57 protein-coding genes, 2 tRNA genes and 3 pseudogenes (1 of these 62 cut by a window edge) are annotated in these 56206 nt (G+C 56.6%); 33 read left to right on the top strand and 29 right to left on the bottom strand.

Annotated elements, in window-relative coordinates; all coding sequences use genetic code 11:
* The 3 genes in view from ACKWJN_RS10240 to ACKWJN_RS10230 are tightly spaced (at most 35 nt apart) and all read right to left on the bottom strand, a layout consistent with a single transcriptional unit that may run on beyond the window.
* A protein-coding gene (locus tag ACKWJN_RS10240) for a DUF1302 domain-containing protein (protein WP_408596586.1) crosses the window boundary here: on the bottom strand, positions 1 to 148 show its beginning. Its footprint begins 1709 nt before the window's first position; 148 of the gene's 1857 nt are visible here — the first part of the coding sequence; it begins with the start codon at positions 146 to 148; its stop codon lies off the left edge, out of view.
* A gap of 25 nt (positions 149 to 173) precedes the next feature.
* Entirely contained in the window at positions 174 to 419 is a 246-nt protein-coding gene (locus tag ACKWJN_RS10235) for a DUF3297 family protein (protein ID WP_408596584.1), read from the bottom strand.
* A 35-nt stretch (positions 420 to 454) separates the two neighbouring features.
* Complete coding sequence (locus ACKWJN_RS10230) at positions 455 to 814, bottom strand: hypothetical protein (protein ID WP_408596582.1); 360 nt, start codon at positions 812 to 814, stop codon at positions 455 to 457.
* Positions 815 to 926: 112 nt separating this feature from the next.
* Between ACKWJN_RS10230 and ACKWJN_RS10225 the strand changes: the two are divergent.
* Positions 927 to 1016 (top strand): annotated as a pseudogene (locus tag ACKWJN_RS10225) (PhnA domain-containing protein); the annotation flags it as partial.
* On the opposite strand, the gene ACKWJN_RS10220 reads toward ACKWJN_RS10225, so the two are convergent.
* From ACKWJN_RS10220 to ACKWJN_RS10200, 5 genes are all read right to left on the bottom strand, one after another.
* Positions 1013 to 1777: an SDR family oxidoreductase gene (locus ACKWJN_RS10220; protein WP_408596580.1), complete on the bottom strand. Its 765-nt coding sequence runs from the start codon at positions 1775 to 1777 to the stop codon at positions 1013 to 1015. The pseudogene ACKWJN_RS10225 and the gene ACKWJN_RS10220 sit on opposite strands and share 4 nt — an antisense overlap.
* Before the next feature lie 11 nt (positions 1778 to 1788).
* Positions 1789 to 2763, bottom strand: a complete 975-nt coding sequence (locus ACKWJN_RS10215) for a Bug family tripartite tricarboxylate transporter substrate binding protein (protein ID WP_408596578.1) — start codon at positions 2761 to 2763, stop codon at positions 1789 to 1791.
* 95 nt (positions 2764 to 2858) lie between these two features.
* Positions 2859 to 3266, bottom strand: coding sequence for an alternative ribosome rescue aminoacyl-tRNA hydrolase ArfB (gene arfB / locus ACKWJN_RS10210; RefSeq protein WP_408596576.1), 408 nt, complete (start codon positions 3264 to 3266; stop codon positions 2859 to 2861).
* Between the two features lie 15 nt (positions 3267 to 3281).
* Positions 3282 to 4244: an AEC family transporter gene (locus ACKWJN_RS10205; RefSeq protein ID WP_408596574.1), complete on the bottom strand. Its 963-nt coding sequence runs from the start codon at positions 4242 to 4244 to the stop codon at positions 3282 to 3284.
* Positions 4245 to 4285: 41 nt separating this feature from the next.
* Positions 4286 to 5158 carry an amidohydrolase family protein gene (locus ACKWJN_RS10200; RefSeq protein WP_100145972.1) on the bottom strand — a complete coding sequence of 291 codons (873 nt, stop codon included), beginning with the start codon at positions 5156 to 5158 and terminating at the stop codon, positions 4286 to 4288.
* A 138-nt stretch (positions 5159 to 5296) separates the two neighbouring features.
* Here ACKWJN_RS10200 and ACKWJN_RS10195 point away from each other — a divergent pair, with 138 nt between their 5' ends.
* The 15 genes and pseudogenes from ACKWJN_RS10195 (at position 5297) to ACKWJN_RS10125 (ending at position 23434) form a co-directional block, all read left to right on the top strand.
* Positions 5297 to 6076 carry a crotonase/enoyl-CoA hydratase family protein gene (locus ACKWJN_RS10195; RefSeq protein ID WP_408596572.1) on the top strand — a complete coding sequence of 260 codons (780 nt, stop codon included), beginning with the start codon at positions 5297 to 5299 and terminating at the stop codon, positions 6074 to 6076.
* A gap of 66 nt (positions 6077 to 6142) precedes the next feature.
* Complete coding sequence (locus ACKWJN_RS10190) at positions 6143 to 8002, top strand: feruloyl-CoA synthase (protein ID WP_408596570.1); 1860 nt, start codon at positions 6143 to 6145, stop codon at positions 8000 to 8002.
* A gap of 42 nt (positions 8003 to 8044) precedes the next feature.
* Positions 8045 to 8830: an SDR family NAD(P)-dependent oxidoreductase gene (locus ACKWJN_RS10185; protein ID WP_408596568.1), complete on the top strand. Its 786-nt coding sequence runs from the start codon at positions 8045 to 8047 to the stop codon at positions 8828 to 8830.
* A 37-nt stretch (positions 8831 to 8867) separates the two neighbouring features.
* Positions 8868 to 10001, top strand: a complete 1134-nt coding sequence (locus tag ACKWJN_RS10180) for an ABC transporter substrate-binding protein (RefSeq protein WP_408596566.1) — start codon at positions 8868 to 8870, stop codon at positions 9999 to 10001.
* A 121-nt stretch (positions 10002 to 10122) separates the two neighbouring features.
* Positions 10123 to 11163 (top strand): branched-chain amino acid ABC transporter permease, encoded by a 1041-nt coding sequence (locus ACKWJN_RS10175; RefSeq protein ID WP_408596564.1) that lies wholly within the window; start codon positions 10123 to 10125, stop codon positions 11161 to 11163.
* 2 nt (positions 11164 to 11165) lie between these two features.
* Positions 11166 to 12935, top strand: coding sequence for an ATP-binding cassette domain-containing protein (locus ACKWJN_RS10170; protein ID WP_408596562.1), 1770 nt, complete (start codon positions 11166 to 11168; stop codon positions 12933 to 12935).
* A gap of 1 nt (position 12936) precedes the next feature.
* Positions 12937 to 13437 (top strand): annotated as a pseudogene (locus ACKWJN_RS10165) (ABC transporter ATP-binding protein); the annotation flags it as partial.
* A 253-nt stretch (positions 13438 to 13690) separates the two neighbouring features.
* Positions 13691 to 15427 (top strand): acyl-CoA dehydrogenase family protein, encoded by a 1737-nt coding sequence (locus tag ACKWJN_RS10160; RefSeq protein WP_408596560.1) that lies wholly within the window; start codon positions 13691 to 13693, stop codon positions 15425 to 15427.
* On the top strand, positions 15424 to 15864 hold the full coding sequence (locus ACKWJN_RS10155; protein ID WP_408596558.1) for a MarR family winged helix-turn-helix transcriptional regulator: 441 nt from the start codon (positions 15424 to 15426) through the stop codon (positions 15862 to 15864). The genes ACKWJN_RS10160 and ACKWJN_RS10155 overlap by 4 nt, the downstream gene beginning before the upstream one ends.
* A gap of 139 nt (positions 15865 to 16003) precedes the next feature.
* Positions 16004 to 16354 carry an FKBP-type peptidyl-prolyl cis-trans isomerase gene (locus ACKWJN_RS10150; RefSeq protein WP_408596556.1) on the top strand — a complete coding sequence of 117 codons (351 nt, stop codon included), beginning with the start codon at positions 16004 to 16006 and terminating at the stop codon, positions 16352 to 16354.
* A 145-nt stretch (positions 16355 to 16499) separates the two neighbouring features.
* Positions 16500 to 17072, top strand: a complete 573-nt coding sequence (gene grpE, locus ACKWJN_RS10145; RefSeq protein ID WP_408596554.1) for a nucleotide exchange factor GrpE — start codon at positions 16500 to 16502, stop codon at positions 17070 to 17072.
* A 70-nt stretch (positions 17073 to 17142) separates the two neighbouring features.
* Positions 17143 to 19071 carry a molecular chaperone DnaK gene (dnaK, locus tag ACKWJN_RS10140; protein ID WP_408596552.1) on the top strand — a complete coding sequence of 643 codons (1929 nt, stop codon included), beginning with the start codon at positions 17143 to 17145 and terminating at the stop codon, positions 19069 to 19071.
* A gap of 103 nt (positions 19072 to 19174) precedes the next feature.
* Positions 19175 to 20308 (top strand): molecular chaperone DnaJ, encoded by a 1134-nt coding sequence (gene dnaJ, locus ACKWJN_RS10135; RefSeq protein WP_408596550.1) that lies wholly within the window; start codon positions 19175 to 19177, stop codon positions 20306 to 20308.
* Positions 20309 to 20373: 65 nt separating this feature from the next.
* Positions 20374 to 21738: an MBL fold metallo-hydrolase RNA specificity domain-containing protein gene (locus ACKWJN_RS10130; protein ID WP_408596548.1), complete on the top strand. Its 1365-nt coding sequence runs from the start codon at positions 20374 to 20376 to the stop codon at positions 21736 to 21738.
* 37 nt (positions 21739 to 21775) lie between these two features.
* On the top strand, positions 21776 to 23434 hold the full coding sequence (locus ACKWJN_RS10125; protein WP_408596546.1) for a phosphoethanolamine transferase: 1659 nt from the start codon (positions 21776 to 21778) through the stop codon (positions 23432 to 23434).
* 3 nt (positions 23435 to 23437) lie between these two features.
* Here the strand turns inward: ACKWJN_RS10125 and ACKWJN_RS10120 are convergent, their stop codons facing one another.
* Positions 23438 to 23905: a DUF1854 domain-containing protein gene (locus ACKWJN_RS10120; RefSeq protein ID WP_408596544.1), complete on the bottom strand. Its 468-nt coding sequence runs from the start codon at positions 23903 to 23905 to the stop codon at positions 23438 to 23440.
* Complete coding sequence (locus ACKWJN_RS10115; protein ID WP_408596542.1) at positions 23902 to 26196, bottom strand: ABC transporter ATP-binding protein; 2295 nt, start codon at positions 26194 to 26196, stop codon at positions 23902 to 23904. The genes ACKWJN_RS10120 and ACKWJN_RS10115 overlap by 4 nt, the downstream gene beginning before the upstream one ends.
* A 164-nt stretch (positions 26197 to 26360) precedes the next feature.
* On the opposite strand from ACKWJN_RS10115, the gene cphA (ACKWJN_RS10110) reads away from it, so the two are divergent.
* Entirely contained in the window at positions 26361 to 28574 is a 2214-nt protein-coding gene (gene cphA, locus ACKWJN_RS10110; RefSeq protein WP_408596540.1) for a cyanophycin synthetase, read from the top strand.
* Complete coding sequence (gene cphA / locus ACKWJN_RS10105; protein WP_408596538.1) at positions 28574 to 31150, top strand: cyanophycin synthetase; 2577 nt, start codon at positions 28574 to 28576, stop codon at positions 31148 to 31150. The genes cphA (ACKWJN_RS10110) and cphA (ACKWJN_RS10105) overlap by 1 nt, the downstream gene beginning before the upstream one ends.
* Positions 31151 to 31443: 293 nt before the next feature.
* Here cphA (ACKWJN_RS10105) and ACKWJN_RS10100 read toward each other — a convergent pair whose 3' ends face one another.
* From ACKWJN_RS10100 to lgt, 4 genes are read right to left on the bottom strand one after another with little or no spacing between them, the layout of a single operon-like run.
* Complete coding sequence (locus ACKWJN_RS10100; protein ID WP_408596536.1) at positions 31444 to 32982, bottom strand: malonate--CoA ligase; 1539 nt, start codon at positions 32980 to 32982, stop codon at positions 31444 to 31446.
* A gap of 37 nt (positions 32983 to 33019) precedes the next feature.
* Complete coding sequence (locus ACKWJN_RS10095; protein ID WP_408596534.1) at positions 33020 to 34027, bottom strand: Bug family tripartite tricarboxylate transporter substrate binding protein; 1008 nt, start codon at positions 34025 to 34027, stop codon at positions 33020 to 33022.
* A gap of 31 nt (positions 34028 to 34058) precedes the next feature.
* Positions 34059 to 35492: a malonyl-CoA decarboxylase gene (locus ACKWJN_RS10090; protein WP_408596532.1), complete on the bottom strand. Its 1434-nt coding sequence runs from the start codon at positions 35490 to 35492 to the stop codon at positions 34059 to 34061.
* A 3-nt stretch (positions 35493 to 35495) separates the two neighbouring features.
* A complete protein-coding gene (gene lgt, locus ACKWJN_RS10085; protein ID WP_408596530.1) occupies positions 35496 to 36323 on the bottom strand; it encodes a prolipoprotein diacylglyceryl transferase in 828 nt (275 codons plus the stop codon).
* A 76-nt stretch (positions 36324 to 36399) separates the two neighbouring features.
* On the opposite strand from lgt, the gene ilvD reads away from it, so the two are divergent.
* The 3 genes from ilvD to ACKWJN_RS10070 are packed head-to-tail and all read left to right on the top strand — an operon-like array spanning position 36400 to position 40002.
* Positions 36400 to 38094, top strand: coding sequence for a dihydroxy-acid dehydratase (ilvD, locus tag ACKWJN_RS10080; protein WP_408596528.1), 1695 nt, complete (start codon positions 36400 to 36402; stop codon positions 38092 to 38094).
* A 31-nt stretch (positions 38095 to 38125) separates the two neighbouring features.
* Complete coding sequence (locus ACKWJN_RS10075; RefSeq protein ID WP_408596526.1) at positions 38126 to 38431, top strand: c-type cytochrome; 306 nt, start codon at positions 38126 to 38128, stop codon at positions 38429 to 38431.
* Positions 38432 to 38451: 20 nt separating this feature from the next.
* Positions 38452 to 40002, top strand: a complete 1551-nt coding sequence (locus ACKWJN_RS10070; RefSeq protein WP_408596524.1) for a fumarate hydratase — start codon at positions 38452 to 38454, stop codon at positions 40000 to 40002.
* A 79-nt stretch (positions 40003 to 40081) separates the two neighbouring features.
* Here the strand turns inward: ACKWJN_RS10070 and ACKWJN_RS10065 are convergent, their stop codons facing one another.
* From ACKWJN_RS10065 to ACKWJN_RS10050, 4 genes are all read right to left on the bottom strand, one after another.
* On the bottom strand, positions 40082 to 40366 hold the full coding sequence (locus ACKWJN_RS10065; RefSeq protein WP_408596522.1) for a hypothetical protein: 285 nt from the start codon (positions 40364 to 40366) through the stop codon (positions 40082 to 40084).
* A 114-nt stretch (positions 40367 to 40480) separates the two neighbouring features.
* The gene (locus ACKWJN_RS10060) at positions 40481 to 41242 is read right to left on the bottom strand and encodes a hypothetical protein (protein WP_408596520.1); all 762 of its coding nucleotides are present in this window, start codon (positions 41240 to 41242) and stop codon (positions 40481 to 40483) included.
* A gap of 131 nt (positions 41243 to 41373) precedes the next feature.
* Positions 41374 to 42003, bottom strand: a complete 630-nt coding sequence (locus ACKWJN_RS10055; RefSeq protein ID WP_408596518.1) for a DUF6806 family protein — start codon at positions 42001 to 42003, stop codon at positions 41374 to 41376.
* A gap of 30 nt (positions 42004 to 42033) precedes the next feature.
* Positions 42034 to 42124 (bottom strand) — tRNA-Leu (locus ACKWJN_RS10050).
* 182 nt (positions 42125 to 42306) lie between these two features.
* Here ACKWJN_RS10050 and ACKWJN_RS10045 point away from each other — a divergent pair.
* The 5 genes and pseudogenes from ACKWJN_RS10045 to ACKWJN_RS10025 all read left to right on the top strand — a co-directional run bounded on the left by ACKWJN_RS10045 (position 42307) and on the right by ACKWJN_RS10025 (position 46322).
* Positions 42307 to 43338 carry an ion transporter gene (locus ACKWJN_RS10045; RefSeq protein WP_408596516.1) on the top strand — a complete coding sequence of 344 codons (1032 nt, stop codon included), beginning with the start codon at positions 42307 to 42309 and terminating at the stop codon, positions 43336 to 43338.
* Complete coding sequence (locus ACKWJN_RS10040) at positions 43283 to 43732, top strand: hypothetical protein (RefSeq protein ID WP_408596514.1); 450 nt, start codon at positions 43283 to 43285, stop codon at positions 43730 to 43732. The genes ACKWJN_RS10045 and ACKWJN_RS10040 overlap by 56 nt, the downstream gene beginning before the upstream one ends.
* Positions 43733 to 43841: 109 nt before the next feature.
* Positions 43842 to 43991 (top strand): annotated as a pseudogene (locus tag ACKWJN_RS10035) (CoA transferase); the annotation flags it as partial.
* 268 nt (positions 43992 to 44259) lie between these two features.
* Entirely contained in the window at positions 44260 to 45303 is a 1044-nt protein-coding gene (locus ACKWJN_RS10030; RefSeq protein ID WP_408596512.1) for an amidohydrolase family protein, read from the top strand.
* 35 nt (positions 45304 to 45338) lie between these two features.
* Positions 45339 to 46322, top strand: coding sequence for a Bug family tripartite tricarboxylate transporter substrate binding protein (locus tag ACKWJN_RS10025; protein ID WP_408596510.1), 984 nt, complete (start codon positions 45339 to 45341; stop codon positions 46320 to 46322).
* A 181-nt stretch (positions 46323 to 46503) separates the two neighbouring features.
* Here the strand turns inward: ACKWJN_RS10025 and ACKWJN_RS10020 are convergent, their stop codons facing one another.
* The 9 genes from ACKWJN_RS10020 to ACKWJN_RS09980 form a co-directional block, all read right to left on the bottom strand.
* On the bottom strand, positions 46504 to 46794 hold the full coding sequence (locus ACKWJN_RS10020; RefSeq protein ID WP_408596508.1) for a hypothetical protein: 291 nt from the start codon (positions 46792 to 46794) through the stop codon (positions 46504 to 46506).
* A gap of 253 nt (positions 46795 to 47047) precedes the next feature.
* Positions 47048 to 47257: a type IV toxin-antitoxin system AbiEi family antitoxin domain-containing protein gene (locus ACKWJN_RS10015; RefSeq protein ID WP_408596506.1), complete on the bottom strand. Its 210-nt coding sequence runs from the start codon at positions 47255 to 47257 to the stop codon at positions 47048 to 47050.
* Between the two features lie 163 nt (positions 47258 to 47420).
* The gene (locus ACKWJN_RS10010) at positions 47421 to 47786 is read right to left on the bottom strand and encodes a hypothetical protein (protein WP_408596504.1); all 366 of its coding nucleotides are present in this window, start codon (positions 47784 to 47786) and stop codon (positions 47421 to 47423) included.
* A gap of 127 nt (positions 47787 to 47913) precedes the next feature.
* Positions 47914 to 48186, bottom strand: a complete 273-nt coding sequence (locus ACKWJN_RS10005) for a hypothetical protein (protein WP_408596502.1) — start codon at positions 48184 to 48186, stop codon at positions 47914 to 47916.
* A 13-nt stretch (positions 48187 to 48199) separates the two neighbouring features.
* A complete protein-coding gene (locus ACKWJN_RS10000) occupies positions 48200 to 48703 on the bottom strand; it encodes an SHOCT domain-containing protein (protein ID WP_408596500.1) in 504 nt (167 codons plus the stop codon).
* A gap of 174 nt (positions 48704 to 48877) precedes the next feature.
* Entirely contained in the window at positions 48878 to 49117 is a 240-nt protein-coding gene (locus ACKWJN_RS09995; RefSeq protein WP_408596498.1) for a hypothetical protein, read from the bottom strand.
* Between the two features lie 333 nt (positions 49118 to 49450).
* Positions 49451 to 50023 (bottom strand): hypothetical protein, encoded by a 573-nt coding sequence (locus ACKWJN_RS09990; RefSeq protein ID WP_408596496.1) that lies wholly within the window; start codon positions 50021 to 50023, stop codon positions 49451 to 49453.
* Positions 50024 to 50173: 150 nt separating this feature from the next.
* Positions 50174 to 50247: transfer RNA gene (locus ACKWJN_RS09985), tRNA-Cys, on the bottom strand.
* Between the two features lie 99 nt (positions 50248 to 50346).
* Positions 50347 to 50508: a hypothetical protein gene (locus ACKWJN_RS09980; RefSeq protein ID WP_408596494.1), complete on the bottom strand. Its 162-nt coding sequence runs from the start codon at positions 50506 to 50508 to the stop codon at positions 50347 to 50349.
* A gap of 353 nt (positions 50509 to 50861) precedes the next feature.
* On the opposite strand from ACKWJN_RS09980, the gene hxsA2 (ACKWJN_RS09975) reads away from it, so the two are divergent.
* The 7 genes from hxsA2 (ACKWJN_RS09975) (at position 50862) to ACKWJN_RS09945 (ending at position 55217) form a co-directional block, all read left to right on the top strand.
* Positions 50862 to 51152, top strand: coding sequence for a His-Xaa-Ser repeat protein HxsA2 (hxsA2, locus tag ACKWJN_RS09975; RefSeq protein WP_408596492.1), 291 nt, complete (start codon positions 50862 to 50864; stop codon positions 51150 to 51152).
* Positions 51153 to 51213: 61 nt separating this feature from the next.
* Positions 51214 to 51498 (top strand): His-Xaa-Ser system protein HxsD, encoded by a 285-nt coding sequence (gene hxsD, locus ACKWJN_RS09970; RefSeq protein WP_408596490.1) that lies wholly within the window; start codon positions 51214 to 51216, stop codon positions 51496 to 51498.
* Positions 51495 to 52955, top strand: a complete 1461-nt coding sequence (gene hxsB / locus ACKWJN_RS09965) for a His-Xaa-Ser system radical SAM maturase HxsB (protein WP_408596488.1) — start codon at positions 51495 to 51497, stop codon at positions 52953 to 52955. The genes hxsD and hxsB overlap by 4 nt, the downstream gene beginning before the upstream one ends.
* Positions 52949 to 54106 carry a His-Xaa-Ser system radical SAM maturase HxsC gene (gene hxsC / locus ACKWJN_RS09960; RefSeq protein WP_408596486.1) on the top strand — a complete coding sequence of 386 codons (1158 nt, stop codon included), beginning with the start codon at positions 52949 to 52951 and terminating at the stop codon, positions 54104 to 54106. Before hxsB ends, hxsC begins: the two co-directional genes overlap by 7 nt.
* Positions 54107 to 54121: 15 nt before the next feature.
* Complete coding sequence (gene hxsA2, locus ACKWJN_RS09955) at positions 54122 to 54400, top strand: His-Xaa-Ser repeat protein HxsA2 (protein WP_408596484.1); 279 nt, start codon at positions 54122 to 54124, stop codon at positions 54398 to 54400.
* A gap of 30 nt (positions 54401 to 54430) precedes the next feature.
* Positions 54431 to 54931 carry a DUF4405 domain-containing protein gene (locus tag ACKWJN_RS09950; RefSeq protein WP_408596483.1) on the top strand — a complete coding sequence of 167 codons (501 nt, stop codon included), beginning with the start codon at positions 54431 to 54433 and terminating at the stop codon, positions 54929 to 54931.
* A gap of 10 nt (positions 54932 to 54941) precedes the next feature.
* Positions 54942 to 55217 (top strand): hypothetical protein, encoded by a 276-nt coding sequence (locus ACKWJN_RS09945; RefSeq protein ID WP_408596481.1) that lies wholly within the window; start codon positions 54942 to 54944, stop codon positions 55215 to 55217.
* Here ACKWJN_RS09945 and ACKWJN_RS09940 read toward each other — a convergent pair.
* Positions 55214 to 55702 carry a hypothetical protein gene (locus tag ACKWJN_RS09940; protein ID WP_408596480.1) on the bottom strand — a complete coding sequence of 163 codons (489 nt, stop codon included), beginning with the start codon at positions 55700 to 55702 and terminating at the stop codon, positions 55214 to 55216. The two genes, ACKWJN_RS09945 and ACKWJN_RS09940, sit on opposite strands and share 4 nt — an antisense overlap.
* Before the next feature lie 85 nt (positions 55703 to 55787).
* On the bottom strand, positions 55788 to 56206 hold a 419-nt coding region (locus ACKWJN_RS09935), incomplete at its 5' end, for a hypothetical protein (protein ID WP_408596479.1).

Below are 56206 nucleotides of genomic sequence, written 5' to 3'. Positions count from 1 at the left end.
CAAGACCTTCGAATTTGGCTTGAATGCCAGAACCCCAATCCATCGCCCCAGCACTCAGCGGCAATGCCATGCACAAGCCAGCCAGACACGTCAGACCCGCAGCGGCCGTCCTCAGCGCTGTGAGCTGGGTGCCTTTTTTCAATTTCAACCGGTTGACTTGAGTCAAGGCCGGCTCAGCGGTAAAAAACGTCCACGCGCCCTTTGATTTTGAACAGCAAGGGCTTGCCTTTGCGATCCAAAGTCTTGGCAGCGGGTACTTTGATCCAGCCCTCGCTGATGCAGTACTCCTCCACATCGAAACGCTCTTTGTCATTGAACCGAATCCCAATCTCGTGTTCAAAAACGGCCGGTACATGGTGGGGGCTGCGCGGATCAATCGACAAATGATCGGGCAGTGCGGGTTGGGAGCGTTCTGTCACAGTGAATATCTTTCAAAAAATAAGCGATGCATGGCTCAAGGGTGGGTGGTTTCGCAGGTGCCATCAAACACGGTCTCTTCGACCGCGCCATGTTCGTTTTTGTACACCTGGTGCTTCAATTCATGTTTGACGCGGTCCACCTTGAGCAACTGGTAAAAGCTGCCATCCGGCAAAGACGTTTCACACCGAATCAGCGATTCAGTCCATTGCTGACAGGCGTATTCGCCTTTGAATTTTTGACCGGTAAAACTGAAGGTTCGGTGTGTGTCGCGCGCGCGGCTGGTGGTGCTGCGCGGGACATCAGACAGGCCATGGAGCTCATGCTTGCTGCCCAGGCACTTCAAGGTCAAGTCGCCATCGCCGCTGGTGCAACTGGCCAGCGCCAGCACTGACACAGAGACCCAGCAAAAACAGAATAAATGCCGGCTTGTAGTAGGGAAAGAATTGAAAAAGACACAGGCCATACTTACGATTCTGGCATGTCTTACTTACTGAGCCACCGACGTCATCCGTTGGGTGGGGGGTGACCACGAAGTGGACTGCAAAATGGATGCAGGCAACTTCATGCTCAAGGCCTGCTTCTTGCGTAAAGCCTAAATCGTCACCCCACCGTCCACCACCAAGCTCTGCCCGGTCACGTACGAACCGGCTTGGGACGCCAAAAAGACGGCTGCTCCGGCAATTTCATCGGGCTCGCCGATGCGCCGCAGCGGGGTGGTGGTCATGCGCTCTTGCAGCATCTCTGGGTCTTCCCACAACGCACGCGCAAAGTCGGTTTTGATCAAGCCCGGCGCGATGCAATTGACCCGGACGTTGTAGGGCCCATACTCCACCGCCAAGTTGCGCGCCAGCTGCATGTCGGCGGCTTTGCTGATGCAATAGGCGCCAATCACCGCAGAACCACGCAGGCCACCGATGGACGACACGATGATGATCGAACCGCTGCGCTGCGCCGTCATCTGAGGCGCGACTTGGGCAATCAACCAGTGGTTGGAGACGATGTTGTTGTCCAAAATTTTGCGGAACTGTTCGTCGGCAATGCCCGCTTGGGGTCCGTAATACGGGTTGCTGGCGGCGTTGCACACCAACACATCGATGCGTCCCCACTGCCGCTGGGTCTCGGCCACCAAGTGGGCCAAGTCTTCCTTAGACGAAATATTGGCGGGCACCGCCATCGCTCGCCCTGCCCCGTATTTGGCCTGAATCGCGTCCACCACCTCGGCACACGCCGCTGGCTTGCGCGACGAAATCACCACCCGCGCCCCATGCTCGGCCATGCGCTCGGCAATGGCCCGCCCAATACCGCGTGACGACCCGGTGACGATGGCCACTTGACCGTCTAAATTGAACAAATTCACGTCACGCCCCCTTATTCCGCCTTCACGCCTGCGGCCGCAATGACCTTGGCCCACTTGGCAATTTCATCGTCCAAAAATTTGGCCGCTTGCTCTGGGGTGTTGCCCCCGGGTTCGATGCCCAAGCTCTCAAAACGCGCTTTCATTTCTGGGGTGTTGATGGCCTTGGCCGTTTCTACAGACAGGCGGTTGACGATGTCGCGCGGCGTGGCCGCAGGGGCCAAAAACAAGACCCAGGTGGATCCCTCAATGGCGGGGCCACCCGCTTCTGAAATGGTGGGCACATCGGCCAGTCCTGGCAAACGCTTGGCCGAATACACCGCCAAAGCCTTGATCTTGCCGCTACGCACATGCGGCATCAACGCGCTGGGCGTGTCGGTCAAGATTTGCAGGCTGCCTCCCATCAAATCATTCATCGCAGGTGCGGTCCCTTTGTAAGGCACGTGCACCATGTCGGTGGCGGTGACTTGCTTGAACAACTCTTGCGTCAAGTGGGCGGCCGCCCCGACACCCGAAGAGCCAAACGACACCTTGCCCGGGTTGGCTTTGGTGTAAGCGATCAACTCTTTGACGTCCCTGACCGGCAGGTTGTTGTTGACGGTCATCAGCAAGGGGGCGACCCCCACCAAGGAGACAGGGGCAAAGCTTTTCACCACGTCATAGGGCAGTCGCCCGGCATACAAGGTGGCATTGGCCGCATGCGCGCCAATCACGGTCAAAAAGGTGTACCCGTCTGGCGACGAACGGGCCACAAAATCGGCACCCAGAATCGAGTTGGCGCCGGGTTTGTTCTCGACCACGATGGTCCAGCCGGTTTGTTCTTGCACCTTTTGCACCACCATGCGCGTGGCGCTGTCGGTGATGCCCCCTGGCGGGTAAGGAATGACCCACTTGATGGGTTTGTTGGGCCAGGCTTGGGCCGCTGCACACAAAGGCAAAACCAAGGCCAAGCTGGCCGCGAGGCCGCGCAAAAAGACAAATGCTCGCATCTGCTGTCTCCTGTTGTTGTGCTGCCCATTATGAGGACGCCCCCCTCCCCCATGGGTCGAATGGGTGACAGCTGCGTCAGGCTCCGGGCAGCGAATCAAACGTGGGGAACGCGGGCCCGAGCGGCCTTGGTCTGGGCCGTTTTTTTCTTCGACTCCAACCGCCGCTGTTTGGATCCATACGTGGGTTGGGTCGCACGGCGCACCCGGGGCGGGACCGCCACACGGTTGACCAGCTCAATCAAACGCGCAAAGGCTTCGACCCGGTTCATGTCTTGGCTGCGGTGCTCTTGGGCTTTGATCACCACCACGCCATCGCGGGTGATGCGGCTGTCGCGCAAAGCCAGCAGGCGTGCTTTCACGCCGTCGGGCAAGGAGGAGGCTGCGATGTCAAAACGCAGGTGAATGGCACTCGACACCTTGTTGACGTTTTGCCCGCCCGCGCCTTGGGCGCGCACGGCCGTCAGCTCGACTTCAGACTCTTGAATCTCAAGGGCGGCATTCATTGCGGCGTCCCAGGTTCATCCGCCTGTCGCCACATGCCAACCCGGCACTTGGCTCAATCCCCACAGCAGCAGACTGATGGAGAAAAAAGACGCCACGGTGGTCACCAACAAGGCGGCTGCACAAAAGCCTTCTTGCCCATGGCGTTGCCCCAGGATCGGATAAATGCCCATCATGGGCATGCTGGCCAACAGCACACCCGCGATCTGCAACGACACGTCCATGCCACCGAATGTCCACAACATCACCCCGACCAACACAGGGTGCAGACACAGCTTGCACAACGCAATCCCAGCCACCGACTGCATTTGGCCCACGACATGCATACCCACCAACGAGCCACCGTTGACAAACAAGGCAATGCCCACACAGGTCAAGGCAAACAAGTTGACCGCTTTGAACAACACCTCGGGCAAATGCCAACCCATCATCGAGAACACGAAGCCACCCACAATCGCCCACAACATCGGGATTTTGAGCAAGCGCCTGAAACTCGCCAACACCGTGTGCTGCCACGACGCATGCTGGGCCTCGCCACTGTCGGCCAAACTGATGCCCAACGGGATGATGATCAGGTTTTCCACCAACAAGGTCAGCGCCATGCCCACCCCCGCTTCGGGCCCCAAGATTTGCAACAAGATCGGATAGCCCACATACCCACTGTTGGAACAACTCACGCCCATGCCCACCAGTGCGCTCAGGGTCAAGCTTTCACGTCGGCCATAGCGCCACATGGCAAAACCGATGGCAAACGTCATGACAGAGCCCAGCGCATAGGCCAGCAAATAACGGGGGTGCAACACGTCTTGAAAGTCGCGCAACGACAAGGCGTTGAACAGCATGGCGGGCAAGGCAAAGTTCAGCACAAAACGGCCAAACACCTGCATGTCAAGTTTGCTGAAAAAGCCGCTGCGGGTGGCGACGTAACCCGTGCCGATGGAGAGGTAAATCGGGGCCGTGATGGTCAAAATGTTCAGCATGGCCCCGATTGTGCTGGATCGCGTCCAGCACACGGCGGGCCTCAAGCGGCTTTGTCGAGGCCCAACAAACGCACCGCGTTGTCCTTCAGGATGCCAGGCATCACCTCTGGCTTGAAGCCTGCCACCTCAAAGTCTTTCATCCAGCGCTCAGGCGTGATCAGCGGGTAATCGCTGCCAAACAGCACCCGGTCTTTGAGCAAGGTGTTGGCGTACTGCACCAACTGCTTGGGGAAATACTTGGGGCTCCAGCCCGACAAATCGATCCACACATTGGGCTTGTGCGTGGCCACGCTCAACGCCTCGTCTTGCCACGGAAAACTCGGATGCGCCATCACGATTTGCATGTCGGGCCAGTCGATGGCCACATCGTCCAAATGCATGGGGTTGCTGTAGGCCAAGCGCAAGCCGCCACCGCAGCGCATGCCACTGCCAATGCCGCTGTGTCCGGTGTGAAAAATTGCGGGCAGCTTGTAATGGTTGATGACCTCATAAATCGGCCACGCCATCTTGTCGTAGGGGTGGTAGCCCTGCACCGTGGGATGGAACTTGAAGCCCTTGATGCCGTCTTCTTGGATCAAGCGCTCGGCCTCACGCGCGCCCATCTTGCCCTTGTGCGGGTCGATGCTGGCAAACGCAATCATCATGTCGCTGTTGGCCTTGGCGGCGTCGGCAATTTCTTCGTTGGGAATGCGGCGACGCCCGAGCTGCGACTCGCTGTCGACCGTGAACATCACCAAACCAATTTTCTTTTCTCGGTAATAGGCCACCGTCTCGTCAATCGTGGGGCGACGGTTGCTGCCAAAGAACTTGTCGGCAGCGCGGTCGTACTCCTCGCCATAGTTGTCAAACGGGTTGCGACAACTCACCTCGGCATGGGTGTGGATGTCAATGGCAATCAAATTTTTGTAGTCCATGCGAGGCAATCTCCAGTGAAAGTAGAACGGGGAAGGACTAGGGTAAGTCCGTATTATTTAGTTATCTTTCATAACCATAATTCAAAGCCAGCAGAAATGCAACCCAACAAACCCGCACCTGTCACGAAAGCCTCCCCCATGAACCTGAGCACGCCAGACATTCACTTTGAGATGCGCGACAACATTGCGGTGATCCGCCTCACACGGCCGTCCAAGCGCAATGCCTTGAGCGACGGCTTGGTGGCGTCGATCCGCAACATCTTTGAAAACCTGCCTGAGCATGCAGGCGCTGCGGTGATCGACGGTGACGGCGAACACTTTTGTGCCGGCCTGGACCTGAGCGAGCTCAAAGAACGTGACGCCGGCCAAGGCATGCACCACTCACGCTCTTGGCACGTGGCCTTGGAACGCTTGCAATACGGCCCGGTGCCCGTGGTGGCGGCCTTGCATGGCGCTGTGGTGGGCGGTGGCTTGGAGCTGGCCAGTGCGTGCCACATTCGGGTGGCCGATGAATCCACCTTCTATGCGCTGCCCGAAGGTTCGCGCGGCATTTTTGTGGGCGGGGGTGGTTCGGTGCGCATCCCACGCCTGATTGGCGTGGCCCGCATGACCGACATGATGCTGACCGGGCGGGTCTACAACGCGGTGGACGGCGAGCGCATTGGCCTGGCCCAGTACTTGGTGCCCACGGGCAGCGCGTTTGACAAAGCGTTTGAGCTCGCACAACGCATTGCCACCAACGCGCCATTGACCAACTACGCCTTGATGCATGCCCTGCCGCGCATTGCCGAACAACCGGCCGACCAAGGTTTCTTGACCGAAGCCTTGATGTGTTCCATCGCCCAAGCGGCCCCCGAAGCCAAGCAGCGCGTGCGCGCCTTCTTGGAAGGCCGTGCGGACAAGGTTCAAAAAGGCTAACGCCCAGACGGTTGAGGCGGCCCGGCCACAAGCAGCTCGCCCCCAGCCCACAGATTGGAGACACAGATGACCGCAAAGTTTCGCGAGATGACGTTTGGTGTGACCCGCGTGGCCATGCGCGAAGGCGCACAGGGCACCCGCTACATGAGGGCCGACCAAGACTTGACGCCCTACGCCCAGCGCATGACCGACCGCCTGGTGCATTGGGCCGAGCAAGCGCCCGAGCGCACCCTGTTTGCCCGCCGCCGCAAAAACGCCGACGGCAGCACGGGCGACTGGCAGCACATCAGCTTTTCTCAGGCTCTGTCCAGTGCCCGCCGCATGGCGCAAAGCCTGATCGACCGGGGGCTCAACGCCGAACGTCCGGTGGTCATCCTGTCGGAGAACGACTTAGAGCACGCCCAGTTGGCCTTGGGCTGCATGCTGGCCGGTGTGCCCTATTGCCCGGCCTCGCCCGCTTACTCCACCATCAGCCAAGACTACGACAAGCTGCGCCACATCCTGACCACGCTCACCCCCGGCTTGGTGTTTGCGTCAGACGCCAAGCGCTACGGCAAAGCCATCCAAACCGCAGTGGGCTCGGACGTGGAAGTGGTGCTGCACCAAGGCAGCTTGGAGGGCCGTGCCAGCACCCCCTTTGCCGACTTGGCAAACACCCCCGACACCCCCGCCGTGGACGCGGCCATGGCCGCCACCGGGCCCGACACCATCGTCAAGTTTTTGTTCACCTCGGGCTCGACCAAACTGCCCAAGGCGGTGATCAACACCCAGCGCATGTGGTGCGCCAACCAACAGCAAATGGGCCAATCCATGCCGGTGTTGGCGGCCTCGCCCCCGGTGCTGGTGGATTGGCTGCCGTGGAACCACACCTTTGGTGGCAACCACAACTTTGGCATGGTGATCTACAACGGCGGCACGCTCTACATCGACGACGGCAAGCCCACCCCAGCTTTGATGGCCGAGACCTTGCGCAACCTGCGCGAGATCGCGCCCTCGGTGTACTTCAACGTGCCCACCGGCTTTGAAGCCATTGCCAACGCCATGAAAACCGACGACGCCTTGCGCAAAAACCTGCTCTCGCGTGTGCAGATGTTTTTCTATGCTGGCGCGGCGCTGGCGCAACCGATTTGGGACAGCCTGTTCGAGAGCCAAGAGCGTGAAATTGGCGAGCGCATTGTGATGAGCACGGGCCTGGGCATGACCGAGTCCGGCCCCTTCGCCATCTTCGTCACCAGCCCGCGCGTCAAGTCAGGCGACTTAGGGGTGCCCACCCCGGGCCTGGAACTCAAGCTCGTGCCCAATGGCGACAAGGTGGAGGTGCGCTACAAAGGCCCCAACATCACGCCCGGCTACTGGCGTGCGCCTGAAGAAACCCGCGAACACTTTGACGACGAAGGATTTTTTTGCACCGGCGACGCCGTCACCTGGATCGACCCCAGCGACGTGCACCAAGGCCTGCGCTTTGATGGTCGCATTGCCGAAGACTTCAAACTCTCCACCGGCACCTTTGTCAGCGTGGGCCCTTTGCGCGGCAAGATCATTGCGGCAGGTGCGCCCTACATCCAAGACGTGGTCATCACCGGGCTCAACCGCCGCGAAGTGGGTGCCATGATCTTCCCCACCGCCGCCGTGCGCACCTTGAGCGGACTGGACGCCCAAGCCCCGATGGCCGAGGTGCTGGCCAGCGCCCCGGTGATGGCGCATTTCCAAACCGTGCTCAACGAACTGGCCAGCCACGCCACAGGCAGCGCCTCGCGCGTGGCCCGCGCCGTGTTGCTGAGCGAGCCGCCCTCCATCGACAAAGGCGAAGTCACCGACAAAGGCTCGATCAACCAACGCGCCGTGCTCAAACACCGCGACGCCTTGGTGCAAGCCCTGCACGACGGCCACGCCCCCCACACCTTGTTGCCCCAAGCCCAGGCCTGAGCGCTTCAACCTCACGCCCACTGAACGCACAGAAAGACCCCCATGCACATCCAAGGACAAACCGCCCTCGTCACCGGTGCCGCCTCAGGCCTGGGTGAAGCCACCGCCCGAGAGTTGGCACGCCTAGGTGCCAAAGTGGCCGTGCTCGACGTCAACGCCGCACTGGCGGAGCAAGTGGCCGAGCAACTCAACGCCCAGCATGGCGCGGGCACCGCCTTCGCCTGCCATTGCGACATCACCCAAACCGAGAGCGTGCAAGCCGCACTCGACGCCGCCACGGCGGCCCTGGGGCCCGCCCGCATCTTGATGAACATCGCCGGCATCGGCACCGCCAAGCGCGTGGTGGGCAAAGACGGCAACGCCGCCCCGCTGGAAGACTTTGCCCGCGTGGTCAACGTCAACCTGATTGGCGCCTACAACATCAGCCGCCTGTTTGCCGCCGCCTGCGCCAAGCTCTCGCCCGGTGAAGATGGTGAACGTGGCGTGATGATGTTCACCGCCTCGGTGGCTGCGTTTGACGGCCAGGTCGGCCAGCAGGCCTACAGCGCCAGCAAAGGCGGCTTGGTCAGCATGACCTTGCCCATGGCGCGCGACCTGGCACAACACGGCATCCGCGTGTGCACCGTGGCCCCGGGCTTGTTTGCCACACCGCTGATGAAGACCTTGCCCGAACCCGTGCAGCAATCGCTGGCGGCGTCCATTCCCTTTCCGTCCCGCTTGGGTAAACCCGAAGAGTTTGCCCAACTGGCCTGCCATATCGTGACCAACGGCCACCTCAACGGCGAAGTCATTCGCCTAGACGGTGCCTTGCGCATGGCACCGCGTTGATTTTTCACCTGCAACTTTCATCCCATAGGAGACAACCATGAAACTCAAGAAGACCCTTCTGGCCCTGGCCATCACTGCCGTTTCCAGCACAGCCGCCCTGGCCGACATCAACATCGGTGTCAGCCTGTCGCTGACGGGCCCTGGCTCTGGCTTGGGCATTCCGATGCAAAAGCAGTTGCAACTCTTCCCCAAGACCATTGGCGGTGAAAAAGTCAACCTGACCATCTTGGACGATGCCACCGACCCCGGCAAAGGCGCGGCCAACGCCCGTCGCTTTGTGACCGAAGACAAGGTGGACCTGATTTTTGGCTCCTGCATCACCGCCGTGGCCGCCGCCATGACCGACATCGCCACCGAAGCTGGCACGGTGCAGATTGCAGGCTCGCCCGTGGGCGTGCCTGAAGGCAAAGACAAATGGCTGTTCCGTCTGCCCCAGTCCAACACCGTGATGGGCCACGCCGTGGTCGAGCACATGAAGAAAAACGGCGTCAAAACCGTGGGCTTTTTGGGCTACACCGACGCCTATGGTCAACAGTGGCTGGATGCCATCGGCCCCATGCTGGACAAAGCGGGCATCAAACTGGTTGGCACCGAGCGCTTTGCCCGCACCGACACCAGCGTGACCCCCCAAGCCCTCAAACTGACCACCGCCAACCCCGACGCCATTTTGGTGGTCGCCTCGGGTTCGGGCGCTGCCATGCCTCAGCTCGGCCTGGTCGAGCGTGGTTTCAAGGGCAAGGTCTACCAGACCCACGCCGCCGCCACGCCCGACCTGCCCCGCGTGGGCGGCAAGTCGGTGGAAGGCACTTTTGTGGTCTCGGGCCCCGCCTTGTTGGGGGACCAGCTGGCCGACAGCCATCCGTCCAAGAAACAAGCGCTGGACTTTGTGCAAAAGTTTGAAGCCGCCAACGGTGTCAACACCCGCAACCAATTTGCCGGTCACTCCTATGACTTCCAGGTGGCCATGGAAAAAGCCATTCCGCTGGCCCTGAAAAAAGCCAAGCCGGGCACACCCCAGTTCCGCGCCGCTTTGCGTGACAGCCTCGAAACCATGGGTCGCACCGTCTTCGCGCATGGCGTGATGAACTGGACAACCACCGACCACTGGGGCTACACGTTGGAAACCGGCGTGATGACCAAGCTGGTCGACGGCAAGTTCAAGGTCGAATAAGACCTGCCCATGTCTTGGCTGATCCGCACGGGCGGGTGAGCCAAGACCCTGCCGCGGTTGTCGGGCGGGCTCCCTCGGGGCAAATCGCAGCTCGGTTCATTGTTTTTCTCAAGGCTCCATCATGGACTTCTCCATCGCCAGCATCTTGCTGCTGGACGGCGTGACCAACGGTGCGGTGTATGCCCTGCTCGGGCTGGCCACTGTGTTGGTATTCACCGTCACCCGGGTGATCTTCATTCCGCAGGGCGAGTTTGTCGCCTATGGCGCGCTCACCCTGGCCATGCTCCAAACCGGCAAAGTGCCGGGCACGGTCTGGTTGCTGCTGATCTTGGCCGTGGTCGCCGCTTTGATGGAATGTGTTGAACGCTGGAGACACCACGGCCAACTGGGCCGTGCCGTGCAGTCGGCCATCAAAACACTGGCGTTTCCGGTGTTGATTTCTGCGCTGTCTGTGTGGGCAGCGCCACAGAATTTCCCGCTGGGCGTGCAAGCCGCTTTGAGCGTGCTCATCGTCACCGCGTTTGGCCCGTTGGTCTACCGCGTGGCCTACCAGTCCCTGGAAGCGGCGACCCCGCTGGTGCTGCTGATCGTCTCGGTGGGCGTGCACTTCGCCATGACCGGCTTGGGCTTGCTGTTCTTTGGCGCAGAAGGTTTTCGCAACCCGCCGTTTTGGGACGCACGCTTCAGCGTGGGCCCGCTGTCGTTGTCGGGTCAGACCGTGATCATTTTTGTGGTCTCACTGGCCTTGATCGTCTTGCTGTGGCTGTATTTCGAACGTTCGCTGCGCGGCAAAGCGCTGCGTGCCACGGCGGTCAACCGCACCGGGGCCCGCTTGATGGGCATCTCAAGCCACACGTCGGGCCAACTCACCTTTTTGTTGGCGGCCTTCATCGGGGCCCTGTCGGGCTTGCTGATCGGCCCGACCACCACCGTGTTCTATGACTCGGGTTTCCTGATTGGCCTCAAAGGCTTTGTGGCGGCGGTGATCGCCGGTTTGTCCAGCTATCCCGGCGCGCTGCTGGGGGCGCTGTTCGTGGGCGTGGTGGAAGCCTTTGGCGCATTTTGGGCCAGCGCCTTCAAAGAGGTGATCGTGTTCACCCTGGTTTTGCCCATTCTTCTCGTGCGGTCACTCCGTAGCGGTCACAGCGACGAGGAACACTGATCATGCTGAAAAAACAAAACATCGCCTTGCTCTTGCTGGCGGCTGCGGTCCCGTTGACGGCCCTCTTGCCTTTGCCCGACTTCTGGATCGCGCAACTCAACTACATCGGTCTGTACGCCTTGGTCTGCCTGGGCTTGGTGTTGCTCACCGGCGTCGGTGGCCTGACCTCGTTCGGCCAAGCCGCGTTTGTCGGCATCGGCGCTTACACCACGGCCTGGCTCACCCTCAACCTGGGCATGTCGCCTTGGCTGACTTTGTTTGTCGGCCTGGGCCTGACGGCCATCAGCGCCTTGGTGGTGGGCTTCATCACCTTGCGCATGTCGGGGCACTACTTGCCACTGGCCACCATCGCCTGGGGCCTGGCCCTGTATTACCTGTTGGGCAACCTGGACGCGCTGGGCAAGTACGACGGCTTGCTGGGGCTCAAAAGCTTGTCGATCGGCAGCATCGACATTGGCCAAGGCCGTTTGTTCTTTGTGCTGACCTGGGCCATCTTGCTGGCCGGTGCCGTGGCGCTGCTCAACCTGCTGGACTCGCGCCCGGGCCGGGCCATCCGATCCCTCAAAACCGGCTCGCAAATGGCCGAGGCCATGGGCATCAGCACATTCCGCTACAAAGTGACGATCTTCATCATCGCGGCCCTGTTTGCCTCGGTGGCGGGTTGGCTGATGGCGCACTTCCAGCGCACCGTCAACCCGTCGGCCTTTGGCCTGAAGATGGGCATCGAGTACCTGTTCATGACGGTGGTCGGCGGCGTGGGCTATGTTTGGGGTGCCATTGTGGGCGCCGGACTGATCAAGCTGCTCGACGACTACCTGCAAGTGGCCTTGCCCGCCTTGATTGGCACCAGCGGCAGCTACGAGGTGATCGTGTTTGGCATCGCCATGGTGTTGCTGCTCAAGTACCTGCCCGATGGCCTGTGGTCGGTGGTGGCCAGCCAATTTCCACGCCCCCAGCGCACGGTCGACTGGCGCGATGCCGCCGACCTGCCCACCCGCAGCAAGCCAGCCATGGGCGATGTGGTGTTGCAGGTCGACAAGATTCGCAAGCAGTTCGGCGGCCTGACCGCCGTCAACGACATCAGTTTTGAAATTGCGGCGGGTCAGATCGTCGGCCTGATCGGCCCCAACGGCGCAGGCAAGTCGACCACCTTCAACCTTGTCACTGGCGTGCTGTCCAAAACCAGCGGTCAGGTGCTGTTTCGGGGTCAAGACATCAGCGCCCTGCCCTCGCGTGACATTTCACGCCAAGGCATGGCCCGCACCTTCCAGCACGTCAAGATGATCCCTGACATGACAGTGCTCGAAAACGTGGCACTGGGTGCCTACACCCGGGGCCGCAAAGGCGTGTTGTCGTCCATGCTGCGCCTCAACCAGGCGGAAGAGCAGCGCATGATGAAAGAAGCCCAGCGCCAGCTTGAGCGCATCGGCATGGGGGAGTACCTGCACGAGCAGGCGGGCAACCTGGCCATGGGCCCGCAACGCTTGATGGAAATTGCCCGTGCCCTGTGCTGCGACCCGGCCCTGCTGCTGCTGGACGAGCCCGCGGCTGGCTTGCGCCACAAAGAAAAACAAGGCCTGGCCCAGGTGCTGCGCCAGTTGCAAAGCGAAGGCATGAGCATCTTGCTGGTCGAGCACGACATGGACCTGGTGATGGACGTGTGCGACCAGTTGGTGGTGATGGAGTTCGGCACCTTGCTGACCCGTGGCACGCCCGCGCAAGTCCAAGCCAACCCGGCCGTTCGCGCCGCCTACCTCGGAACGGAACACTGACATGGCCCTCCCCCTCCTTCAAGTCACCGACCTGCGTGCCGGCTACGGCAAAGCCGAGGTGCTGCATGGGCTCAACCTCGAAGCCGCCAAAGGCAGCGTGATCACCGTGATTGGCCCCAACGGCGCAGGCAAGTCCACGTTTTTGAACAGCCTGATGGGCCTGCTGCCCGCCAAAGGCCGCATCGAATTCAACGGCCAGTCGATCACCGAGCTGACCCTCGAAGAGCGCGTCATGCAGGGCATCTCCTTGGTGCCCGAGAAACGCGAACTCTTTGGCACCATGAGTGTGGAAGACAACCTGGTACTGGGCGGCTACCGACAAATGCAGCTGGGCCATGCCCAATGGCGCAGCCGTCTCGACGACGTGTTCGATCTGTTTCCTCGCCTCAAAGAACGCCGCCTGCAAGAAGCGGGCACGCTGTCGGGCGGCGAACGCCAGATGCTGGCCGTGGGCCGCTCGCTGATGTCGCGCCCCGAATTGCTGATGCTGGACGAACCCAGCTTGGGGCTGGCCCCGCTGATCGTGAAAGAGATTTTTGCCATCATCCACACGCTGCGCCAGACCGGCGTGACCATCTTGCTGGTGGAACAAAACGCCCGCGCCGCGCTGGCCGTGGCCGACCACGGCTACGTGCTGGAGATGGGCGACGTGAGCCTGCATGGCGCGGCCAGCGACTTGGCCCAAGACGCCCGTGTGATCGACACCTACTTGGGTGCCGCCCGCACCCAAGCCTGAGCACACCGCAGAGACCCCCATGAGCGACTACCAACCCCGCCTTGACGACATCCAATTCATCTTGAACCAGGTGCTGCATGCGCCTGCACGCTTGGCCGAGTTGCCCGTGTTTCAAGAGGTCGACGCCGACCTCATGGCCCAGGTGCTGGAAGAAGCGGGCAAATTTGTGGCCGCTGAAATTGCGCCCTTGAACCGCCGTGGCGACGAGGTGGGCGCACAGTGGCACCAAGGTGCCGTCACCCTACCGCCCGGCTTCAAAGACGCCTACCAAGCGTTTTGGCAAGCGGGCTGGGCCTCGCTCACCACCGCCACCGAAGACGGCGGCCAAGCCCTGCCTGCGGTGCTGGAAAGCGTGCTGTACGAATGGCTGTCCGCCGCCAACCACGGCTGGACCATGGCACCGGGTTTGTTGCACGGTGCCTACGAATGCATCAAGCACCACGCCAGCGAGGCGCTGCAAGCGCAGTACGCCAGCAAGGTGGGCACGGGCGAATGGCTGGCCACCATGTGTTTGACCGAGCCCCATGCGGGCAGCGACCTGGGGCTGGCCACCACCCGCGCCGTGCCACAAGCCGATGGCAGCTACCAAATTCGCGGTACCAAAATTTTCATTTCCGGCGGCGAGCACGACCTGACCGACAACATCGTGCACCTGGTGCTGGCCCGTCTGCCCGATGCGCCGCCCGGCCCCAAGGGCCTGTCGTTGTTTTTGGTGCCCAAGTTCTACGCCGACGGCACACGCAGCGCGGTGCACTGCGAACGCATTGAAGAAAAAATGGGCATCCACGGCAGCCCCACCTGCGTGATGCGCTTTGACGAAGCCACCGGTTGGCTGGTGGGTGAACTCGGACGCGGCCTCAACGCCATGTTTGTGATGATGAACGCCGCCCGTTTGCACGTGGCGCTGCAAGGCGTGGGCCTGCTCGACGCGGCCTGGCAAAAAGCCGATGCCTACGCCCACGAGCGTCGCCAAATGCGCGCGCCCAAACCTGCTGGGGTGAAGGGCGAAGCGGTGGACTTCATCATCGAACACCCCGCCGTGCGACGCATCTTGGACACCCAGCGCGCCTGGGTCGATGGCGCACGCGTGCTGGCCTACAAAACCGGCTTGGCGCTGGACGTTGCCAAACACCACCCCGACGCCGCACAGCGCGAATCGGCGCAACGCTGGTGTGCCTTGACCACGCCCATCTTGAAAGCCGCCTGCACCGAGCAAGGCTTTCATGGTGCCAGCGACTGCCTGCAAGTGTTCGGCGGCCACGGCTATGTGCGTGAATGGGGGGTTGAGCAAAACCTGCGCGACGCCCGCATTGCCATGATTTACGAGGGCACCAATGAAATTCAAGCCATCGACCTGTTGATGCGCAAGGTGGTGGCCGACGGCGGTGCCGCCTTGCACGCCACGCTGGACGAGTTGGCCCTTGGCCTGTCTGCCCACCACGTGCATGAGGCCCAAGTGCTCGACTTGTTTGCCCAGCTGCGTGCGCTGACCGCCCAGGCCCTGGCCACGGCGCAAGCGCCCGACGGCGCGGTGCGCTTGGGCTGGATCGCGGGCGACTTCCTGCGTCTGACTGCGCTGGCCTTGCTGGCCTGGAGCTGGACCCAAATTGAAGCGGCCGTTCAGGCACAACCCCATGGCCATGGCCCCGATGCCGCCACGCGCTGGCACGCCCCAGCGGCGGCCTTGCGCGCTTGGGTGCTGCCCGAATTTGGCATGCGCGCCCAGATGGTGCGCGCGCAGTGCACCGCCGCATGAACGACGGTTTGGACACCCGCTACTTGGAGTCGCTGCTGGGCTACAACACCCGCCGCGCCGCCCTGACCATCATCGGTCGCTTCATGGAGCGCATGGCGCCCCATGACTTGCGCCCGGTGGATTTTTCGGTGCTGTCCTTGATTGGGCACAATCCCGGTATCACGTCGCGTCAGCTGTGCACGGCGCTGGGCATCTTGCCGCCCAACCTGGTGGGCTTGCTCAAAAGCATAGAAAAGCGTGAACTCATCCACCGCAGCCCCCATCCCACCGATGGTCGGGCCATGGGCTTGACGCTCAGCGCCAAAGGCGCAGCGCTGATGCAAGAAGCCGAAGCCACCGCCTTGGCCTCAGACCTCAGTGCGGCAGCGGCTTTGACGCCGGCTGAAGTCAAAACACTCACCCGTTTGCTGCAAAAGGTTTACCTGTCTCCGACCTGAGGCGACGAGCCGCCCAACCCGCGTTCCAACGCTGCTTCGCTGGGCGCTTGCTGGGGTGCCCCTGGGGGCCTTGGAACAGGCCGCCTTGAGGGGCCGCTACACTCTGGGACTTTGAATTTCTGACCCTCAAGGATTTGCCATGAACACCACCCCTTCCGGACTGCAATACATCGACCACGTGGAGGGCGAAGGTGAGACCGCAACGGCGGGCCAGCACGTGACCGTGCACTACACCGGCTGGCTGTATGAAAACGGCGAACAAGGCGCCAAGTTCGACTCCAGCCGTGACCGCAATGACCCGTTTGACTTCCCCCTCGGTGGCGGCATGGTCATCAAAGGCTGGGACGAAGGCGTGCAAGGCATGAAGATCGGCGGCCAACGCACCCTGATCATCCCGCCAGGCCTGGGCTACGGCGCGCGCGGCGCGGGCGGTGTCATCCCACCCAACGCGACCCTCAAATTCGACGTCGAGCTGCTGGGTCTGGAATAAACCTTCCAGAGCCCATCAGAGCTGGCAGTCCCTGAACTGCCAGCCCAGGCCAGCCTGCGCCCCCCTTTTTTGGAACCCCCTCTTGAAATCGGGCGGGGCGCCCCCAGCTTTGCCGCATCTCACAAAAACTCAGAGTTTTCCAAGCATGTCAGACCCTACCCCACACCCTGCAGAGCCTGTCAACGAGGCCGCAACACAACCCCCTCTGGCTCAGCCCGACGCGCCCACGCAGGCACCTGCGGCACCGCTGGACCCTTTGGCCGCAGCGCAGGCGGAAATTGCCATCCTGCAAGCCAAGGCCGCTGAACTGCAAGACCAGTACGTGCGTGGCCAGGCCGAAGTGCAAAACGCCCGCCGCCGTGCCGACGACGAGGTGTCCAAAGCCCGCAAGTTTGCGCTGGAGAGCTTTGCCGACAGCCTGCTGCCCGTGGTGGACAGCTTGGAAGCTGGCTTGGCCGTGAAAACCGCCACGCCTGAGCAAATTCGCGAGGGTGCCGAAGCCACTTTGCGCCAACTCACCAGCGCCTTGGAGCGCAACAAGGTGATTGCCATCCACCCTGCAGCCGGTGCCAAGTTTGACCCCGCCCAGCACCAAGCCATCAGCGTGGTGCCGGCCGATCAAGAAGCCAACACCATCGTGGCCGTGCTGCAAAAAGGCTACCTGATCGCCGAGCGCGTGTTGCGTCCGGCCTTGGTCACGGTGACCGCACCGAAATAAACACTTGAAAACGGCAGGGTGATCCGCATCTACCGTTCATCTGAATTTTAAAAATCACTGGAGTAAGAACATGGGAAGAATCATCGGGATTGACTTGGGCACCACCAACTCGTGCGTGGCCATCATGGAAGGCAACACCACCAAGGTGATCGAGAACGCCGAGGGTGCCCGCACCACGCCGTCAATCATTGCGTACCAAGAAGACGGCGAGATCTTGGTGGGCGCCTCTGCCAAGCGCCAAGCCGTGACCAACCCACGCAACACGCTGTACGCTGTCAAGCGTTTGATCGGCCGCAAGTTTTCTGAAAAAGAAGTTCAAAAAGACATCGACTTGATGCCCTACACCATCAGCAAAGCCGACAACGGCGACGCTTGGGTGGAAGTGCGCGGCAACAAGTTGGCCCCCCCGCAAATCAGCGCTGAAATTCTGCGCAAGATGAAGAAAACCGCCGAAGACTACCTCGGCGAAGAAGTGACCGAAGCCGTCATCACCGTGCCCGCTTACTTCAACGACGCACAACGCCAAGCCACCAAAGACGCAGGCCGCATCGCGGGCTTGGACGTCAAGCGCATCATCAACGAACCCACCGCTGCGGCCTTGGCTTTCGGTTTGGACAAAACCGAAAAAGGCGACCGCAAGATTGCCGTGTACGACCTGGGTGGCGGCACGTTTGACGTGTCGATCATCGAGATCGCCGACGTGGACGGCGAAAAACAATTCGAAGTGCTCTCCACCAACGGCGACACCTTCTTGGGTGGCGAAGACTTTGACCAACGCATCATCGACTTCATCATCACCGAGTTCAAAAAGGAATCCGGTGTCGACCTGGCCAAAGACGTGCTGGCCTTGCAGCGCCTCAAAGAAGCCGCTGAAAAAGCCAAGATCGAGCTGTCCAGCTCAGCCTCGACCGACATCAACTTGCCTTACATCACCGCCGATGCCTCAGGCCCCAAGCACCTGAACATCAAGCTCAACCGCGCCAAGTTGGAACAGCTGGTGGACGAGCTGATCGAGCGCACCATCGCCCCTTGCCGCATGGCCATCAAAGATGCCGGCGTGTCCGTGGGCGACATCGACGACGTGATCTTGGTCGGCGGCATGAGCCGCATGCCCAAGGTGCAAGACAAGGTCAAAGAGTTCTTCGGCAAAGAGCCACGCCGTGACGTCAACCCTGACGAAGCCGTGGCCGTGGGCGCCGCCATTCAAGGCCAGGTGTTGTCGGGCGACCGCACCGACGTGTTGTTGTTGGACGTGACGCCTTTGTCTTTGGGCATCGAAACCCTGGGCGGCGTGATGACCAAAATGATCACCAAGAACACCACCATCCCGACCAAGTTTGCACAAACCTTCTCGACCGCCGACGACAACCAGCCTGCGGTGACCATCAAGGTCTACCAAGGCGAGCGCGAGATGGCCAGTGGCAACAAGTCCCTGGGCGAGTTCAACCTCGAAGGCATTGCACCCGCAGCGCGTGGCACACCCCAAATTGAGGTGTCATTTGACATTGACGCCAACGGCATCTTGCACGTCGGCGCCAAAGACAAAGCCACTGGCAAAGAAAACAAGATCACCATCAAGGCCAACTCCGGTTTGTCTGAAGCTGAAATCCAGCAGATGGTGAAAGACGCTGAGCTGAACGCCGCCGAAGACAAGAAGAAACTTGAAATCGTGCAGTCGCGCAACCAGGCCGATGCCGCAGTGCACAGCGTCAAGAAGAGCTTGGCCGAGCATGGCGACAAGCTCGACGCTGGCGAAAAAGAAAAGATCGAAGCCGCAGCCAAAGAGGTGGAAGAAGCTTTGAAAGGCGAAGACAAGGCCGAGATCGACGCCAAGACCGAAGCGCTCATGAGCGCCGCCCAAAAGCTGGGTGAAAAAGTCTACGCTGACATGCAAGCCGACCAGGCCGCAGCTGGCGCCGCCGCAGGCGGCGCTGAGCCCGCCAAACCAGCCGACGACAATGTGGTCGACGCTGAAGTGAAAGAAGTGAAAAAGGGCTAAGCCCTCGCTCTTTCTTTGAGACGAATTTCGCCGCGTTTCACCTGCCAAGGTGGACACGCGGCGAAGTCGTTAGATACAGCCCCTTACCTCACAGCGCTGCACCATGTCCAAACGCGATTTTTACGAAGTTCTCGGCGTCCCTAAAAACGCCAGCGAAGACGAGATCAAAAAGGCTTATCGCAAACTGGCGATGAAGTACCACCCTGACCGCAACCAGGGTGACAAAGCCAAAGAGGCCGAAGCCCAATTCAAAGAGGTCAAAGAGGCCTACGAGATGATGTCGGACCCGCAAAAGCGCGCCGCCTACGACCAACACGGCCACGCTGGGGTGGACCCCAACATGCGCGGCGGCCCCGGTGGCGCTGACTTTGGTGGCGGCTTCGGCGAGGCCTTTGGCGATATTTTTGGCGACATCTTTGGCCAAGCCCGTCGCGGCGCAGGAGGCCGTCAGGTCTACCGAGGCAACGACTTGAGCTACGCGCTGGAGATCACGCTGGAAGAAGCCGCCAACGGCAAAGACGCGCAACTGAAAATACCCAGCTGGGACGAGTGCGACACCTGCCACGGCACAGGCGCCAAACCGGGCACCTCGCCCAAAACTTGTAGCACCTGCCATGGCAGCGGCCAGGTGCAAATGCGCCAAGGTTTCTTCAGCGTTCAGCAAACCTGCCCGCATTGCCGTGGCACCGGCAAGATCATTCCCGACCCCTGCACCAGCTGCCACGGGCAAGGCAAGATCAAGCGCCAGAAAACCCTCGAAGTCAAAATTCCAGCTGGCATTGACGACGGCATGCGCATCCGCAGCACTGGCAACGGCGAGCCCGGCACCAATGGCGGCCCGGCAGGCGACTTGTTCATTGAAATCCGCATCAAGAAACACGACATCTTTGAGCGCGACGGCGATGACCTGCACTGCTCGGTGCCCATCAGTTTCACCACCGCTGCTTTGGGTGGCGAAATCAGTGTGCCCACCTTGGCTGGCGAAGCCGCGATTGACATCCCTGAAGGCACCCAAAACGACAAGCAGTTCCGTTTGCGTGGCAAAGGCCTCAAAGGTTTGCGCTCCAGCTTCCCCGGTGACCTGTACTGCCACATCACCGTTGAAACACCGGTCAAGCTCACCGAACACCAACGCAAGCTGCTCAAAGAGCTGGACGAGTCGCTGAAAAAAGGCGGCAACAAACACTCGCCCGCCGAAGGCGGCTGGGCCGACAAGCTCAAGCGTTTTTTCAACTGAGGACAGCGCTTCGCCGCCGTCCTCAGACGTGAGGCGTCGCCACACATTCGGGTGATACTTCAGGCATGAGCGTCACCATCACTTTTTTGGGCGGAACCGGCACTGTGACCGGTTCTAAGTACTTGGTCGAGCATGCCGGCCAACGCCTGTTGGTCGATTGCGGTTTATTCCAAGGCTACAAACAACTGCGCTTGCGCAATTGGTCGCCCCTGCCCGTAGCGCCTCTCGATGTGCAAGCGGTCATCCTCACCCATGCCCACTTGGACCACAGCGGCTATTTGCCCCTGCTGGTACGCCAAGGTTTCAGGGGGCGGGTACATGCCACGCCAGCCACGTGTGATTTGTGTGCCATCTTGTTGCCCGACAGTGGTCACATCCAAGAAGAAGACGCGGCCTTTTTGAACCGCCACGGCATGTCCAAACACAGCCCCGCACTGCCGCTTTACAGCAAGCACGATGCCATGCTGAGTTTGGACCTGCTGCATGCAGAGAACTTGGGGCACAGCTTTTCGCCCATCCCGGGATGGAAGGCCACCTTCTCCTCAGCCGGACACATTTTGGGTGCGGCCAGTGTGTTGCTTGAAGTGGCGGGGCGTCGCATTCTGTTCAGCGGTGATGTGGGACGCCCAGACGATTTGCTGATGAACCCTCCCGATGCGCCGCCCCATGCGGACACGGTGTTGATCGAATCAACCTACGGCAACCGAGAACACCCGCACGAGAACCTGTTGGCAGAGCTGGGCACGGCGTTGAGCAAGGTGTCTGCCCGAGGCGGCGTGGCGGTGGTCCCGGTGTTTGCGGTGGGTCGCGCACAGGCTTTGTTGTACGCCATTGCCCTGCTCAAACAGCGCGGCGATATTCCCCACCACTTGCCCATCTTTTTGGACAGCCCCATGGCGGTTCACACCACCGAGTTGATGCACCGCCACCCGCTGGCGCATCGACTCGACGCGCCAGCGCTCAAGCTCATGAAGCATGTAGCCACCATGGTGGAGACACCCGAGCAATCCAAAGCCTTGGCCAAACGCCATGGCCCCATGGTGATCTTGTCTGCCAGCGGCATGGCCACCGGCGGGCGGGTGTTGCACCACTTGGCCCATTACCTGCCAGACCCACGCAACATGGTGGTGCTCACAGGCTACCAAGCCCCCGGCACGCGCGGTGCGACCCTGGCCCATGGCGGCGCCACGCTGCGCATCCACGGCCAAGAGGTTCAGGTGCAAGCCGAGGTGGTTCAACTCCAATCGTCCTCAGCCCATGCCGATGCCAGCCAGTTGGTCGACTGGCTGCGCCACATGAAGAAGCCCCCTGACCAGGTGTACGTGGTACACGGAGAACCCGAGGCGGCTGATGCCTTGCGACAGCAAATTGAACGTGGCCTGAACTGGCGCGCCTTGGTGCCCGAATTGGGCAGCACCTGGCCAACCTGAGCCCACACGTCACCGCCATGACCTCTGACAGCCCCCCATGCGACGCTTGTTTTTAGACACCCCACCGCGCAGGTCGCCGTCCTCCACCCAAGTGGTGTTGCTTTCTAGCGTGTGGCTGGCGGTGTTCGGCAATCTCGCTCTGTGGCACAGCTTGATGCAGCTGCCAGACCTTTCGGGCTGGCGCAGTGGGGTCTTTGGTGCCGCCCTGGCGCTCATCATTGCCAGCGTGCTGACGGTGGTGTTGTCGCTCGTGGCTTGGCGATGGACTTTGAAACCCGCCATCACTGTTTTGCTGTTGTGCGCTGGCTTTGCCACCCACTTCATGTGGAGCTATGCCATCGTGGTCGACACCCCCATGCTGGTCAACATGCTGCACACCGACAGCCGGGAAGCGCTGGAGCAACTCAGCCCACGGCTGGTTTTGACCGTGGCTGGGGTCGCCGCTTGGCCTTTGTGGTGGGTGTGGCAATCATCTTGGCAGCCCTTGCCCTGGAACCAACAACTTTTGCGCAACTTAGAGCGCTGCCTGGTGGCTTTGCTGGTCTTACTCGGCACGACGTTTGCGGTGTTCCCAGACCTGGCCTCGGTGATGCGCAACCACCCCGAGCTTCGCTACAAGATCAACCCGCTCAACACGCTCTACGCTGTGTTGGATATGACGGTGATCCCCCCAGAGCAACGCAGCGGATCATTGCGCCCCTTGGGGGAAGATGCACACCGGGTGGCGCGCACGGACAGCAAAGCGGCACGCCCGCCCTTGTTGGTGTTGGTGTTGGGCGAAACTGCGCGCAGCAGCAACTTCTCGCTCAATGGCTATCCCCGACTGACCAACCCCTTGCTGTCCCTTGAAAACGTGGTCAGCTTCCGTCAAGTGACCGCCTGTGGCACCAGCACCGCAGAGTCCTTGCCTTGCATGTTGTCGCCGCTGGGTCGCGAGGCCTTCAACTCACGACACCACGAGTCAGAAAATCTGTTGGATGTGCTGCAACGCTCAGGCTATGCCGTGCTCTGGATGGACAACCAATCTGGCTGCAAAGGCCTGTGTGATCGCATCCCGCACGTCAACACCTCCGCCTTGAAGCTGGCCAGCGAGTGCGAGGCTGGCGAATGCCGCGACACGGTGATGTTGGCGCGCCTTGACACTGAATTGGCCAAGCTGCCACCCGAACCACGCACGCATGGCGTGGTGGTGGTCATGCACCAAATGGGCAGCCATGGACCGGCCTATCACAAAAGGACGCCAAAGGCATTCAAGACATTTCAGCCGGAGTGCCAAGAAAACGCACTTTCACCCTGCGATCGCCAACACCTGATCAATGCCTACGACAACACGATTGTGTTCACCGATTACTTTTTGTCGCAGCTCATCGGCTGGCTCAAAGCCCAAGAAAAAAACAACGCAACCGCCATGCTCTATGTGTCAGACCATGGCGAATCTTTGGGAGAAAACAACCTCTACCTGCACGGCCTGCCGTTTCGCGTGGCGCCAGAGGTGCAAAAGCAAGTGGCCATGATCGGTTGGCTGTCGCCCAGCTTTGAACGCTGGAGCGGTGTGTCCACCGCGTGCCTGTCACAGCAACGCGATCGCCCACTCTCTCACGACCATTTGTTCCACTCGGTGTTGGGCGTCATGTCCGTTCAGACCCGCGAGTACCTGGCTGAACGCGACTTGTTTGTCGCCTGCCAAGCGCACTGAAGATCACAAGAAGCGGTCGAGCAGCTTGCGGGTGTGGCGGTCGAGCGAGGGCAAGTCGCGAATCAAGAACTGCACGCCGTGCGCGTCGGCCACGATCAAGGTGGTGGGGCTCAAGCGGCGAATGTCCTCTTCGCCTTTGAGCACCAACTCTGCGGCCCCTCGGTTGGTTTGCACACGCCAAATGCTGGGTGTGGAAAAACTGTTCACGCCATCCAAGCGCGTGATCTCGGGCATGAACTCCCGCTCCTGCAAGGCCTGCTCGACCAGGGTGCGTTCGTGCTCAGGCACTTGCGCCACATCATCGATCCAGACCAACTCTTTGCCCTCAGGACTCAAGATGGAAATGCTGCGCTGCGGCTGGGCAATTGGGAAGGCCCGCACCACCACCACACCCAGATGTTGGCTGCCATCATCCAGGCGCAAGACGAGTTTGCCAAACGGGTCGAGGCTGAGTTGAAACGCGACGTTCATAGCATCTCCTCATCACGTGCACTGCCCAGCTTGACTTGCGCGGCTTCGGCATTCTTGGCTTGGGCCTCGTACAAGCGCCAGTAAGCCCCTTGACGTGCCATCAGGGTGTCGTGGTTGCCCTCTTCCACCATCACACCTTGCTCCATCACCACCAAGCGGTCGGCCTTGTTGAGGGTGGACAAGCGGTGCGCAATGGCAATGGTGGTGCGGCCTTGCACCAGGTTGTCCAAGGCTTTTTGAATTTCTTGTTCGGTCTCGGTGTCCACCGAGGCGGTGGCTTCGTCCAAGATCAAGATGCGCGGGTTGATCAACAAGGCTCGCGCGATGGAGATGCGCTGACGCTCGCCGCCCGACAGGCCTTGGCCGCGCTCGCCCACCAACGAGTCATACCCCTGTGGCAAGCGCAAGATGAACTCGTGCGCATGGGCGGCACGGGCTGCGTCCACGATCTCTTCACGCGTGGCGTCAGGCACACCGTAGGCAATGTTGTCGGCGATGGTGCCAAAGAACAAGAAGGGCTCTTGCAACACCAAGCCAATGTGGCTGCGGTAGTCCGACAAGGCAATGTTGCGGATGTCGATGCCGTCCACCTTGATGGCACCTTCGCTCAAGTCGTAAAAGCGGCAAATCAGGTTCACCAAGGTGCTCTTACCCGAGCCGCTTTGGCCGACCAAACCAATCATCTCGCCGGGGCGAATGCTGAGGTTCAGGTTGCGAATGACCGCGCGGTTGCCATAACGAAAGCCCGCGTCTTGGATGTCGATGCGCCCTTGCAGCGGCGTGGGCAGTTTTTGCGGCTGCATGGCTTCGGGCACGCTGGAGACGTGGTCCAAGATTTCAAAAATGCGCTTGGCGCCTGCCGCTGCTTTTTGGGTGTGCGAGACGATGCGGCTCATCGAATCGAGCCGTGTGTAAAAGCGCCCGATGTAGGCCAAGAAAGCGGTCAACACACCGACGGTGATTTGGTGGTGCGACACCAACCAAATGCCAAAGCCCCAGACGACCAACAACCCTACTTCGGTCATCAGCGTGACGGTGGGCGAGAACAGCGACCAGACAAAGTTGATGCGGTCGTTCACCGCCAAGTTGTGTTTGTTGGCGTCCCGAAAACGGTTGGCTTCGCGCTTTTCTTGCGCAAAAGCCTTGACCACGCGAATGCCCGGAATGGTGTCGGCCAACACGTTGGTCAACTCCGACCACACACGGTCGATTTTTTCAAACCCAGTGCGCAGCTTGTCACGCACGGTGTGGATCAGCCAGACGATGAAGGGCAAGGGCAGCAAGGTGGCAGCCGCCAAATGCGCGTCAATGCTGATCAAGATGGTGGCGGTCATCAAGATCATCAGCACGTCGGTGGCGAAGTCGAGCAGGTGCAGCGACAAGAACACGCAGATGCGGTCGGTCTCTGCGCCAATGCGGTTCATCAAGTCGCCGGTGCGGCGTCCGCCGAAATATTCCAATGACAAACGCATCAGGTGCTCGTAAGCGGTGGTGCGCAAATCGGCACCGATGCGCTCAGACACCAAGGCCAGGATGTAGGTCTTGGCCCAGCCCAAGCACCACGCCAGCATGGCCGCACCCAACAAGCCCCCCAGGTACAGCGTGACCAAATCGGTGTCGATGGGCTGGCCGTTTTGGAAAGGGATCAACACCTCGTCCATCAAGGGCATGGTCATGTAGGGCGGCACCAAGGTGGCCGCAGTGGATGCCAGCGTCAACAAAAAACCTGCCAACAGGCGCCACTGGTAGGGGCGGGCAAAACGCCACAAGCGAAACAGACCCCATGTAGAGAGGGGGGCATGCTCTTCGCGGCGACACACCGGGCACTCATCGCCGGCGTTTTCGAGCATCAGTTTGCACTGCGGGCAACGTGCATCGATTTGGGTTTGCAGACTGGCCCCGTGGGTGATCACCTCGACACGTGCTGCAAAGGTTTCTTGCAAACGCATGGCCGTGACATTTTGGGTCAAGGTGAAGCGCCAACTGGCCAAGCGTTGCGTGGCATTGAGCAAGCTCAAAGTGCCCACGCCCGCATGGTCGGTGTGCGTCATGACCAAGCCCTTGTCGATCGGCCAAGACTGCCATTGCAAGCCTGTTGGGGCCTGAACATGCGCCGACAACACCCGTTGGTCTGTCACAATCAACAGCTGTTTTGTGAAATGCAATTGGCCGTCTAAGTCAACCTCTAGCCACGCTAGAACGTTTTCATGGGGTGTCAGTTGCGCTGAAGCTGGATCTTTCCAGCCATCAGGCAAGACAACGTTGGCGTAAGCCGATAGAAAAGAATTCATTCTGGATAGTTTCCGTACCGATTCGGTGAACATTCACCGGCGTACGGTAAAAATAGAATCAGGAGACAAGACTTTGTTGCACCCGAGCACGTTGGCAATTCATTGTATCGCCGCCTCTTTGGCAAACACGGCCCGTCTTGTCCCCCCTACCCTGCGCTGAACACATGGCCTTCCAAGACATCCAAATTTTGCGCATGAACTATTTGCGCGGGCCCAACATCTGGACCTACCGCCCCATCATTGAAGCCCTGATCGATTTGGGCGAAATGGAGGACCATCCCTCCAACAAAATTGACGGCTTCAACGACCGACTCAACGCTTGGCTGCCTGGCTTGGTCGAGCACCACTGCGGCGTGGGCCACCGTGGTGGCTTTTTGACCCGTTTGGTCGGTGGCACTTGGATGGGTCACATCATGGAGCACGTCTCGATCGAGTTGCAGCTGCTCGCTGGCGCGCGTGCCGAGTTTGGCAAAGCCCGCGAGATCAGCAAGCGCGGCATCTACAAAGTGGTGTTTCGCACCGAGCACGAAGAGCTGGGTCGTCAAAGCTTTTTGGCTGCACGCGAAATCGTCATGGCCGCTGCCAACAACTTGCCCCACGACATGGCGGCCACCATCCAACGCCTCAAACAAATTGCCGACAAGCATTGCTTAGGACCCAGCACCGCGTGCATCGTGGACGCGGCGGTCGAGCGCAAGACGCCGTTCATTCGGCTGACTGAGGGCAATTTGGTGCAACTCGGCTATGGCGCACGTCAACGCCGCATTTGGACGGCCGAGACCGACCGCACCAGTGCCATCGCTGAAAGCATTTCGAGTGACAAAGACTTGACCAAGCGCTTGTTGACGCAATGCGGCATCCCCGTGCCCGAAGGTCAGCAGGTGGAAACTGCGGATGCAGCTTGGGCCGCGGCCCAAGACATTGGCTTGCCTGTGGTGGTCAAGCCACTGGACGGCAACCGGGGTTGGGGCGTGTCCTTGGACGTCAACACCGAGGTCGGTGTGCGCGCGGCATGGACCGCCGCCGAAAAAGAAGGCAGCAGTGTGCTGGTCGAGCGCTATGTGCGCGGCGACGAACACCGCGTCTTGGTGGTCGGTGACCGCGTGGTGGCGGCCACCCGTGGCGAGACAGCATGCGTCGTTGGCGACGGTGTCTCCACGGTGGAACAACTCATTGAATCCCAGGTCAACATCGACCCGCGCCGTGGTGAGTCTGAGGGCTTCCCTCTGGACACCATCCGTCTGGGCAGCCCGCGCGGCGAAATGTCTCTGCTGGAAATTCAACGCCAAGGCTTCGAACCTGACAGCGTGCCCGCGCCAGGCAAAAGCGTGGTGGTGCAGCGCAACGGCAACCTGAACATCGACGTGACCGACCAAGTCCACCCCGACGTCGCCGCCGTGGCCACCTTGGCAGCGCGCGTGATTGGGCTTGACATCGCGGGCATCGACATCGTCACCCAAGACATCACCCGCCCCCTGGAGCAAACGGGCGGCGCCATCATCGAAGTCAATGCCGGCCCTGGCTTGCTCATGCACATCAAACCCGCGAGCGGTCAACCTCGCCCTGTGGGCAAGGCCATCGTGGAGCATTTGTTTGGCCCCAACGAGTCGGGACGTATCCCCGTCGTGGGCGTTGTGGGCACGCACCAAACCACCCAGTTGTCGCAATTGGTGGCGTGGCTGTTGCACCTGTCGGGTAAACGCACCGGACTGGCCTGCCAAGATGGCCTGTACATGGACCAACACCACGTCGGCACCCAAGATGGCCGCAGCTTCGATGTGGCGGAGCGCTTGCTGATCAACCGTGCCTTGGATGCGGCCGTGTTTGAGACCTCCCCTTTGCACATCCTCAACGAAGGCCTGGCTTACGACCGCTGCCAAGTCGGCGTGGTGACCGACATGCCCGCCACCGATGACCTGCTGGTTCAACTCCACGACATTCAAACCCCAGATCAAATGCGCACGGTGGTTCGCACCCAGGTGGATTTGGTCTTGCCCACCGGTGCTGCCGTGCTCAATGCCGACGATGCCGCGGTGGCAGGCTTGGCCGAATTGAGCGATGGCGAAGTTATTTTTTACAGCAAAGACAACGACAACCCCATCTTGCTGGCGCATCGGCAACAAGGTGGCCGGGCGGTCTATTGCAAAGAAGGCCATGTGGCCTTGGCGCGTGGCGACCAAGAAACCTTGCTGTTCCACGTCGACCTTGAATTGATCGCGCGCTTGCTCAAAGACGGCTTGCACATTGCCACTTTGCTGGCCGCTGTGGCCACCGCTTGGTCGCTCGACATCGCGCCGCTGTTGATTCGCGCCGGGCTCAAAAATTATGGGCAAAAGCCCCACCAAGTTGCCAAAGACGTTGCAAGGATGAATGGCTGATGGAAGTTTCTCGTATCCGCGCGCTGCGCGGTCCCAACCTCTGGACCCGTCACACGGCGGTCGAAGCCATGGTGCGGTGTGACGACGATCAAATCGATCTGACTCAGCATCCCGATTTTGAAAAGCAATTGCGCCACCTGTTTCCCGGTGTGGGCAGCTTGCGCCCCACCGATCGCAAGGTCAAACTCAGCATGGCACATGCCCTGGAAGCGGCGACCTTGCATTTGCAAATCGAAGCCGGTTGCCCGGTGACGTTCAGCCGCACCACCGCCACCCCCGACCACGGTTTGTTTCAGGTTGTGGTGGAGTACACCCAAGAAGAAGTGGGCTGCTTGGCCATGAAGCTGGCCCGCGAGTTGTGCATGGCCGCCTTGCACAACACGGCCTTCGATGTGGATGCCGCCATCGATCAACTGCACGGCTTGGACGAAGACATTCGACTTGGGCCGTCAACCGGCTCGATCGTGGACGCAGCGCTGGTGCGCGGCATTCCCTACCGCCGACTGACCGAAGGCAGCTTGGTGCAACTGGGCTGGGGCAGCAAACAACGTCGCTTCCAAGCCGCCGAGATTGACGCCACCAGCGCGATTGCAGAATCGATTGCGCAAGACAAAGAGCTGACCAAGCGACTCTTGCACGCAGCCGGCGTGCCCGTGCCTTTGGGCCGCCCTGTCAAAAATGCCGAGGACGCATGGGCTGCAGCCCAAGAAATTGGCTTGCCCGTGGTGGTCAAACCGCGCGACGGCAACCAAGGCAAAGGCGTGGCCGTGAACATCACCACGCGCGAAGGCGTGATGGAGGCCTTCACCACCGCAGCATCCTTCCGCGAAGAAGTCCTGGTTGAGCGCTTCTTGCCCGGCAGCGATTACCGCTTGCTGGTGGTCGGCAACAAATTGGTGGCCGCAGCACGCCGTGAGCCCCCGCTGGTGGTGGGCAATGGCAAAAACACCGTGCGCGAATTGGTCGACATCGTCAACGCAGACCCGCGTCGTGGCGAGGGCCACGCCACCTCACTGACCAAAATTCGCTTTGACGACATCGCCTTGGCGCGCATGAAGGAACAAGGTTTCGACGCCGACTCGGTGCCCGCCAAAGGCGCACGCGTGATTTTGCGCAACAACGCCAACCTGTCCACCGGCGGCACCGCCACCGATGTGACCGACGATGTGCACCCCGAAGTCGCCCTGCGTGCGGTGGCCGCAGCCCAAATGGTGGGCTTGGACATTTGCGGTGTGGACGTGGTGTGCGAATCGGTGTTGCGCCCGCTGGAAGAACAAAGCGGTGGCGTGGTCGAAGTCAATGCCGCACCTGGCCTGCGCATGCACCTGAACCCCTCGTTTGGCAAAGGCCGCGACGTGGGCGAAGCCGTCATCTCGACCATGTTTCCCGATGGGGACGATGGCCGCATTCCCGTGATTGCCGTCACCGGCACCAACGGCAAAACCACCACCGTGCGCCTGACCTCGCATCTGCTGCGCGCACACGGTTTGCGTGTGGGCATGACCAACACCGACGGCGTGTACGTGAATGGCCGCCAAACCGACAGCGGTGACTGCAGCGGCCCGCGCAGCGCACGCAATGTGCTCATGCACCCCGACGTCGACGCGGCCGTGCTGGAGACCGCACGGGGCGGCATGCTGCGCGAAGGCTTGGCCTTTGACCGCTGCCAAGTGGCCGTGGTGACCAACATTGGCATGGGCGACCACCTGGGGCTGAACTACATCTCCACCGTGGAAGACCTCGCAGTCTTGAAGCGCGTGATCGTGCAAAACGTCTCGCCTTCGGGCGTGGCCGTGCTCAACGCGACCGACCCCATCGTGGCCGCCATGGCGGGCAACTGCCCAGGACAGGTAACCTTCTTTGGCCTGGACTCGCACCACCCGGTCATCGCCACCCACCGCGCCCAAGGCAAGCGCGTGCTGTTTGTGGAAGACGACCAGATTGTGTGCATGCAAGGCAACCACTCGGTGCGCATCCCGTTGTCAGAAATACCGGTCACCCGAAGCGGCGCGATTGGTTTCCAAATCGAAAACGCCATGGCCTCCATCGCAGCGGCCTGGGCCGTGGGTGTGCCGTGGCAAACCATCTGTACCGGTCTGGCTACCTTCATCAGCGACAGCCAGGCGGTGCCAGGGCGCTTCAACGTGTTTGACTACAAAGGCGCCACCGTGATTGCCGACTACGGCCACAACCCAGACGCCATCAAGGCCTTGGTGCAGGCCGTGACCAACCTGCCCGCCCAGCGCCGCAGCGTGGTGATCAGCGGCGCGGGGGACCGCCGCGACGAAGACATTCGCGAGCAAACCCGCATCATTGGTGAGGTGTTTGACGACGTGGTGCTGTACCAAGACGCGTGTCAGCGTGGCCGCATCGACGGCGAGGTGTTGGGCTTGCTGCGTCAAGGCCTGGAAGGTGCCAAGCGCACGACCACCATTGACGAGATTCACGGCGAGTTCTTGGCAATTGACCGGGCGATGGAGCGCTTGAACAAAGGCGATTTGTGCTTGATCTTGATTGACCAAGTGGAAGAGGCCTTGGCGCACATCACGCAACGGGTGAACGCGGCTTCGCTTTGATTCCTCTTTTTTGTGGCGCCGTGTTTGCTTCTTTTTATGTGAGGAGCGAGCGGCTGGGGGCAACACATGGCTCCTCGCTTCGCTCTTGATGTCGCCACATGTTGCCCCCAGCCACGCGCTCTTCGCAGGCCACCAAAGCAAAGCCAACCTACCCTCGTAGCCAAGGCGAGCAGTCAGTGCCCGATGCGGTGACATCAAGAGCGCAGCGAGGAGCCGCAGCGGGTACTGGCTGATCGCCTTGGCGAAGCGCGATAACTAAAAGCGCGCTACAAAACCAAACGAAGCGCCAAAAATCAGAACAACGCCTTGTACTGATCCCGCAACAAATTCTTTTGCACCTTGCCCATGGTGTTGCGCGGCAAGGCATCCACCACAAAACACTTCTTCGGAATTTTGAAATTCGCCAACTGCGACTTCAAGCCCGCGATCACCGCATCGGCAGACACCTTCGCGCCGGGCTTGGCAATCACCACCGCCACACCCACTTCGCCAAAGTCGGGGTGTGGCACGCCCACCAAGGCGCTCTCAGCCACGCCCGGCATGTCGTTGATGTAGCCCTCAATCTCTGCCGGGTACACGTTGTAGCCGCCGCTGATGATCAGGTCTTTGCTGCGGCCCACGATCACCACGTAGCCACGCTCGTCCACATTGCCCACGTCACCCGTTTTGAAATACCCGTCGGCCGTGAACTCTTCTTTGGTTTTTTCAGGCATGCGCCAGTAGCCCGCAAACACATTGGGGCCTTTGACCTGGATGCCCCCAATCTCGCCCACGGGCAAGTTGTGGCCTTGGTCGTCTTGCACCCGCAAGCTCACGCCCGGCAAGGGGAATCCCACGGTGCCACCACGGCGTTCGGTTTGACCGGGGTAACGCGCATCGGCTTGGTATGGGTTGGAGGTCAGCATGGCGGTTTCGCTCATGCCATAGCGCTCCAAAATCGTATGGCCCGTGCGTTGCTGCCACTCATGGAAAGTCTCAATCAACAAAGGGGCAGAGCCTGCAATGAACAAGCGCATGTGAGCGGCTTGAGCCTGGGTGAGCGAGGGCTCGGCCAACATGCGCACATACAGCGTGGGCACGCCCATGAACACGGTGGCTTCGGGCATCTTGGCGATCACCAGCTTGGGATCGAACTTGGACATCCAAAACATCTTGCTGCCGTTCAGCAGCGCGCCGTGGATGGCCACAAACAAACCGTGCACATGGAAGATTGGCAAGGCGTGAATCAACACGTCGCCTTTTTTCCAACCCCAATAGGTCTTGAGGGTCTTGGCGTTGCTCAGCAGGTTGTGGTGCGACAGCATGGCGCCTTTGCTGCGTCCGGTGGTGCCGCTGGTGTACAAAATAGCGGCCAAGTCGTCGGCTTTGTTTTGCACCACGGTGTGTTGGTCTGAGCAATGCGCGGCTCGCTCCAGCAAGGTGCCGGTGCGGTCGTCGTTCAAGGTGAACACGTGGGCCGTGCCGGCTTTGAAAGCGATCTTGCTGATCCAGCCAAAGTTGGACCCACTGCACACCACCACCGAGGGCTCTGCGTTGCCCACAAAGTATTCGACCTCCGCGCTTTGGTAGGCCGTGTTGAGTGGCAAAAACACCAGGCCAGCGCGCAAAGTGGCCAAGTACAGCATCATGGCCTCGACCGACTTTTCGACCTGCACCGCCACGCGAGCGCCGCGAGGCAAGTTCAGGGAAGTCAACAAGTTGGCGATCATGGCGCTGGCACGGTCTAGGTCGCGCCAGCTGTAACACAGCCCATCTTCCGTTTCGACGGCGGTGGCGTTCAGGTCAGAGGGAAATGCGGCGCGCAAGGCTGCGAACAGGTTGTGGTTCATCACGTGTTCCGAAAAGTCAGAGATAAAAAGAGTTGAAGGGTTAATCGAGCTTGGCCCCGGAAGCTTTCACCACCGCAGCCCAGCGTTTGATTTCGTTGCTCACAAAGGCGCCAAATTGTGGGCCTGTGATGTTGGGGAACTCCGCGCCATTTTGAGACCATGCCAATTTGATGTCGTCTGCGGATGAGGCCTTGCGCACTTCGTCGATGGCATGCGCTTGGATGTCGGTGGGTGTTCCTTTAGGCGCCCACAGGCCATACCAAGTGGTCACGGTGTAGTCGGGCAAGCCCAGCTCAGCCGCGCACGGCACATCAGGGAAGGCGGCGTTGCGCTTGTTGCCAGACACCATGAGGGCTTTCACACGCCCACCTTTGATGTGCTGGGCGGAGGATCCCAACCCATCAAACATCATGTCCACATTGCCTGCAATCAAGTCTTGCAAGGCAGGCCCCGCACCTCGGTAGGGAATGTGGGTGATGAAGGTTTTGGTGTGAAGTTTGAACAACTCTCCCGCCAAATGGTGGGACGTTCCGCCACCGGCCGAGCCGAAGTTCAGGCGTCCCGGGTTGCTGCGCAACTGGGCCATGAAAGCCTTGAAGTCGCCCGGTACTTTTTTGGGGTTGACCACCAGCACCTGGGGCACCACCGCCATCAAGGCCAAAGGCACGAAGTCACGCTCCAAGTCGTAATCCAGCTTGGGGTACATCGACGGCGCAATGGAGTGATGGACCGCCCCCATGAACAAGGTGTAACCGTCGGGCACGGCTTTGGCCGCCAAGCCAGCCCCCAAATTGCCCCCAGCACCTCCTCGGTTGTCAATCACCAAGGTCTTGCCCGTTTGCTTGGCAAACTGTGCCGACAACGGTCTGGCAAACGCATCGGTGCCCCCACCGGCTGGAAACGGCACCACCAGGGTCACAGGCTTGCTGGGCCAATTGGCATCGGCCTGCGCGCCAACACCCCATGCCGCCACCCCTGCAGCCCCCCAGCGCAACACTTGGCGTCGAGAAGCTGGGTCACTCAAAGAACCTTTTTGGGTTGTTTCCATGTTCATGTCTCCGTCTGGGTTTTCGTTGCTGTCATGAAAAATAGAAATCTTCAATCTCGCCAGATGCAGGCGCTTGGCCCTTGGCCAATTGCTGACGGTGCTTGTCGATGCGCTTGAGATCGTAAAGGTAGTTGACCATCAGACCGTGCGATTGTTTGAGCCCCTTGGGTGACGGGTCGGCAAACCAGTTCAAACGTTCAATGCGCGCCCCATTGCCCAAGTGAAATCGGGCCACAGGGTCGAGCACCAGGCCGCCTTGCTTGGCTTGCCCGAGGTAGTGTGCGGCGCAACGGGTGATGAACAAGCGCAAGGGCGACTTGAGCGACAAAGCCCCCAACACCAGAGGTTGTTCGATGGCGGTCAGCACATGGGTGACGCTGGGCGGCTCAAAGCTGAGCTCGCGTCCTAACGCAGACCGTTCTTTTTCGTTGAGTTGTGCCAGCAAGCCCTCGACGTTCTTGGACAACCAGGGGCGAAAACCGGGAATGGGGGACAAGGTGGCAAAGGTCTTGAGCTTGGGAAATTCGCCGCGCAGGGTTTCAACCACCCGCTTGATCAGTGAGTCGCCAAAGCTCACGCCGCGCAAGCCGGTTTGGGTGTTGCTGATCGAGTAAAAAATAGCCACCGTCGATTTTTGCAAATCCTCGGGCGCGGCGCTTTCATCCAGCAAGGGCATGATGTTGTCGGCCATCTCATGCAGCAAGGCCACTTCGACAAAAATCAAGGGTTCGTTGGGCAAACTGGGATGAAAAAAACCATAGCAACGGCGGTCGCTGTCAAGGCGGTTTTTCAAATCAGCCCAGCTGCGGATGTCGTGCACAGCTTCGTACTTGATGAGCTTTTCAATCAAGGATGCTGGCGAATCCCAGCTGATGGTGCGCAGCTCTAGAAACGCCACATCAAACCAGGTGGAAAAGAGGTTTTCCAATTCGGCGTCGAGCGCCAACAAACGCTTGTTGCTCTTCAAATGGGGCAGCAACTCCGCACGCAAATCCACCAAAAAACGCATGCCGCCAGGGTAGGCCGCAAAGCGCTGTAGCAAGCGTGTGCGCGGGGATACCAAAGCCTTGCGCAAGCGAATTTCGGCGCTGCCTTCGTCCACTGTGCCAAAGGCAGCGTCGTACTCGTCTCGTGCAGCGCGAACATTGACCGCATCAGGACCAAACTGTTCGCTGATCAACAACCACAAATCATGGCGCTCGTTTTCTGCCGCGCCCACATACCATTCGGCCAAGGCTTTGGCGCGTCGCCCGCCTTCGACCTCACTGACTTGAGGGTCGACAACCCCTTGCAACAAGTTCAGGGTGCGGCGTAACGAGCGCGGCGACAGCGCCTCTTTGTGTTGCCGCAAGGTCGCGTCCAAGCGCTCCCGGGTGGAACGGTCTTGGGTTTCTGGCACCTCGCTCACCGTCGCAGCGTTGCGCAAGAGGTTCAATTTGCTATTGAGCCAAGTGGTTGCGTTCATGCGTTAAGTTGCGTTGTGTTCGTTGGAAGTGTTGTGCACGGATTTGAACCACAGCCATGCACCCGCGACCACCATGGGCACGCACAGCCATTGGCCCATGCTCATGTTCAGCGCCAACAGGCCGAGGTGGGCATCGGGCTCACGGAAGTACTCGGCCATGAAACGACAACTGCCGTATCCCAGCAAGAAGACGCCTGACACGGCCCCCACAGGATGCGGCTTGCGTCCATACAGCCACAAGAAGACAAACAGCAGCAAGCCTTCGCCTAAAAATTGGTACAGCTGTGAGGGATGACGCGGCATCCAACTGCCACTTTGCGGAAACACCATGGCCCAAGGCAGCGCAGGGTCTGCCGCCCTGCCCCACAGCTCGCCGTTGATGAAGTTGCCCACGCGGCCGGCCGCCAGTCCGGTGGGCACACAAGGCGCGATGAAGTCGGTCACCAGCAGCCAAGGGCGTTGGCGCTGCCAGGCAAAAACGGCCATGGCCGAGATCACGCCCAACATGCCACCGTGAAAACTCATGCCCCCTTGCCACAAGGCCAGCACCTCCAAGGGGTGCTCAGCGTAGTAGCCCGGTTTGTAAAACAGACAGTAGCCGACACGCCCTCCCACAATGACACCGACCACGCCGTAAAACAACAAGTCCTCAATGTCTTGCTTGGACCATGCACCTTGGGCCACCAAGGCGGCATAGGGTGCGTGATGGAGTCGCAGATGCGCCAACCACATGAACAGGCCGAAGGCGGCCAGGTAGGTCAGCCCATACCAATGCACAGCCAAGGGGCCGAGTTGCAAGGCCACAGGATCGATGGAGGGGTGCATGAGCATGGTGCGATTGTGCCCGCTGACAGGGTGCATCGGGTGCCGGGTAAACTTGGAGTCTCACGACCTACACAGAGCCACCATGGACACCAAAACCATCAAAATCAACCGTCGCTCGGCCAACATCACCGAGGGCAAATCGCGCGCGCCCAACCGCTCCATGTACTACGGCATGGGCTACCAAGAGAGCGACTTTGGCAAACCCATGATTGGCGTGGCCAACGGTCACAGCACCATCACGCCTTGCAACAGCGGTTTGCAAAAGCTGGCCGATGCTGCGGTGGCTGCGATTGAAGCCGCTGGTGGCAATGCGCAAATTTTTGGCACCCCCACCATCTCGGACGGCATGGCCATGGGCACCGAAGGCATGAAGTACTCGCTGGTCAGCCGCGAGGTGATTTCGGACTGCATCGAGACCTGTGTGCAGGGCCAGTGGATGGATGGTGTGCTGGTGGTGGGTGGTTGCGACAAGAACATGCCCGGCGGCATGATGGGCATGTTGCGTGCCAATGTGCCCGCCATCTATGTGTATGGCGGCACCATCTTGCCTGGTCACTACAAAGGCCAAGACCTCAACATCGTGAGCGTGTTCGAAGCCGTGGGCGAAAACGCCGCTGGCAAATTGAGCGACGAAGACCTGCACCAGATTGAGCAACGCGCCATTCCTGGCACCGGCTCGTGCGGTGGCATGTACACCGCCAACACCATGTCCTCTGCCTTCGAGGCCTTGGGCATGTCACTGCCTTTCTCATCCACCATGGCCAACCCCCATGACGAGAAGATGAACTCGGCCCAAGAGTCGGCCAAGGTGCTGATTGAAGCGGTCAAGAAAGACATCAAACCGCGCGACATCGTGACCAAGAAATCCTTGGAAAACGCCGTGGCCGTGATCATGGCCACCGGGGGCTCCACCAATGCGGTGCTGCACTTCTTAGCCATTGCCCACGCCGCCGGCGTGGAATGGACCATCGACGACTTTGAGCGCGTGCGCCGCAAAGTGCCCGTTCTGTGCGACTTGAAGCCCAGTGGCAAGTACTTGGCGGTGGACCTGCACAACGCGGGTGGCATTCCTCAAGTCATGAAGACCTTGCTGGCCGCCGGTTTGCTGCATGGCGACTGCTTGACCATCACCGGCAAAACCATTGCCGAAACCCTGCAAGACATTCCCGATGTGCCGCGTGCTGACCAAGACGTGATCCGCCCCATCACCAACCCGATGTACGCCGAGGGCCACTTGGCGGTGCTCAAAGGCAATTTGTCCCCCGAAGGCGCAGTGGCCAAGATCACTGGCTTGAAAAACCCCGTCATCACCGGCCCAGCCCGCGTGTTTGACGACGAACAGTCGGCCCTCAAAGCCATCTTGGACGGCAAGATCAAAGCGGGTGACGTGATGGTGTTGCGCTACCTCGGCCCCAAAGGCGGCCCTGGCATGCCCGAAATGCTGGCCCCCACAGGCGCCTTGATTGGTGCTGGCTTGGGCGAGAGCGTGGGCCTGATCACCGATGGCCGCTTCTCAGGCGGCACCTGGGGCATGGTGGTGGGCCACGTGGCCCCTGAAGCCGCTGCGGGCGGCAACATCGCCTTTGTGCACGAAGGTGACTCGATCACCATCGACGCACGCCAGTTGTTGCTGCAACTCAACATCGACGACGCCACCCTGGCCCAACGCAAAGTGGGCTGGACCCCCCCTGCTCCGCGCTACACCCGTGGCGTGCAAGCCAAATTTGCCTTCAATGCCTCCAGCGCCAGCAAAGGTGCTGTGCTGGACGACTACTGAACCGATGCCACCTGAACCCAAAGGACATGCCATGAAACGCGCTCTGTTTACCCTCCTGTGTGCCACCACCTTGTCAGCCCCCGTGATGGCGGACCAAGCCTTGGCCACTTCTAAAAACTGCATGGCCTGCCATGCGCTCGATCGCAAGTTGGTGGGGCCGTCTTACAAAGAGGTGGCGGCCAAATATGCCAACGACAAGTCAGCGGTCGAGAAACTGGCCGGCAAAATTCAAAAAGGCGGCGCTGGCACTTGGGGCCCCGTGCCCATGCCCGCCAACACGCAAGTCAGCGATGCCGAGGCCCAAAAATTGGCTGCTTGGGTGTTGACCGTCAAATAAGCCTGAGGATTTGGAACACCATGACCACGATTCGCCAAGAAGACCTGATTGAGTCGGTTGCTGCCGCACTGCAATACATCAGCTACTACCACCCCGCTGATTACATTGCGCACCTGGCCCGGGCCTACGAGCGCGAGCAGAGCCCGGCGGCCAAAGATGCGATTGCGCAAATTTTGACCAATAGCAAGATGAGCGCCACCGGTCATCGCCCGATTTGCCAAGACACAGGCATCGTCAACGTGTTCTTGAAGATCGGCATGGATGTGCGTTGGGAAGGCTTCAGCGGCAGCGTGGACGACGCCATCAACGAAGGCGTGCGTCGTGGCTACAACCACCCTGACAACATGCTGCGTGCGTCGGTCGTGGCTGACCCGCAGTTCGCACGCAAGAACACCAAGGACAACACACCGGCGGTGATCTTCACCGAACTTGTGCCTGGCAACACAATCGACGTGACCGTGGCCGCCAAAGGCGGCGGCAGCGAAAACAAATCCAAGATGTACATGCTCAACCCCAGCGACAGCGTGGTGGATTGGGTGCTCAAAACCGTGCCGACGATGGGCGCGGGTTGGTGCCCGCCCGGCATGCTGGGCATCGGCATTGGTGGCACCGCCGAAAAAGCGGTGCTGATGGCCAAAGAAAGCCTGATGGACGACTTGGACATGTACCAACTGCTGGAGAAATCCAGCAAAGGCGACAAGCTCAGCCAAGTCGACGAATTGCGCCTGGAGCTCTACCACAAGGTCAACGCACTGGGCATTGGTGCGCAAGGCTTGGGTGGCTTGACCACCGTGCTGGATGTGAAGATCAAGATGTATCCCACCCACGCGGCCAGCAAGCCGATTGCCATGATCCCCAACTGTGCCGCCACGCGCCACGCACACTTTGTGATGGATGGCTCTGGCCCGGTGTACCTCACCCCGCCCTCGCTGGATCTGTGGCCCAACGTGAACTGGACACCCGACACACAAAAGAGCAAGCGTGTGGACCTCAACACCTTGACCAAAGACGAAGTGGCCAGCTGGAAACCCGGCCAGACCTTGCTGCTCAACGGCAAGATGTTGACCGGTCGCGACGCGGCTCACAAACGCATCCAAGACATGTTGGCCAAAGGCGAGAAGCTGCCTGTGGACTTCACCAACCGCGTGATCTATTACGTGGGCCCGGTGGATCCAGTCGGCGATGAAGCGGTGGGCCCCGCAGGCCCCACCACCGCCACCCGCATGGACAAGTTCACCGAGATGATGCTGGCGCAAACCGGCCTGATCTCCATGGTGGGCAAGGCTGAGCGTGGCCCCACTGCCATTGAAGCCATCAAGAAGCACAAGTCGGCTTACTTGATGGCCGTGGGCGGCGCGGCCTACTTGGTGTCCAAGGCCATCAAGCACGCCGAGGTGGTGGGCTTTGCCGACCTCGGCATGGAAGCGATCTACGAGTTTGACGTGGTGGACATGCCCGTCACCGTGGCCGTGGATGCGGGAGGCACCAGCGCCCACATCACCGGCCCTGCAGAGTGGGAGAAACGCATTGCCACTGGCGAGTTCAAAGGCATTGGCGTGACGGCTGCATGAAAAAGTGAAGAATCCCACTGGATTCTTCCCGGCAACAAACACTTGGATTCTTCAAAGGCCTCTCTTGAGGCCTTTGCTTTTATTCAGCAGCCACAACGTCTTCTGAACCCTCGTCACTCAACTCATCACTTTCAATGACGGCCATCTCAGCATATTGATTCGCCACCAGTTTGTGGCGATAGGCCAAAAATACGTGGGAGTCACGGGCTTCTTCATGGCCTTGGTCATCTGCCTCTGCAGCCAACGAATGGTGCTTGGATGCTTGCGAATAATGCAGGGCAGCAATGCGGTGGTAGTCGGCCAGGGACTCATACTCCACTTCATCTTCGTGGACTTCAGGATCAAGGTTCTGTTCGTGGGTCATTGAAAAAGCTCCATTGAGATTGCAGCGGATTGCTGCCCCCTAAGGATGAAGGCGCACAGTGAACCTTTGGTGACATGAAGAAAAAAAGTCCGCTCAACCGATCTTCAAACTTTCTCAAACAGTGGATGCAGCGGCTTCAAGCCACATGGAATCAATGTCGTTGAGCTTGGCGTGATCAAACTCGTGCGCTTTTTCCCAGTAACGCCCAGAGGGCACCATGTAGGCCAATTTTTCCTCCGCCAGCAATGCGCGTTCAATGGCTTGTGAATCCAACTGCGTTGCAGGAAGATCAAGAAGCTGCAGAGGGTCTTGTTTCAAAGAAAAATCAGTGATCGATGCGCGTGGGAACAACAACCTCGACTGGGGTAATTCGGACAAATTCACCACCGTGCAGGCTTGAGACTGGGCCAGGGCCATCAAACGAACTGACTTGGCCTCTAAAGATTGCAAGGTGATGTCAGCTCGCAAGGGGTCGGCTCGACCTTGACCGTAAAAGTGGGTGGTCTTTCCATGGGCAGCTGCGTAAACCATGTCACACCCTAAAAAGGCCAAAACTCGTGGCTTCAGAGCACCCAACGCCCAGTACCCGGCGGTAAAGGCCATGGTTCCGCCGGCGTACACAAATCCCCCGTAGCGGTTTTGCTGGGGCACAAAATCACGCGCCTCAATCAACTGCTTGGTTGACTGAGAACCCATGGGGGGAAGACGCTCAGGCGGAAAGTCCTCCGGATAGATCAAGTAATCCCAATGGTCGGTGACTTGCCAAGCATTGTTGATGGCAACACAGCTTGAGAAAACCGACAGGTCCCAGTTTTTAGCATTGATCGCATCGGGCGCACTGCCAATGATCAAGACAGCATTCAAAGCATGAGTCACTCACTATTCCTCATATTGCTCTTCCTTGGTGAAAAGCCTATTTGGACAGAGCCACATGACACTTTGATGATTGCTCACGCCACAAGGCGCTCAAAACGCCTCGCAGTCAATGAGATAAGACTGGCGGCCTGTCAGTGCAAATGACGGGGCTTGCGCCCGCCGTGGCCAGAGCCCCCATGCCCACCCCCGTTGCCACGTGGTGGTTTACCCAGGTCGAGCGAGTTGACCAAGTTGTCGAAACGGTCAGAAAACAACTTGTCAATCTCTTGCACCACGCCACCCAGCTCAGAGCCGTCAAAGTGACGCTCCATCAGATGAATCACATCATTGACCAACATGTCGCGCTGGGCCTGCATGATCTCGGCGGGTGTGGGGCCGACAAACAACATCACGAAATCATCTTTGGCATCTTCGCCTGAAGGGTCTTCGTCGTCGTCAAACTGGTTGTCGTAGAACGTGACTTCAATGGCAGCACCGGCAGAGGTGAGCTCGTTCAAGGTCATGCACATTTCGTCCAGACTTTGACGGAAATCGTCATCACCGGGCACTGTCCAGCAAAGCTGCAACCAATGCTCCTGAGCATCAAAACGAATCCCTGGCTCTTCAGGATAAGCACTGGTGGCGCCGTCTTCCAGGGACAAAGCCCCTGCATACTGCCACAGTGGACGCAGGGCATCTTGCAACTGTTGAAAGCTGACATCGGCACGCAAAGGTACCTGACCGTGCACATGAATTTCATACGCGGCGTTGTAACGTGCCATGACGAAACTCCTTCTTTGCTGCCTAATGATTGGTGCCCGAGACCGGAATCGAACCGGTACGCCCCTTACGGAAAGCGAGAGATTTTAAGTCTCTTGTGTCTACCTATTTCACCACTCGGGCAGTGTCTTGTTGGTTGAATTCACTCGGAATCCATTTTACCTCTGACAGAAACTCGACCTATTTGTAAAAACAAAAAGAATGCTTAATTACCAATCGTTAGTGATAGCAGAAACAGTCTTGGCAACTCTGTAAAGTAAGGGGAACAATGCAATGTTGCATTGACTTCAAAAATTAACTCAAACATGACGACTGCCACACACAACCCAGCACAAAGCCGAGGGCTTTTTGCCAATATTTTTACCAATCCCTCTTCAGGCGCCTTCAAAAAATGGGTCTCTGTGATCAACTTTTGGATCTTTGTATCGTGCATTTTTCTTGCGGGTGAAACCGTTGAGCCCTACGCCACAGAGCATGCCAAACTGTTTGACTGGGTTGAAATCACCGCTGTGATTTTTTTCAGCATCGACTACCTGGGTAACTTGTATTTCGCACCCAACCGTGTGAAATACTTTTTCAGCTTTTGGGGTTTGGTTGACCTGATTTCCATCTTGCCAACTTACCTGAGTTTGATGAACCTCACCGCCTTGCAAGGCACCAAAGTGTTGAGGGTTTTGCGCGTGGTGCGGGTGCTTCGGGTGTTGAAGATGGCACGCATTGCCTTGCAGCAACTCAACGACAAAGCAGAAGTCAGCAACCCCATCCTGACCAACCTGAAAATCTATTTCATCGCCTTGTTTTCGGTGGTCATGATTTCGAGCACCTTGATGTATTACGTTGAAGGTGACCTCTACTCTTCTGAGGCCATTGCACACGGCCAAGCCAAGTTGGATGAAAGCATCAAGGCCACGCCATTGCCCGCTGATGCACCGCCTGAAGCGGCCAAGTTCATGCCGACAGACCCTGTCAGCGGTAACCCGATTCCTGAAGACAAGCGTTTCTTCACATCCATTCCTGCGGCCATGTGGTGGTGCATGGTGACACTCACCACCACCGGCTACGGCGACATGTTCCCACTGACTTTTTGGGGTCGGGTGATTGCCGCGGCCACCATGTTGATGGGCTTGGTCCTGTTTGGTATTTTGTTGAACATCGTGGGCAAAACCATCATGGTGCTGCTGTTTGGTGAACAGTTGACCGAATCCGAGGAAACGCCTGCAACGCGCGAAGCCATACTTCGCTTGATGGTCAAACGCCAATGGATTTCGCAAGACCGCGCGAATGAAATCGAGCTGCTGTCTGAAGACCAGATCAAAACCCACTTTAAAAATGTCTAAGGGTGTCACTGCCATGAAATACAGAATTTCTCAACTCCTTGCCTTGCTTGTCCTGGGTGCTGGCCTGAACTGCGCTTTTGCTGCAGACAAAAAAGAAGCTGCGGCCGCAGAACCTGCCGTGAAAAAATCTGACGCGGGCATTTGCCATGACAAGACCAGCGCGTCTTATGGCAATACCAAAAAATTCACTGCGTTTGCGTCGATGGACGAATGCGTGAAAAGTGGCGGTAAGCCACCTGCTGGCGCAACCGCAGCCGCAGCTGATCCCGTGAAGAAATCTGACTCTGGCATTTGCCACGACAAGAGCAGTCCACACTACGAGCGGACAAAGAAATTCACCGAATTCAAAACAGTGGATGAGTGCATCAAGAGCGGCGGAAAGCTGCCCAAATAAAGCACAATGCCAACAGACCTGCGGGTCTGCGCGTCTTCTGAAAAGTCGTTGCTGAAACATCAGTAACGACTTTTTTCATATGTTGTTGTAAAGGATGGAGTACAGGCCCATGAACCCGTTGCCGATTCAAGGCTTTCGCGTGGTGGACGCCAGCTCGGTGGTGATGGGCCCTTACGCCAGCCAATGGTTTGCCGATTTGGGGGCAGAGGTCATCAAGGTGGAGTCTCCCGAAGGCGACTCCACCCACTTCACCGGTCCAAATGAGTGACCGCTGGGACGTTTCGCTTGCAAGGACATCAGGCCTTCATTTTTTTCTACGTTGCAGTTTAGGACCTTTTACACCAAAGAGCCAACAGACAACATGACCCAAACACGCATCCACTGCGTCATCAATGAAGTAATTCAAAAGAACCCAAATCGCCAGTGCCAAGTGCTTCACTTGCATGTACGCGACACGGTCGGCTTGACTCAAACATCAATCCAGCTAACCTAAGTTGTGGAATAAATTTGATGAAGGTTACCAAGTTATGTCGACTACACACCATCGTGACTACAAGCGCATCGCGACCGAAGAAGGTTGGATCACCAAAGAACTGATGGATCGTTATCTGGCGCTGTTAGAACGAGGTGACCATGGTGACCCAGGCTTTCAGAATTTATGGGGATTTTTTGGGACAAGTCAATCACCTCGCGCCCGGGGACTGTTTGAACGAATTCAGGATATGGATGCGCGGCGATTGGCTGATATGGATGCCACAGGCATCGATATGCAACTGCTGATGCTGACCAGCCCCGGCGTTCAAGTATTTGAATCGGCTGATGCATGTGCGCTTGCGTCAAGCAGCAACGACCAACTGGCTGAAACGATTGCCCGCCACCCTCACCGCTTCAGTGGTTTGGCCGCCTTCGCCCCGCAGGCCCCAGAAGCAGCGGCTGTAGAAATTGAACGCTCTGTCAATCGCTTGGGCCTCAAAGGCGCGCTCGTGAACTCCCATACCCAAGGGCGTTATATGGATGACGAATTCTTTTGGCCGATCTTCGAAGTGTGCGAAGCCTTGGATGTTCCCTTGTACATACATCCAAATACGCCCTCTCCACAAATGGTGGAACCCTTCCTATCCAGATGCTTAGACGCTGCAATCTTCGGTTTCCAAGCTGAAACAGGCTTGCATGTGTTGCGCCTGATCGTCAGCGGGGTTTTTGATCGATTTCCAAAACTCAAAATCGTCTTAGGGCACTGCGGGGAAGGCTTGCCATTTTGGTTATACCGTATTGATTTCATGCACGCGGGGATCGTTCGCTCTGGACGCAGCGAAGGCGCTAAGCCCCTCAAGCGCAAACCCAGCGATTACTTGCGTGAAAATTTCTTCTACACCACGAGTGGTATGGCATGGGAACCGGCCATCACGTTCGTTCAGCAGCAAATGGGATATGACAGAGTCATGTACGCCATGGACTACCCCTATCAGTTCGAAGCAGATGAAGTCAAAGCAATGGATGCTTTGCCCCTGAGCCCCGAACAAAAGAAAATGTTTTTCCAAACCAATGCAGAGCGAATTTTCCGACTCTAACAATCCCTGTTGATCCAGTGGATGAGGTACAACAAATGCATCACTTGAATCAATTGCGTCGTCTTGTTCTTTCAGCGGTCCTCACGACGCTTGCTTCAACAGGCTGGGCACAAGTCGACAACTGGCCCAGCAAACCGATCAGGCTAATTGTGACTTTCCCACCAGGTGGCAGCAGTGATGCGGCTGCTCGAATCGTTGCGCCACGACTTGCTGAACGACTTGGCCAACCTGTCGTTGTTGACAACCGTCCGGGCGCAGGCGGCGGCGTTGGGCTTGAGATCGCGGCGAAGGCACCTGGCGACGGCTACACCATCGTGCTTGCTTCTGCTGGAGGCCTGACAGCCAACCCAAGTCTCTACAGTCGCCTTGGCTATGAACCTGTTCGTGATTTCGCACCCATCACACTATTTGGAACCAGCCCATTCGTTCTGGTGTCAAACCCCTCATTGCCTGTCTCGAGCGTTGCTGACGTTGTCAAATTAGCCAAAGCACAACCCGGACGCCTGAGCTATGCCTCCGGTGGTAATGGAACGGCCATGCATCTCTCTGGGGAGTTACTCAAATCGATGGCACAAGTGCGAATACTTCACATTCCCTACCGTGGAAGTGGACCCGCACTGATGGCGGTGATGGCAGGGGATACACAACTTGCGATCGTTGACATCACGACGGCAGCAAGCCACATCAAATCAGGGCGTGTGAAGGTGCTTGGCGTGCTTGGAAAAAATCGATCCTCCATGGCTTCAGACATCCCTTCGCTGAGCGAATCGGGACTACCGGGATACGAAGCATCTGGCTGGTTTGGAATACTGGCCCCGGCAGCTACATCCGCCACAACGCTACAACGCCTCAATGCCGAGATCACTGCAGTGTTGCGATCTCCTGAAGTTAGGGAGCGTTTTGTTGCGACATGGTTGGAGCCACTGCCCAGCACCCAAGAAGAGATGGCGTCACTGATGAAGACAGAAACAACCAAATGGGCTCGCGTTATCAAAGAGTCTGGCGCGACTGTCGATTGACAAAACAAAAAGCCCCTCACGGGGCTTTGTTGTTGATTTCCTGGGGGAAATCTGGAGGCGCGACCCAGAGTCGAACTGGGCTAAACGGATTTGCAACGTATATGCGTCTAAATTTAACTATATAAATCCATAGGTTACGCGGTTATTTTGCAGCGTGTAATAAAACGTGTAATTGATACAACTACCCAATCAAACGCCTTACCCCTTCTTGAACAACAGCTTTTGCATAAGCGTCGGCAACACCATTCCAAGAATCCTCGACCTGTTGCCGAGTAAAACGCAACCGCACTTCCCCACCTTGCCATCGCACAACAACCTCAACAGCATCAGGGATGTTTTGCGGTGTCGGCATTGAGCTCCAAGCAAACTCTGGAAGGCTACTACCAGGAGATTTTGAATGGATTAACGCAGAGAACTGCCGCTCAATTTCAGCTAGACCTTCTCGAAATTCACGCAAAGCCTTAGTTTCCATGGACTGAGACTCTTTCAAAATCATTTGATTGGTAACTCATCAAAATACTTATAGGGATTCGCACTACACCATCCACTGATACTATCTTAATGCCGTAGTCCACGTCACTCATACGCACGACATGCAGTGGCGGGTATTCAATGCTTGGAACAAGTGACTTCTTACCAATAGCAACCCACACCTCATGTGGGGACTGCGTTGTGAGCCCATTCAGCTGCAATGCGGTAAGCAAACAAAAAACCAACCGCGGATACTAAATTGCAATTGGGCCTAGGTCATCCAGCTCTGTTGGCTTACGCCCTGCTAGCGCGTATACACCTCGTTCCACTTTGACCAAACTGCCTGTCTCAAGGAGCTGTTGAAGGGTTCCCCCAGCTGCGCCGACTAGCGCCAGTTCTCGCGCACGAACAAAGCCCTGCTTCTTGGCAAGGGTGGGGGCTGGGTGTTGAGTGATCGAGTGCAAGCCCGTATTTTACACTTTTGTATGCACTTAATAACAAGTACCTTCATTTCCATAAAATGGAGGTTAGCATGGTTTTGAATTTGGGGGCATATTTCGGACGTTGCATTTGTAATTCTCCATTTCAGTTTTAGTATCATTAATTGTCTACTGATTTGGGGGGACGTCAATATCGTGGGCCTATTAGTTTTGAATTAGGATGACCTGGACAATATACACTTCCGCCGTCTTGAATGCAAGCGCTTGGATTTTGCATCATTGGTGGCTGTTGTTGCGGTTGTTGCCCTAGTACTTTTTGTGGTTGCGGTGTATAGGTATAAATATTTCTACAATTTAAACCGCGTCTTCTAACTTCACGAATAACATTAATACCTGGTACATATAACTCTCTAGATGTAGCAGCCTCACAAAGCGTATAGACATCCACTTCTTTTAATTCCGCCTCAGAAAGATTAGATGTATGGACAGGACTTCCTGGAAAAGCACATCCAGAAAGTATTGAAAATATCGCGAGAGCAAACAAAAACTTCATAATACATTACCTTATAAAGAAAATAAAAGTATGATTGAAAAGTGTGTAAGTATTTGGCACAAGTTTTTGTACAACAGTATTTGACGCACAACCCGCCAAAATTAAAGTTAGTAATGCTGCGATTTTTTCATTTTGAAACGCATTGAAAGTGAACTCCTGCAGCAGGTGTTTTACCTAACTGCACATCATTACTATTTATACTTGTAACGCTTATTTGCATTCCTTTAGCACTACAGAAATCGGAAGTATCTTGTATCAGTCTTGCATTATGCACAGCACCTGATACAAAACCCCACTCTGATTTTGCAACCATGTAAGCATTCGGTCCTGTTTGCACAATACCAGAACTTGCACATCCTATTAATGTTAGAGCCACTGCAAATATCGTTGTAGTTTTCATTTGTTATAAAATATCATTTGTTGAGTAACTTTCTCTTTTGTTCTTGAAACTCTTCCTCGGATAGCAATCCGCGTTTTTTGAGATCTTCGAGTTTAACTAACTCAGCATATAAATCCTGCGATGCCCCTTTGGGCGCGGCCTGCTCAGTCTTAATGGATATATTTTCATCTCGACGGATGGTTATGTCCGCATCCTTCTTCATAATCACACTTGAATCTCTTACCGACCCTGGTTCAGCAAGGCGAAACTGATACTCAACTAAAGGAAATCCCGGTATGGGTCTCTCGTCTCGAATGCTAACGGCAATAGCCTCTTTGCCTTTTGATTGAGCAAATTGGTTTGCCGCGTCAATGGTGTCTGCTTTTAACTGTGCCATGTTTGCGAAAACCGAACCTGCTGCACTTGTCCTCGAAATCATGTAAACACCGGGAGAAATCATAACGGCATCTGGCGCAGCACACCCGATCAATACTGAAAGCGAAAATGTGATCAGTGCGAGGTTTCGTATAGGTGTCATTTATCTATTCTTTGCGTGAATAATTTGAATTTGCAGTTTACCCTCTCAAGCCGACTTCTCAGCAGCAATAGTGGCAGTCAACTTGCTGCAGTGCCGCTCAATCATTGTTGCTGAGTTGCCAATCTGCTTACTCAGCGTGTGTATCTCAGTGCCGCCCAGTAACTCCGCAGTGGCTTAGGTGTGGCGTATTGAATACAAACTGCGCTTCTGCCCTGCCCCATTCAGTGCCAAACCGCTTTCCCGCATCAACTTATCAAACATGCCGTAGAAAGTACGCGGACGCAATCCAATGGCGTTGCGAAAGATGTGTTTGCCGCTGTGTCCAAATACACTGTCAAAGTCCACGCCGCAAACATCATGCTTTCTGCTGTGCAAGCGCCGCAGCAAAGTTAAAGCCTCGTGTTTTGCAATCAAGTAGCGTTCGCCAGTTTTGCCACTAACTCGCACACGTAGGTAACGTACGCAGTCATACTCATACCACTCACAATGACACCATTACACGTTCATCGCCTCAGTGCCGTGCCTCATGCCTGTTAGCAGCAAGAACTCCACATAGTCACATAGCAAGGGGCGTTGCAGCCGATCAAAGTCATAGCTACCCTGTGTTTCCCACGAGGGCATAAATGCACCTAGCGAGGCAATTTCACCAGCATCAAATGCAGGACGCACACTACCCTTTTCACCTTTGCGTGACAGTTTAGGCAGAGGTACACGCGCACTTATACAGCCACGTTGTATTGCTGTGGTTCACACACGATTGAACGCACGGGCAAAGTTCATCAACGTGCTGCTTTTGCGCTTGTGTTGCATCTTGTCATTACGCCATCGCTCAAACTTCGCGATGTTGTCGTGTCGTATGTTGTGCAAGTGGCGCTCGCCAAAAAACGGCACAAAGTACTTGTTGATGATTTGGCAGTAATCCACGTAGATTTTCTTGCCCGTACCAGCAGCCAAATCGCGTTGCAGTTCTTCAACGGTAATCCGTGCAATCTCAGCGAACGTCTTTTGAACTGGAGTCAATCCCATGCGCTCCCTGTACCTCGCCTCGTCATACAAGTCGCAGACTACCTGCGCTGCATAGTCCCTGTTGGTTTTACGAGTGCTGACACGTACCAATGCGCCCGTAAAAAACTTGTACTTGTACTTGCACTGCGACACCCTGCTGCGCTCGCGCTTGTAAAGCACTACTTCACCATCCCGCAGCGTATGGATGTGTGACTCCGCGCTTGGAAGTGCTTTGAGAGTCGTTTTAAACGACGCTTGATATGGTTGGTGAGTAATGGCGTCAGGTATTCGATAACTTACCTGTGTCTGCTTCACGCCGCGACCCTGCTCGCACGGTCAAACAAACTGGTGCTCATTGCACAGCCCTTTCGCAAGTGTTTGACAGCGCTAAAAGTGTGTAGCGAGTGTGCAAAGTGTGCTGGCGAAAAAAATGCCGTTACTGCCTGAACAGTAACGGCAAGATTCTGGAGGCGCGACCCAGAGTCGAACTGGGCTAAACGGATTTGCAATCCGGTGCATAACCGCTTTGCTATCGCGCCATCCTTTATGAATCAACAAGTTAGCGATTTTGGTTTGTCTTGATTTGGGTCTTGTCCTTCGATAAAAAGGACAGGAAAAGGACAGAATCTAAAGCCAGTTTACTCCCCCACCGCAGCATCAAGAAACCTAGAAGCACTGAAGTTCGGATTGCACGCAACTAACCCCGTGATCAATGACTCAGCAAGAATCTGACGCAGCTCTCGGTCTGGAATGTTGTTGCGAATTGCTTGGGCGATCAAGATGAAGTGTTTGCGACTCATTGGCTACTCCTGTTAGTGATACATATAGCCGGCACAGTGGGTATCCGGAAGTTCACTACAGGTTTTGACGCGACATCAGTGGGGTATGGGGGGTACCGGGGTGGACCAACAAGAGAAGCCCCCCCCCAGTGTGGTTTTAGCTATCACTCATATCGCAAGGTCAATTTTTAGGAAGGTGTGTATGTTTTCAACACACCTAAATCTATACGACTAGCTAGCTACAGCAATTACACATAGTTGGCCTAGGCAAAAAGCACTCAATTTGGAAATTTTAAGTATTTTGATTTTTTTCTAGCTCTAATGCATTTTTTGTGCGATTATTCAAAGTGAGAATTCAAAAAAGGGTAAATATTATGAAAAAATTTCTAACTGCTTTCGCTGGTGTAGCTGCCGCATTTGCATCCCATGCATCTACTCAACCCGTTGCATCACACAACGCACCTACATTGGACTCACACAACATTGCAGCACCTCAGGCCACAGTGCTTGGTGAAAACATCGCGACCATCGACTCAAAAGGCGATCAATTCAACTTTATTTTGAAGAAGTCTGCTGACACTGGATTGATGATGGCGTATCACTCATCACATTCATCGCACGCATCACACGCATCACACAGTTCGCACTATTCCAGCCGCCGTTAATGCATCGTTGTTGACAACAGGTCCGCTTATCAGCGGACTTTTTTTTACTTAGAAATTCATCATGAAGCTCGAAATCGACGAACAAATTTATTGTCTTGAGGCCGTCCAAAAAGCCTCCTATAGGTTCATTGATAGGCTGACGATTCTTATCACTAAGGCCGATGGTAGGTTGATTTGTGAAATAGAGGCTGTTGAGGGAGTTGAGGAACTGTTTGATGCAAACGTTGCAAACTTCAAGAGAGAGCTTCTAGATCAACAACTGCGCAAACAAATTAAGGATGAAACAGAGCCTGCTCGTAACTTGATCCTTGCTTATGCGTTCTCACGTACAGGTCTACAGGGATGAGCAAGTTCAGCACGCTTGACAAGTACGTCAGCAAAGAAGGACAGTACGAGCTTCTGCCATTTCGCTTTGAGTCACTAGATGGCGACGATGTAGTTCTGACAAATTTTGTAGGTGAGTTCGTAATTTTGAAAAGAGGAAAGTTGGATGAAGTCGTTCATAAACGGCTTTCGCCTTCAGATGAAACTTACTCCCTTTTGCGTTCAAGACATTTCATCAAAGAGGCATCTGACACAGCGAGCATTCAGTTGCTGGGGCTCAAAACACGCACCAAATACAGCAACATCCGTAACTTTACAAACTTGCATTTGTTTGTAGTTTCATTGCGCTGCGACCATAGTTGCCCCTATTGCCAAGTGTCACGTCAATCGGAAAACAAAGCAGCGTTTGACATGACCGAAGAAACAGCCGATCAGGCTCTGAAAATAGTCTTTAGGTCGCCAAATCCAGCAATCAAAATTGAATTTCAAGGCGGAGAGCCGCTACTCAATTTTGATTTAATTAGACACGTGGTACTCAAAGCCGAAAAAATAAACGAGTTTGAAAAACGTGACTTGCAATTTGTAATCACAACGACGCTGTCCCTGATAACGGACGAGATTTTGGACTTCTGCAGGGAGCACAAGATTTTTCTGTCTTCTTCGCTGGACGGTCCAGAGGACTTACACAACAGGAATAGACCACGGCCCGGTAAAGATAGCCACACGCGGTTTGTTGAAGGTCTACAAAAGGCAAGAGACAAGTTGGGTTACGACGCAGTTTCTGCATTGATGACGACATCACCCGCTAGTTTGACAAGAGTGCGGGACATCATCGATGAGTATCTTAAGCACGACTTGGATGGCATCTTCTTACGTCATTTATCGCCTTATGGTTTTGCAATCAAAACGAAAAGCTACGACGCTTACAACGTAGACCGCTGGCTTGAGTTCTATCGAGAGGGTCTTGATTACATCGTTGAACTTAACAAGCAAGGCGTTCGCTTCACAGAACACTTTGCATCGTTATTGCTCACCAAAATGTTCACATCGAGCGACCCAGGGTTTGTAGATTTAATGAATCCGACTGGCGCAGGCATTTCCGCCGTTGTCTTTAACTATGACGGTGATGTTTATGCTTCTGATGAAAGCCGAATGCTTCGTGAGATGGGGGATACAACTTTCAAGATCGGCAATTTACGTACGAACACATACGAAGAGATCTTTACATCTGAAGTGCTGCTGAACGCATTGGATGACTCTTTTACGATGTCCGCACCTATGTGCAGTGACTGTGCGTTTGAACCTTGGTGTGGTGCAGAACCAGTTTTCCATCACGCTATTTTTGGTGATGTTCTTGGTCGTAAGCCTGAGTCTGAGTTTTGTAAACGAATCATGGGCGTTGTTCGTCATCTGTTAAAAAAGATGCAGACAGACCCCGAAGCCAAAGAAATTTTTATGCGATGGGCTAACAAATGCTAACGCTCTCAGGTCGGGTCATTAAGAAACAATCCGCTGTTGTACCTACAGGTCCAAGGCTATACAGCTTGTCGACAAATGCAAATCTGCCTTTGGCTTTACGCAGCAAGAAGACATTTCTCATAAAAGAACCTGTGGCAGTACCAAAAGGTTTTGGTCACTACTTCCACCTAGAAGGTGTGGAGGTGACATCAGTCGATCCCGAAAATACAACGCTTCTTGGGAAAGAATTTTCTTACTTTGGAAATGATGATGTAGTCAGCCTAAGTGCTGATGGTCGTATCCGCTCCATCTATAGAGCAGACTCGAATCACAACAGTATTCTCTTAACGGAACAGTGTAATAACTATTGCTTGATGTGCTCACAGCCACCTAAACGTGGCGATGACAGCTGGCTGCTTAGAGAAGCCTTTGAAGCCATTCGACTAATTCCACGCGAAACAAAAGTACTTGGATTTACTGGTGGCGAACCAACGATTTTCGGGCAAGAGTTCATAAATTTGGTCCAACACACGAAGAATTGGCTGCCGCATACAAGTCTGCATATTCTGTCAAACGGCCGATCGTTTGCAGACGAAAACTTTGCATACGAGTACGCCAAGGTGCAACATCCCGACGTGATGGTTGGCATCCCCGTTTATTCAGCTGATCCAACGATTCATGATTACGTCGTACAAGCTGAAGGTGCATACGATGAAACGATTCGAGGCATTCTTAACTTAAAGCGGTTTGGTCAGAAGGTTGAGATTCGTGTTGTTCTACACAAACAAACATACAAAGGCCTGCCAGAACTTGCTAACTTCATTGCAAGGAACCTACTATTTGTGGACCAAGTCGCATTGATGGGCCTTGAACACACAGGCTTCACACGCGCGAACATTGATGCGCTATGGATTGATCCGATTGAGTACAAAGAACAGTTAAGTGAGGCGGTACGAATCTTGTCAAATTACAGCATTCACACGGCGGTGTACAACCATCCTCTTTGCCTGGTAAATCCTGATGTTTATCCCGCTTACGTGAAGTCAATTTCCGATTGGAAAAATGAATACGCAAATGAGTGTGGGCCGTGCACAAAGAAAAATGACTGTGGTGGCTTCTTCTCTTCAGGTATTCAAAACGGATACAGCCAATCTATCAAACCATTTTTGTAACAAATAGGTGAAGTCATGAAGCATCGATTTTTAGCGCTGTTTGGCGGGGTGGCCGCTGCCTTTGCAGCTCAAAATGCCACCGCCAGTATTCAAGCTCTTAATCCAACACCACAAATTGCTACAACCAATGTTTTGAATGTCATTGCACCAGATGGGCAGGTGATTGTTCACGACAGGCATGGAGATGAATTTGAATTCGTACTGAAAAACTCAGGGCAAACAGGTTTAATGATGGCAGGCCATAGATCGCACAGGTCTCATAGTTCACACCGCTCTCATTACTCGAGTCGATGAAAGCACCAACAATATGTTGAAAATTTAGTCATGAAGTTTTTGCGTACATGGGCAACACCCTTAACAGCCGGTTCATTCGTCGTATTAGCGGTAACTGGCTTACTGATGTTCTTTCACTTAGATCGTGGTCTCAATCATTTTGCCCACGAATGGCTTGGCTGGCTTTTGGTTATAGGGGTTGCTGGTCACGTTGCCGCCAATTTTCTTGGCTTTAAGAAGCATATTTCTGGCGGCATAGGCAAGGCTGTTATAGCTGCATTTATTTTAATTTTGGCACTTAGTTTTATCCAACCAGAAGAAGAAAAACGTCCTCCAGGCTGGGCACAGCCTGTTAAAGCGCTGGCATTCTTACCTCTAAAAGAGCTTGCATTTGTTGCCAAGATGAGCGTTGAAGAAGTCCGAGAACGTCTTGAAGAAGATGGACTTAATCCAACGTCAAATGAACAAAGCATCAAAGATTTGGTTGGCCACAACTTAAGAAGACAAGTCGGCGCTTTGAATGCGGTATTTCCCGAAGAGTCGGAAGATTGATTGGAGTTTTATGCCTCGTTGGATTTGGGTAACAGTAGGCCTCATTATTTTCTACAACGTATTTTTAAAGGAAGAGCCTAAAACTGTCCGAACTTACTATCCGCTAAATACATCGACCTATGAAAGACCAGGCACCTTTGGAAAATACAACTGTACTTACGACTGTTCAGGACATCAAGCTGGCTATGACTGGGCAGAAGAAAATGACATCGATGATCCGGATGACTGTGATGGGAATTCAGTTTCTTTCGTTGAAGGATGTCGCGAGTATGCTGAGGAAAACTAAAATTGTTTTGCTACCGGTAAACATTTACCTTTATGAAAAACGCCAGGCTCGATAGGGAATAGACCTTTACCAATTACAAAACCATGCTTTTCAGCGTAGCTTTCAACTTCACTATCTGAAAGCACTTTTCCCTTCTTATCCTTTAATCTTTGCCAGCTAGATAGCTCACCGGAGATACGGTTGATTTTTGTTTGCGTGAACTTTCGCAATTCGTCGTCCGATTCAGGCATCAATGTCCCTGAATAAGACTCAACATGTATTGACGTCTCACTCCATGAAATAGTTTTATAGATTGACTTATATCCAACTGGTAGATCACTAGCATCGCGAATTTCTTTTTTCGATTGGTCAACAAAATAATAATGACTAACAGCGAATGCCTCGGGCATTCGGGGGTCAAAATTCTTGCAAACTATCACCGACTGTGCAAAGCAAGGAATTAATCCTTGGATAGCAAAAACAATTATTTGAGAAATTTTTTTCATAAGCAACTAATCTCTGATATAAATTTTACTCACAATGATTACCACAGAAACACTGCGATCATATCCACAAAAAAATCGGCAAAAGTTAAATATTCAATTCAAGATTTGCGATGAACTTTTGAAAATCTTCAATGCCTAAGAAATAACCATCTTCTGCATCTTTATAGCTTCGGCCTGAACCTTGGCACCAAACTGATAGTTGACCTTTATTCCACAATGTGTAATTGGAATGTACGCGATAGAAAAATCCCTGCGGATTGGAAAATGTAAAATCGGCAGACATAGATGGCATTTCTTTACCCATAACTGCAGGCCCCACTCTCATAAGATTAAAGTTAGGGGCTGAAACCACTGTTGTATACATTACAGAAAACATTTCTTTATCTGAAGTCAGCAATAGGTCACGTATTTGTGATTTGGACATTTTACTAACTCGTGGATTGAGTGAGGGACTGAGTCCTTGTTGAGTTACGTGGCAATAGGAAACGCTCTTAGAGCTGTCTC

This window comes from Limnohabitans sp., from assembly GCF_046052825.1.
In the GTDB taxonomy this organism is placed as follows: Bacteria; Pseudomonadota; Gammaproteobacteria; order Burkholderiales; family Burkholderiaceae_C; genus Limnohabitans.
The sequence above is the reverse complement of the archived record's forward strand: the minus strand, read 5'-3'. Positions and strand labels throughout refer to the sequence as shown.

Excerpts from the sequence above, each read along its gene's own strand:
- ACKWJN_RS10215 (WP_408596578.1), bottom strand. The coding sequence starts at position 2,763 with ATGCGAGCATTTGTCTTTTTGCGCGGCCTCGCGGCCAGCTTGGCCTTG.
- arfB (WP_408596576.1), bottom strand. The coding sequence starts at position 3,266 with ATGAATGCCGCCCTTGAGATTCAAGAGTCTGAAGTCGAGCTGACGGCC.
- ACKWJN_RS10205 (WP_408596574.1), bottom strand. The coding sequence starts at position 4,244 with ATGCTGAACATTTTGACCATCACGGCCCCGATTTACCTCTCCATCGGC.
- ACKWJN_RS10200 (WP_100145972.1), bottom strand. The coding sequence starts at position 5,158 with ATGGACTACAAAAATTTGATTGCCATTGACATCCACACCCATGCCGAG.
- ACKWJN_RS10195 (WP_408596572.1), top strand. The coding sequence starts at position 5,297 with ATGAACCTGAGCACGCCAGACATTCACTTTGAGATGCGCGACAACATT.
- ACKWJN_RS10190 (WP_408596570.1), top strand. The coding sequence starts at position 6,143 with ATGACCGCAAAGTTTCGCGAGATGACGTTTGGTGTGACCCGCGTGGCC.
- ACKWJN_RS10185 (WP_408596568.1), top strand. The coding sequence starts at position 8,045 with ATGCACATCCAAGGACAAACCGCCCTCGTCACCGGTGCCGCCTCAGGC.
- ACKWJN_RS10180 (WP_408596566.1), top strand. The coding sequence starts at position 8,868 with ATGAAACTCAAGAAGACCCTTCTGGCCCTGGCCATCACTGCCGTTTCC.
- ACKWJN_RS10175 (WP_408596564.1), top strand. The coding sequence starts at position 10,123 with ATGGACTTCTCCATCGCCAGCATCTTGCTGCTGGACGGCGTGACCAAC.
- ACKWJN_RS10170 (WP_408596562.1), top strand. The coding sequence starts at position 11,166 with ATGCTGAAAAAACAAAACATCGCCTTGCTCTTGCTGGCGGCTGCGGTC.
- ACKWJN_RS10160 (WP_408596560.1), top strand. The coding sequence starts at position 13,691 with ATGAGCGACTACCAACCCCGCCTTGACGACATCCAATTCATCTTGAAC.
- ACKWJN_RS10155 (WP_408596558.1), top strand. The coding sequence starts at position 15,424 with ATGAACGACGGTTTGGACACCCGCTACTTGGAGTCGCTGCTGGGCTAC.
- ACKWJN_RS10150 (WP_408596556.1), top strand. The coding sequence starts at position 16,004 with ATGAACACCACCCCTTCCGGACTGCAATACATCGACCACGTGGAGGGC.
- grpE (WP_408596554.1), top strand. The coding sequence starts at position 16,500 with ATGTCAGACCCTACCCCACACCCTGCAGAGCCTGTCAACGAGGCCGCA.
- dnaK (WP_408596552.1), top strand. The coding sequence starts at position 17,143 with ATGGGAAGAATCATCGGGATTGACTTGGGCACCACCAACTCGTGCGTG.
- dnaJ (WP_408596550.1), top strand. The coding sequence starts at position 19,175 with ATGTCCAAACGCGATTTTTACGAAGTTCTCGGCGTCCCTAAAAACGCC.
- ACKWJN_RS10130 (WP_408596548.1), top strand. The coding sequence starts at position 20,374 with ATGAGCGTCACCATCACTTTTTTGGGCGGAACCGGCACTGTGACCGGT.
- ACKWJN_RS10125 (WP_408596546.1), top strand. The coding sequence starts at position 21,776 with ATGCGACGCTTGTTTTTAGACACCCCACCGCGCAGGTCGCCGTCCTCC.
- ACKWJN_RS10120 (WP_408596544.1), bottom strand. The coding sequence starts at position 23,905 with ATGAACGTCGCGTTTCAACTCAGCCTCGACCCGTTTGGCAAACTCGTC.
- ACKWJN_RS10115 (WP_408596542.1), bottom strand. The coding sequence starts at position 26,196 with ATGAATTCTTTTCTATCGGCTTACGCCAACGTTGTCTTGCCTGATGGC.
- cphA (WP_408596540.1), top strand. The coding sequence starts at position 26,361 with ATGGCCTTCCAAGACATCCAAATTTTGCGCATGAACTATTTGCGCGGG.
- cphA (WP_408596538.1), top strand. The coding sequence starts at position 28,574 with ATGGAAGTTTCTCGTATCCGCGCGCTGCGCGGTCCCAACCTCTGGACC.
- ACKWJN_RS10095 (WP_408596534.1), bottom strand. The coding sequence starts at position 34,027 with ATGGAAACAACCCAAAAAGGTTCTTTGAGTGACCCAGCTTCTCGACGC.
- ACKWJN_RS10090 (WP_408596532.1), bottom strand. The coding sequence starts at position 35,492 with ATGAACGCAACCACTTGGCTCAATAGCAAATTGAACCTCTTGCGCAAC.
- lgt (WP_408596530.1), bottom strand. The coding sequence starts at position 36,323 with ATGCTCATGCACCCCTCCATCGATCCTGTGGCCTTGCAACTCGGCCCC.
- ilvD (WP_408596528.1), top strand. The coding sequence starts at position 36,400 with ATGGACACCAAAACCATCAAAATCAACCGTCGCTCGGCCAACATCACC.
- ACKWJN_RS10075 (WP_408596526.1), top strand. The coding sequence starts at position 38,126 with ATGAAACGCGCTCTGTTTACCCTCCTGTGTGCCACCACCTTGTCAGCC.
- ACKWJN_RS10070 (WP_408596524.1), top strand. The coding sequence starts at position 38,452 with ATGACCACGATTCGCCAAGAAGACCTGATTGAGTCGGTTGCTGCCGCA.
- ACKWJN_RS10065 (WP_408596522.1), bottom strand. The coding sequence starts at position 40,366 with ATGACCCACGAACAGAACCTTGATCCTGAAGTCCACGAAGATGAAGTG.
- ACKWJN_RS10055 (WP_408596518.1), bottom strand. The coding sequence starts at position 42,003 with ATGGCACGTTACAACGCCGCGTATGAAATTCATGTGCACGGTCAGGTA.
- ACKWJN_RS10045 (WP_408596516.1), top strand. The coding sequence starts at position 42,307 with ATGACGACTGCCACACACAACCCAGCACAAAGCCGAGGGCTTTTTGCC.
- ACKWJN_RS10040 (WP_408596514.1), top strand. The coding sequence starts at position 43,283 with ATGAAATCGAGCTGCTGTCTGAAGACCAGATCAAAACCCACTTTAAAA.
- ACKWJN_RS10030 (WP_408596512.1), top strand. The coding sequence starts at position 44,260 with ATGTCGACTACACACCATCGTGACTACAAGCGCATCGCGACCGAAGAA.
- ACKWJN_RS10025 (WP_408596510.1), top strand. The coding sequence starts at position 45,339 with ATGCATCACTTGAATCAATTGCGTCGTCTTGTTCTTTCAGCGGTCCTC.
- ACKWJN_RS10020 (WP_408596508.1), bottom strand. The coding sequence starts at position 46,794 with ATGGAAACTAAGGCTTTGCGTGAATTTCGAGAAGGTCTAGCTGAAATT.
- ACKWJN_RS10010 (WP_408596504.1), bottom strand. The coding sequence starts at position 47,786 with ATGAAGTTTTTGTTTGCTCTCGCGATATTTTCAATACTTTCTGGATGT.
- ACKWJN_RS10005 (WP_408596502.1), bottom strand. The coding sequence starts at position 48,186 with ATGAAAACTACAACGATATTTGCAGTGGCTCTAACATTAATAGGATGT.
- ACKWJN_RS10000 (WP_408596500.1), bottom strand. The coding sequence starts at position 48,703 with ATGACACCTATACGAAACCTCGCACTGATCACATTTTCGCTTTCAGTA.
- ACKWJN_RS09980 (WP_408596494.1), bottom strand. The coding sequence starts at position 50,508 with ATGAGTCGCAAACACTTCATCTTGATCGCCCAAGCAATTCGCAACAAC.
- hxsA2 (WP_408596492.1), top strand. The coding sequence starts at position 50,862 with ATGAAAAAATTTCTAACTGCTTTCGCTGGTGTAGCTGCCGCATTTGCA.
- hxsD (WP_408596490.1), top strand. The coding sequence starts at position 51,214 with ATGAAGCTCGAAATCGACGAACAAATTTATTGTCTTGAGGCCGTCCAA.
- hxsB (WP_408596488.1), top strand. The coding sequence starts at position 51,495 with ATGAGCAAGTTCAGCACGCTTGACAAGTACGTCAGCAAAGAAGGACAG.
- hxsC (WP_408596486.1), top strand. The coding sequence starts at position 52,949 with ATGCTAACGCTCTCAGGTCGGGTCATTAAGAAACAATCCGCTGTTGTA.
- hxsA2 (WP_408596484.1), top strand. The coding sequence starts at position 54,122 with ATGAAGCATCGATTTTTAGCGCTGTTTGGCGGGGTGGCCGCTGCCTTT.
- ACKWJN_RS09950 (WP_408596483.1), top strand. The coding sequence starts at position 54,431 with ATGAAGTTTTTGCGTACATGGGCAACACCCTTAACAGCCGGTTCATTC.
- ACKWJN_RS09945 (WP_408596481.1), top strand. The coding sequence starts at position 54,942 with ATGCCTCGTTGGATTTGGGTAACAGTAGGCCTCATTATTTTCTACAAC.
- ACKWJN_RS09940 (WP_408596480.1), bottom strand. The coding sequence starts at position 55,702 with ATGAAAAAAATTTCTCAAATAATTGTTTTTGCTATCCAAGGATTAATT.